This window comes from Agilicoccus flavus, assembly GCF_014857905.1.
GTDB classification, from domain to species: domain Bacteria; phylum Actinomycetota; class Actinomycetes; order Actinomycetales; family Dermatophilaceae; genus Agilicoccus; species Agilicoccus flavus.
Genome location: NZ_JACYXE010000007.1, coordinates 114,370 through 170,927 on the forward strand (window position 1 = coordinate 114,370; position 56,558 = coordinate 170,927).

50 protein-coding genes (2 of these 50 only partly in view) are annotated in these 56,558 nt (G+C 74.3%); 27 read left to right on the top strand and 23 right to left on the bottom strand.

The window, feature by feature from the left end:
* On the bottom strand, window positions 1–81 hold the 5' end (the start) of the coding sequence (locus ICW24_RS11720; RefSeq protein ID WP_226345903.1) for an aminotransferase-like domain-containing protein. It extends 1,155 nt beyond the left edge of the window; 81 of the gene's 1,236 nt are visible here — the first part of the coding sequence; it begins with the start codon at window positions 79–81; its stop codon lies off the left edge, out of view.
* Between the two features lie 338 nt (window positions 82–419).
* Here ICW24_RS11720 and ICW24_RS11725 point away from each other — a divergent pair, with 338 nt between their 5' ends.
* The 4 genes from ICW24_RS11725 (at window position 420) to ICW24_RS11740 (ending at window position 4,850) form a co-directional block, all read left to right on the top strand.
* Entirely contained in the window at window positions 420–1,763 is a 1,344-nt protein-coding gene (locus ICW24_RS11725; protein WP_226345904.1) for an MATE family efflux transporter, read from the top strand.
* Entirely contained in the window at window positions 1,760–3,055 is a 1,296-nt protein-coding gene (locus ICW24_RS11730; RefSeq protein WP_226345905.1) for a type III PLP-dependent enzyme domain-containing protein, read from the top strand. The genes ICW24_RS11725 and ICW24_RS11730 overlap by 4 nt, the downstream gene beginning before the upstream one ends.
* 120 nt (window positions 3,056–3,175) lie before the next feature.
* Window positions 3,176–4,534 carry a D-arabinono-1,4-lactone oxidase gene (locus ICW24_RS11735; RefSeq protein ID WP_226345906.1) on the top strand — a complete coding sequence of 453 codons (1,359 nt, stop codon included), beginning with the start codon at window positions 3,176–3,178 and terminating at the stop codon, window positions 4,532–4,534.
* Window positions 4,535–4,556: 22 nt separating this feature from the next.
* The gene (locus ICW24_RS11740) at window positions 4,557–4,850 is read left to right on the top strand and encodes a hypothetical protein (protein ID WP_226345907.1); all 294 of its coding nucleotides are present in this window, start codon (window positions 4,557–4,559) and stop codon (window positions 4,848–4,850) included.
* Window positions 4,851–4,866: 16 nt separating this feature from the next.
* Here the strand turns inward: ICW24_RS11740 and ICW24_RS11745 are convergent, their stop codons facing one another.
* Window positions 4,867–5,937, bottom strand: coding sequence for a LacI family DNA-binding transcriptional regulator (locus ICW24_RS11745; RefSeq protein ID WP_226345908.1), 1,071 nt, complete (start codon window positions 5,935–5,937; stop codon window positions 4,867–4,869).
* 329 nt (window positions 5,938–6,266) lie between these two features.
* Between ICW24_RS11745 and ICW24_RS11750 the strand changes: the two genes are divergently transcribed.
* Window positions 6,267–7,193, top strand: coding sequence for a polysaccharide deacetylase family protein (locus ICW24_RS11750; RefSeq protein WP_226345909.1), 927 nt, complete (start codon window positions 6,267–6,269; stop codon window positions 7,191–7,193).
* Window positions 7,194–7,443: 250 nt separating this feature from the next.
* Window positions 7,444–7,743 (top strand): YciI family protein, encoded by a 300-nt coding sequence (locus ICW24_RS11755; RefSeq protein ID WP_226345910.1) that lies wholly within the window; start codon window positions 7,444–7,446, stop codon window positions 7,741–7,743.
* 37 nt (window positions 7,744–7,780) lie between these two features.
* Here ICW24_RS11755 and def read toward each other — a convergent pair whose 3' ends face one another.
* The 4 genes from def to ICW24_RS11775 form a co-directional block, all read right to left on the bottom strand.
* Entirely contained in the window at window positions 7,781–8,488 is a 708-nt protein-coding gene (def, locus tag ICW24_RS11760) for a peptide deformylase (RefSeq protein WP_226345911.1), read from the bottom strand.
* 423 nt (window positions 8,489–8,911) lie between these two features.
* Complete coding sequence (locus ICW24_RS11765; protein WP_226345912.1) at window positions 8,912–9,418, bottom strand: RNA polymerase sigma factor; 507 nt, start codon at window positions 9,416–9,418, stop codon at window positions 8,912–8,914.
* A 457-nt stretch (window positions 9,419–9,875) separates the two neighbouring features.
* Window positions 9,876–11,984 carry an HNH endonuclease signature motif containing protein gene (locus ICW24_RS11770; protein ID WP_226345913.1) on the bottom strand — a complete coding sequence of 703 codons (2,109 nt, stop codon included), beginning with the start codon at window positions 11,982–11,984 and terminating at the stop codon, window positions 9,876–9,878.
* A gap of 745 nt (window positions 11,985–12,729) precedes the next feature.
* Window positions 12,730–13,305 (bottom strand): DinB family protein, encoded by a 576-nt coding sequence (locus ICW24_RS11775; RefSeq protein WP_226345914.1) that lies wholly within the window; start codon window positions 13,303–13,305, stop codon window positions 12,730–12,732.
* Between the two features lie 240 nt (window positions 13,306–13,545).
* On the opposite strand from ICW24_RS11775, the gene ICW24_RS11780 reads away from it, so the two are divergent.
* The 3 genes from ICW24_RS11780 (at window position 13,546) to ICW24_RS11790 (ending at window position 16,343) form a co-directional block, all read left to right on the top strand.
* On the top strand, window positions 13,546–14,622 hold the full coding sequence (locus ICW24_RS11780; RefSeq protein WP_226345915.1) for a helix-turn-helix transcriptional regulator: 1,077 nt from the start codon (window positions 13,546–13,548) through the stop codon (window positions 14,620–14,622).
* Between the two features lie 144 nt (window positions 14,623–14,766).
* Window positions 14,767–15,312 carry a hypothetical protein gene (locus ICW24_RS11785; protein ID WP_226345916.1) on the top strand — a complete coding sequence of 182 codons (546 nt, stop codon included), beginning with the start codon at window positions 14,767–14,769 and terminating at the stop codon, window positions 15,310–15,312.
* Window positions 15,313–15,356: 44 nt separating this feature from the next.
* Entirely contained in the window at window positions 15,357–16,343 is a 987-nt protein-coding gene (locus ICW24_RS11790; RefSeq protein WP_226345917.1) for a quinone oxidoreductase family protein, read from the top strand.
* A gap of 208 nt (window positions 16,344–16,551) precedes the next feature.
* Here ICW24_RS11790 and ICW24_RS11795 read toward each other — a convergent pair whose 3' ends face one another.
* From ICW24_RS11795 to ICW24_RS11810, 4 genes are read right to left on the bottom strand one after another with little or no spacing between them, the layout of a single operon-like run.
* Window positions 16,552–19,350 (bottom strand): sugar-binding protein, encoded by a 2,799-nt coding sequence (locus ICW24_RS11795; protein WP_226345918.1) that lies wholly within the window; start codon window positions 19,348–19,350, stop codon window positions 16,552–16,554.
* Between the two features lie 30 nt (window positions 19,351–19,380).
* A complete protein-coding gene (locus ICW24_RS11800) occupies window positions 19,381–20,181 on the bottom strand; it encodes a carbohydrate ABC transporter permease (RefSeq protein ID WP_226345919.1) in 801 nt (266 codons plus the stop codon).
* On the bottom strand, window positions 20,178–21,086 hold the full coding sequence (locus tag ICW24_RS11805; RefSeq protein WP_226345920.1) for a carbohydrate ABC transporter permease: 909 nt from the start codon (window positions 21,084–21,086) through the stop codon (window positions 20,178–20,180). The genes ICW24_RS11800 and ICW24_RS11805 overlap by 4 nt, the downstream gene beginning before the upstream one ends.
* Window positions 21,087–21,089: 3 nt before the next feature.
* On the bottom strand, window positions 21,090–22,475 hold the full coding sequence (locus ICW24_RS11810) for an extracellular solute-binding protein (RefSeq protein WP_226345921.1): 1,386 nt from the start codon (window positions 22,473–22,475) through the stop codon (window positions 21,090–21,092).
* A gap of 157 nt (window positions 22,476–22,632) precedes the next feature.
* Here ICW24_RS11810 and ICW24_RS11815 point away from each other — a divergent pair, with 157 nt between their 5' ends.
* Both ICW24_RS11815 and ICW24_RS11820 read left to right on the top strand, forming a co-directional pair.
* Window positions 22,633–23,397 (top strand): DeoR/GlpR family DNA-binding transcription regulator, encoded by a 765-nt coding sequence (locus ICW24_RS11815; protein ID WP_226345922.1) that lies wholly within the window; start codon window positions 22,633–22,635, stop codon window positions 23,395–23,397.
* The gene (locus ICW24_RS11820) at window positions 23,394–24,731 is read left to right on the top strand and encodes a 6-phospho-beta-glucosidase (protein WP_226345923.1); all 1,338 of its coding nucleotides are present in this window, start codon (window positions 23,394–23,396) and stop codon (window positions 24,729–24,731) included. The genes ICW24_RS11815 and ICW24_RS11820 overlap by 4 nt, the downstream gene beginning before the upstream one ends.
* 58 nt (window positions 24,732–24,789) lie before the next feature.
* Here the strand turns inward: ICW24_RS11820 and ICW24_RS11825 are convergent, their stop codons facing one another.
* The 3 genes from ICW24_RS11825 to ICW24_RS19730 form a co-directional block, all read right to left on the bottom strand.
* Window positions 24,790–25,338 carry a cysteine hydrolase family protein gene (locus ICW24_RS11825; protein WP_226345924.1) on the bottom strand — a complete coding sequence of 183 codons (549 nt, stop codon included), beginning with the start codon at window positions 25,336–25,338 and terminating at the stop codon, window positions 24,790–24,792.
* 79 nt (window positions 25,339–25,417) lie between these two features.
* Window positions 25,418–25,789, bottom strand: coding sequence for a GntR family transcriptional regulator (locus ICW24_RS19725; RefSeq protein WP_226345925.1), 372 nt, complete (start codon window positions 25,787–25,789; stop codon window positions 25,418–25,420).
* The gene (locus ICW24_RS19730; protein WP_226345926.1) at window positions 25,786–26,802 is read right to left on the bottom strand and encodes a hypothetical protein; all 1,017 of its coding nucleotides are present in this window, start codon (window positions 26,800–26,802) and stop codon (window positions 25,786–25,788) included. Before ICW24_RS19730 ends, ICW24_RS19725 begins: the two co-directional genes overlap by 4 nt.
* A 326-nt stretch (window positions 26,803–27,128) precedes the next feature.
* Here ICW24_RS19730 and glyS point away from each other — a divergent pair, with 326 nt between their 5' ends.
* Both glyS and ICW24_RS11845 read left to right on the top strand, forming a co-directional pair.
* Entirely contained in the window at window positions 27,129–30,197 is a 3,069-nt protein-coding gene (gene glyS / locus ICW24_RS11840) for a glycine--tRNA ligase subunit beta (protein WP_226346013.1), read from the top strand.
* Window positions 30,198–30,268: 71 nt separating this feature from the next.
* Window positions 30,269–31,099 carry an alpha/beta fold hydrolase gene (locus tag ICW24_RS11845; protein WP_226345927.1) on the top strand — a complete coding sequence of 277 codons (831 nt, stop codon included), beginning with the start codon at window positions 30,269–30,271 and terminating at the stop codon, window positions 31,097–31,099.
* Between the two features lie 79 nt (window positions 31,100–31,178).
* On the opposite strand, the gene ICW24_RS11850 is transcribed toward ICW24_RS11845, so the two are convergent.
* The 4 genes from ICW24_RS11850 to ICW24_RS11865 form a co-directional block, all read right to left on the bottom strand.
* On the bottom strand, window positions 31,179–31,598 hold the full coding sequence (locus tag ICW24_RS11850; RefSeq protein ID WP_226345928.1) for an adenosine deaminase: 420 nt from the start codon (window positions 31,596–31,598) through the stop codon (window positions 31,179–31,181).
* A gap of 214 nt (window positions 31,599–31,812) precedes the next feature.
* On the bottom strand, window positions 31,813–32,619 hold the full coding sequence (locus ICW24_RS11855; protein WP_226345929.1) for a 3-hydroxybutyrate dehydrogenase: 807 nt from the start codon (window positions 32,617–32,619) through the stop codon (window positions 31,813–31,815).
* Window positions 32,620–32,886: 267 nt separating this feature from the next.
* Window positions 32,887–33,621, bottom strand: coding sequence for an SAP domain-containing protein (locus tag ICW24_RS11860; RefSeq protein WP_226345930.1), 735 nt, complete (start codon window positions 33,619–33,621; stop codon window positions 32,887–32,889).
* A 247-nt stretch (window positions 33,622–33,868) separates the two neighbouring features.
* Window positions 33,869–34,300, bottom strand: a complete 432-nt coding sequence (locus tag ICW24_RS11865; RefSeq protein ID WP_226345931.1) for a helix-turn-helix domain-containing protein — start codon at window positions 34,298–34,300, stop codon at window positions 33,869–33,871.
* 198 nt (window positions 34,301–34,498) lie between these two features.
* Here ICW24_RS11865 and ICW24_RS11870 point away from each other — a divergent pair, with 198 nt between their 5' ends.
* The 7 genes from ICW24_RS11870 (at window position 34,499) to hisC (ending at window position 41,959) form a co-directional block, all read left to right on the top strand.
* Window positions 34,499–34,984, top strand: a complete 486-nt coding sequence (locus tag ICW24_RS11870; protein ID WP_226345932.1) for a hypothetical protein — start codon at window positions 34,499–34,501, stop codon at window positions 34,982–34,984.
* Window positions 34,981–36,090: an alpha/beta fold hydrolase gene (locus tag ICW24_RS11875; protein ID WP_226345933.1), complete on the top strand. Its 1,110-nt coding sequence runs from the start codon at window positions 34,981–34,983 to the stop codon at window positions 36,088–36,090. The genes ICW24_RS11870 and ICW24_RS11875 overlap by 4 nt, the downstream gene beginning before the upstream one ends.
* Before the next feature lie 50 nt (window positions 36,091–36,140).
* A complete protein-coding gene (locus ICW24_RS11880) occupies window positions 36,141–36,983 on the top strand; it encodes a beta-ketoacyl-ACP reductase (protein WP_226345934.1) in 843 nt (280 codons plus the stop codon).
* 58 nt (window positions 36,984–37,041) lie between these two features.
* Window positions 37,042–37,350 (top strand): hypothetical protein, encoded by a 309-nt coding sequence (locus ICW24_RS11885; RefSeq protein WP_226345935.1) that lies wholly within the window; start codon window positions 37,042–37,044, stop codon window positions 37,348–37,350.
* A 274-nt stretch (window positions 37,351–37,624) separates the two neighbouring features.
* Window positions 37,625–38,824, top strand: a complete 1,200-nt coding sequence (locus tag ICW24_RS11890) for an alpha/beta fold hydrolase (protein WP_226345936.1) — start codon at window positions 37,625–37,627, stop codon at window positions 38,822–38,824.
* 435 nt (window positions 38,825–39,259) lie between these two features.
* Entirely contained in the window at window positions 39,260–40,765 is a 1,506-nt protein-coding gene (locus ICW24_RS11895) for a lytic murein transglycosylase (RefSeq protein ID WP_226345937.1), read from the top strand.
* Window positions 40,766–40,843: 78 nt separating this feature from the next.
* Window positions 40,844–41,959 (top strand): histidinol-phosphate transaminase, encoded by a 1,116-nt coding sequence (hisC, locus tag ICW24_RS11900; protein WP_226345938.1) that lies wholly within the window; start codon window positions 40,844–40,846, stop codon window positions 41,957–41,959.
* Between the two features lie 75 nt (window positions 41,960–42,034).
* On the opposite strand, the gene ICW24_RS11905 is transcribed toward hisC, so the two are convergent.
* Complete coding sequence (locus ICW24_RS11905; RefSeq protein WP_226345939.1) at window positions 42,035–42,547, bottom strand: hypothetical protein; 513 nt, start codon at window positions 42,545–42,547, stop codon at window positions 42,035–42,037.
* Window positions 42,548–42,871: 324 nt separating this feature from the next.
* On the opposite strand from ICW24_RS11905, the gene pdhA reads away from it, so the two are divergent.
* From pdhA to ICW24_RS11920, 3 genes are read left to right on the top strand one after another with little or no spacing between them, the layout of a single operon-like run.
* On the top strand, window positions 42,872–44,080 hold the full coding sequence (gene pdhA / locus ICW24_RS11910) for a pyruvate dehydrogenase (acetyl-transferring) E1 component subunit alpha (protein ID WP_226345940.1): 1,209 nt from the start codon (window positions 42,872–42,874) through the stop codon (window positions 44,078–44,080).
* Between the two features lie 2 nt (window positions 44,081–44,082).
* The gene (locus ICW24_RS11915; protein WP_226345941.1) at window positions 44,083–45,087 is read left to right on the top strand and encodes an alpha-ketoacid dehydrogenase subunit beta; all 1,005 of its coding nucleotides are present in this window, start codon (window positions 44,083–44,085) and stop codon (window positions 45,085–45,087) included.
* 9 nt (window positions 45,088–45,096) lie between these two features.
* Window positions 45,097–46,959: a dihydrolipoyl dehydrogenase family protein gene (locus tag ICW24_RS11920; RefSeq protein WP_226345942.1), complete on the top strand. Its 1,863-nt coding sequence runs from the start codon at window positions 45,097–45,099 to the stop codon at window positions 46,957–46,959.
* Window positions 46,960–47,075: 116 nt separating this feature from the next.
* Here the strand turns inward: ICW24_RS11920 and ICW24_RS11925 are convergent, their stop codons facing one another.
* The 4 genes from ICW24_RS11925 to ICW24_RS11940 form a co-directional block, all read right to left on the bottom strand.
* The gene (locus tag ICW24_RS11925) at window positions 47,076–47,558 is read right to left on the bottom strand and encodes a glutathione peroxidase (protein ID WP_226345943.1); all 483 of its coding nucleotides are present in this window, start codon (window positions 47,556–47,558) and stop codon (window positions 47,076–47,078) included.
* Window positions 47,558–47,998, bottom strand: a complete 441-nt coding sequence (locus ICW24_RS11930) for an organic hydroperoxide resistance protein (protein ID WP_226345944.1) — start codon at window positions 47,996–47,998, stop codon at window positions 47,558–47,560. Before ICW24_RS11930 ends, ICW24_RS11925 begins: the two co-directional genes overlap by 1 nt.
* Complete coding sequence (locus tag ICW24_RS11935; RefSeq protein ID WP_307781332.1) at window positions 47,995–48,441, bottom strand: MarR family winged helix-turn-helix transcriptional regulator; 447 nt, start codon at window positions 48,439–48,441, stop codon at window positions 47,995–47,997. Before ICW24_RS11935 ends, ICW24_RS11930 begins: the two co-directional genes overlap by 4 nt.
* A 429-nt stretch (window positions 48,442–48,870) precedes the next feature.
* Window positions 48,871–49,830, bottom strand: coding sequence for an alpha/beta hydrolase (locus ICW24_RS11940; RefSeq protein ID WP_226345945.1), 960 nt, complete (start codon window positions 49,828–49,830; stop codon window positions 48,871–48,873).
* Between the two features lie 133 nt (window positions 49,831–49,963).
* On the opposite strand from ICW24_RS11940, the gene ICW24_RS11945 reads away from it, so the two are divergent.
* Genes ICW24_RS11945 through ICW24_RS11955 form a run of 3 tightly spaced genes read left to right on the top strand, consistent with a single transcriptional unit; the run spans window position 49,964 to window position 53,909 of the window.
* Window positions 49,964–51,076 carry a cation:proton antiporter domain-containing protein gene (locus tag ICW24_RS11945; protein ID WP_226345946.1) on the top strand — a complete coding sequence of 371 codons (1,113 nt, stop codon included), beginning with the start codon at window positions 49,964–49,966 and terminating at the stop codon, window positions 51,074–51,076.
* Window positions 51,077–51,129: 53 nt separating this feature from the next.
* Window positions 51,130–53,253 (top strand): HelD family protein, encoded by a 2,124-nt coding sequence (locus tag ICW24_RS11950; protein WP_226345947.1) that lies wholly within the window; start codon window positions 51,130–51,132, stop codon window positions 53,251–53,253.
* Between the two features lie 44 nt (window positions 53,254–53,297).
* A complete protein-coding gene (locus ICW24_RS11955) occupies window positions 53,298–53,909 on the top strand; it encodes a GNAT family N-acetyltransferase (protein ID WP_226345948.1) in 612 nt (203 codons plus the stop codon).
* A gap of 66 nt (window positions 53,910–53,975) precedes the next feature.
* Here ICW24_RS11955 and ICW24_RS11960 read toward each other — a convergent pair whose 3' ends face one another.
* Window positions 53,976–54,842, bottom strand: coding sequence for a maleylpyruvate isomerase family mycothiol-dependent enzyme (locus tag ICW24_RS11960; protein WP_226345949.1), 867 nt, complete (start codon window positions 54,840–54,842; stop codon window positions 53,976–53,978).
* 113 nt (window positions 54,843–54,955) lie between these two features.
* On the opposite strand from ICW24_RS11960, the gene ICW24_RS11965 reads away from it, so the two are divergent.
* Window positions 54,956–56,558, top strand: the 5' portion of a protein-coding gene (locus ICW24_RS11965) for a bifunctional copper resistance protein CopD/cytochrome c oxidase assembly protein (RefSeq protein ID WP_226345950.1). 404 nt of this gene lie beyond the right edge of the window; the window shows 1,603 of its 2,007 coding nt (coding positions 1–1,603); its start codon is at window positions 54,956–54,958; the stop codon falls past the right edge of the window.

Below are 56,558 nucleotides of genomic sequence, written 5' to 3' on the forward strand. Positions count from 1 at the left end.
GGCGAGCAGGTCCACGAGGCCGCCCGAGGACCGCCCCCCGACCCGGGCGGCGAGCGGGAGGTCGGTGCGGCGGCCGGTCACGGTGCTCCTGTTCGGGTGCGGCTGAGGTGGGCGGCGGGTCGTGCCGCCGCGCGTCGGGACGGGGCGGCGTGGCGCGGTGGTGCGACCCGTGTCGAGAGCCCATTGTCCCTCGCGTCGCGGAGGGCCGCTGGGCCGGTGCCCGACCGGTGCGGAGCCGGTGTCGGGCCCGTGCCGGGCGGGTCTCGAGGTCCGGGCCGAGGGTCCCACTATGACGTTACGGACGATTAGACTCACGATGCGCGGTTCAGGGACGGGCCGTCGTCGACCGAGACCGTCGTCGGCCCGCGGGGGCGGCCGATGTCCGCACCGACCTGGGCGAACCTGTGGGGGTATGAACCGTGGCGTCACTGACCGGGCTCGCGCGCCGCGCGGGCTGGAACATCGTCGACCAGGCGCTGTCCGCGCTGGGCAACATGCTCCTCATGGTCGTCGTGGCCCGCTCGGTCGACGCGGTCGCGTTCGGGGCCTTCGCGGTCGGGTTCCTCGTCTACAGCATCTCCGTGGCCGTCGGGCGTTCGTTCGTCGGCCAGCCGTTGCAGATCCGGCACAGCGACGAGACGCCGGAGGCGTTCCGGGAGTCGACGCGCGACGCGCAGGCCACGACCGTCGCGCTCGGCGTCGCGGGCGGGGTGATCAGCGCCGGCGTCGGCGCCGCGCTCGGCGGGGGCCTCGGCGGGACCCTCATCGCCGTCGCCGCCTGCCTGCCGTTCCTCATGCTGCAGGACACGCTGCGGATGGCCTTCATCACGAACAAGACGCCGCAGTACGCGGCGGTCATCGACGCGGTCAAGGTCGTCGCGCAGTTCGCCCTCCTGTACGTGTTCCTCTCCGCCGGGTGGAACGAGGTGGGGCTGCTCACCCTGTCGTGGGGGATCGCCGCGATCCTCTCCGCGGGCGCCGGCATGGTGCTCCTGAAAGCCCTGCCGCGGTTCACGGGCATCGGCCGCTGGTGGCGGCGTCAGCGCGACCTCTCGACGTTCTTGCTCGCCGAGTACACCCTCGGTCTCGGGGCGGCTCAGCTCGGGTCGCTCCTCGTACCCATCCTCGGCACGCAGCGTGACGCCGGCGCCATCCGCGGTGGCGAGACCCTGCTCGGCCCCCTCAACGTGCTCGGCACGGCGCTGCTCGGGTTCGCCGTCCCGGAGGTCTCGCGCAGCAAGGGGGCGGCGCCGGGGCACCGGATCAAGGCCATGCTCGCGATGTCCGGTGGGATGGCGCTCGTCGCCGTCACCTACTCCACCGTGTTGATCCTGCTGCCCGACGAGATCGGGGTGGAGCTGTTCGGCGACTCGTGGGCCGGTGCGCAGAGCGTGCTGCTGCCGATGGGTCTCAACGCCGTCGCGAGCGCGCTGGCCCTCGGCCCGGGGGCCATGCTCATCGGGATGGGGCTCGCGCGCAAGACGTTCCGCCTCAACCTCGTCAAGGCGCCGATCCTGCTCGGCGTGCTCGTCCCCGCCACGCTGGAGGCCGGCGCGGTGGGTGCCGCGTGGGCCATCTTCCTCAGCGAGGCCGTCATGCTGCCCTTCTGGGCGGTCACCGCCTGGCGCGCCGCCCACGGGCGCTACCGCCACCTCGTCGCCGACCAGGACGCCGGACCCGAGCGAACCCCCGAGGGCCCCGAGCGGGACGCCGCCGCCGCGACGGCGGCCGGGGAAGACCTGACGCCCCGACCGCGTCCATGACGCAGCGGCCGGCACGGCTCGATGCGATCGTCGCGCGGGCGGGGATCGCCGGCCCCGCCGCGGTGCTCGACCTCGACGCGTTCGACGCCGACGCCGACCTCCTGGCGCGCCGCGCGAGCGGGGTGCCGATCCGGGTCGCCACGAAGTCCCTGCGCTGCCGGGCGCTCGTCGACCGCGCGCTCGCCCGCCCCGGGTTCGCCGGACTCCTCGCCTTCCGGCTCGACGAGGCGCTCTGGCTGGTCGGCTCCGGGGGAGACGGTGACCAGGGTGACCAGGCTGACCGGGGTGACCGGGGTGACCGGGGTGACCGGGATGTCGAGGACGGCCGCCTCGCCGCCGACGACGTCCCGGCCCCGAGTGCCGCGGCCGACGTCCTCGTCGCCTACCCCACCCTCGATCCGCGGGCGCTGGCGGCGTTCGCCGCCGACCCGGTGGCCCGGGGCCGCGTGGCCCTCGTCGTCGACGACCCGGTGCACGTGGCCGCCGCGTCGGACGCGGTCGCCGCCGCCGGACTCGCCGACGCCCCGCCCGTGCGCCTGTGGCCCGACCTCGACGCCTCGCTGCGGCTGGGAGGTCTGCACGGTGGCGCGCGACGCTCCCCGCTGCGCGAGGCCGACGACGTGCTCGCGCTCGTCGAGGCGATCGCGGCCGCGCCGGGGGTGGAGCTCGGCGGGCTCATGATGTACGACGCGCAGATCGCCGGTCAGGCCGACCGGACGCCGATCCTGCGCGTGTTCAAGGCCTGCTCGGGCGTGGAGCTCGCCCGCCGCCGCGCGCGGATCGTGCGGGCGGTCGCCCGGGTCGCCGACGTCCCCGCCGTCAACTCCGGCGGCTCGGGCAGCCTGCACGTCATGGCGCCGGACCCCTACGTGACGGAGCTGGCCGCCGGTTCCGGCCTGCTCGGCACGCACCTGTTCGACGGGTACCGCGGGTGGGCCCCGCACCCGGCCCTGTACGTCGTCTGCGACGTCGTGCGCACCCCCGCGCCGGGATGGGCCACGGTCTTCGCCGGCGGGTACCCGGCCTCCGGCGCCGCGGGCCGCGACCGCCTGCCCACGCCCGTGTATCCGCCCGGGCTCGTGCTCTCGCGGGCCGAGGGTGCGGGCGAGGTGCAGACCCCGCTGCGGGCGCGCCGCGGGGCGCGGGCGCCAGGGCCGGGGGAGCGGGTGTGGTTCCGCCCGGCCAAGGCCGGTGAGACCCTCGAGCGGTTCGACGTGCTGCACCTCGTCGCGGGTGACCGGCTCGTCGGCACGGTGCCCACGTACCGGGGCGAGGGGCGCGCCTTCGGGTGATGATGGTCGGGCCACGGGCGCCACGACGGCGCGGACACGTGAACCCGGAGGCCCCGGATCCCGGGAGTCGACCCTGGTGGGCGGGGGCCGGATGGGCAGGGCGACGACGGGGGGTCGAGGATGGACGTGAAGACCGGCGGGGCGACACGGGGTGGCGGTGGGGCGGAGACCTGGGCGAACTGGGCCGGCAACGTCACCGCCCGTCCGGCGAGGATCGCCCGCCCGACGACGCCCGCCGAGGTCGAGGCCGTCCTGACCCGCGCGGCGCAGGAGGGCCGGCGCGTCCGGCCCGTCGGCTCCGGCCACTCGTTCACCGCGTTGGCCGGCACGGACGGCGTGCTCGTCGACGTCTCGGCGATGAGCGGGCTGCTCGGCGCGGACGACGCGAGCGGGCAGATCTGGGTCCGGGCGGGCACGACGCTCGCTGCGCTCAACGCGCTGCTCGCAGCGCGCGGCCGGGCCCTGGCCAACCTCGGCGACATCGACCGGCAGACCGTCGCCGGCGCGGTGGGCACCGGCACGCACGGCACCGGCGCCGCCTTCGCCGGGCTCGCGAGCTTCGTGACCGGCCTCGAGATCGTCACCCCGGCCGCCGGACTCGTGCGCTGCGACGCGACCGACGACCCCGAGCTGTTCCGGGCCGCGGCCGTGGGGCTCGGCGCGTTCGGCATCGTCACCGCCCTGCGGATCGCCACGGTGCCGGCCTTCCGCCTGAGCACCCTCGAGCGCACCGAGCGGCTCGGTTCCCTCCTGCCGCGGCTCGACGACTTCTTCGCCTCCGCCGACCACGCCGAGTTCTACTGGTTCCCCTACACCGACCTGACGACGACGAAGCGGCTCACCCGGCTCGACCCCGACGACGTCCCCGGCGGGTCGACCGGTGGTGGGCTTCCGGAGTGGCGGCGCCGCCTGCACGACGATCTGCTGTCCAACACGGTCTTCGGGGCCCTCTCGGGCACCGCCGCCCGCGTGCCGCGCCTGGCTCCGCTCGCCTCGGGCGTGAGCGCGCGCGGTCTCGGCGAGCGACGCTTCACCGACGCCTCCCACGCCGTGTTCTGCAGCCGACGCGCCGTGCGGTTCCGGGAGTGCGAGTACGCCGTCCCGGTCGACGCCCTGCGCGACGTGCTCCGCGACCTGACCGCCGCGGTGCCCCGCCTCCGCCGGCCGGTGACGTTCCCCGTCGAGGTGCGGGTGGCCGCCCCCGACGACGTGTGGCTGTCGACGGGGTACCAGCGCGCCAACGCCTACGTCGCGGTCCACCAGCACGTGGCCGCCGACCCGACCGAGTACTTCGCGGCCTTCGAGGCCATCGCCGCGGCGCACGACGGGCGGCCCCACTGGGGCAAGGAGCACTCGCTCGACGCCGAGCGGCTCGAGGCGCTCTACCCGCGGATGCGTGACGCGAAGGCCGTGCGCGCCCGCGTCGACCCGGACGGGCTGCTGCGCAACGCGCACCTCGATCGGGTCCTGCGCGGGTGAATCACCCTGCGAGAATGGCGGGGTGAACATCCACGCGCTCTTCGACAAGATCGCCGTCGACCTCGAGTCCTCCGGCGCCCAGGTGACGCGCGACGACGACGGCGCGTCGGTCCTCGCCTACGACGGCCGCGACTTCGCCCGCCTCGTGGGGGAGCGGATGCGTTTTCGCCTGCCGTCCGACAGCCCGGCGGCCCAGGACGCGGCGGCCCTGCGCTCGAGCACCGTGACCGACGACGAGTGGGTCGAGGTGTACTCCACCGACGTCAGCGAGTGGCCTCGCCTCGCCGAACAGGCCCTCATCGGCATCCGCTCCTGAGCGGGCGCGTCGGCGCTCAGCCCGGAGCCGGGCTCCGCGGAGGTGCGGTGCTGTCGCCGACGCGCAGGCGGGTCGGCAGCGTGACGTCGTGGGCGGCCTCGCCGGCGAGCAGGGCGCGCACGAGGTGCGCGGCCTCGCGGCCCTTCTCGGCACCGGGCTGTTCGACGGTCGTGAGGCGGCCGGGCCACCAGGACTGCGTGATGCCGTCGAATCCGGTGACGGACAGGTCGCGCGGGACGTCGAGCCCGCGCTCGCCGGCGGCGAGGACGACCCCGAGGGCGAGCATGTCGCTCTGGGCGACGATCGCCGTCGGCGGATCGGCCACCGCGAGGAGAGCGGCCCCGGCCACCCGTCCGGCGTCGACGTCGGAGGCGGTGGCGGCGACGGTGGGGACCGCGTCGCCGAGGACGTCGGCGACCCCGTGCATGCGGTCCCGGGGCGTCGAGAACCTCTCGGCGCGGTAGTCGTGGGCGGGTCGGACCCGGCCCGCGGGCTCGTCGCACGGGAGGACGACCTGCGCGATCCGCGTGTGCCCGAGCTCGGCGAGATGCGCGGCCGCGGCCGCGGCGGCCGGGCGTTCGTCGATGCCCACCCGGACGACGTCGTCGACCACCGGCGTGTCCATCGCGACGAGCGGGACCCCCTTGGCGCGCAGCGTGTCGAGCACCGGGCCGGCGTCGGGACCGCAGCCGAAGAACACGGCCGCGTCGAAGGCGGAGGACGCGAGGCGGGTCGCGGCGGCGCCCTGATTGCCGTCCGGCTGCGAGACGAGCAGCATGCTCGCGGGGATCTCGTCGAACACCGAGGCGAGGCCGTCGAGCCGGCTGACGGCGTAGGGGTCGCGGAACACCGTGAGCAGGCGGTCCTCGACGACGACGGCGACGACGCCCGAGCGCCCGCGACGCAGCGAGGAGGCGACCGGGTCGGGGCCGCGGTAGCCCACCGTGGTCGCGGCGGCGCGGACCCGCGCGGCGGTCGCCTCGCTGACGGCGCCGGCCCCGCTGAAGACGAGGGAGGCGGTGGACAGGGACACCCCGGCCTCCTGCGCCACCGAGCGCAGCGTCACCCGTTTGGCCCGTCCTCCCATGTCGCCAGCCTACCGAAACGATTCGACGGCGGTCCGGGCACCCGGCGGCACCCGTCCGGCACCTCGGCGCGCTCTCCCGTGCCCGCCGACGGTGCGTCGCGTCGCGGGTCCCTCGGGGCGCTCGCAAGGCGGGTTACCGTGGACGAGGCCGCGGGGGATCGACGGCCGGGGGAACGACGGCGCGTGCGGGCGGGGACGAGCTCTGGGCGGAGCCGGGCGGGTGCGTGGTGGTCACTCGCAGGGAACAGCGGGAACGCAGTGGCGGCCCGACGGCGGCGTGCGCCGCGGGGGTGTGTGGCGGGGGCGACGGGGAGCGAGAGGGGACGACGATGCGGGGTGTCCACGTGGGTGGCGACGTGCGGCCGTCGCGGCGATCGGTGCTGGGACTCGCGGCGCTCGGCGTGGCCGGCCTGGCCGGGTGCGGTGCCGCGGGCGAGCCCGGCGGGGCGGCGGCGACGGGCGCCGCAGCCGGGACGAGCGGGTCGACGGGGACGCCGTCGACCCCGACGACGTCGGCCACGACCGCGCCGACCACGACGGCGCGCAGACCGGCGACCGCGGCGCAGATGCTCGCCCGCGCCACCGTGCCCGTCCTCTGCTACCACCAGGTCCGCGCCTACGAGGGCGGCGACTCCGCCTACACGCGGGGCAACCTCGTCATCCCGCCCCGCGCGCTCGCGGCGCAGCTCGACGCCATCGCCGCCGCGGGGTACACGACGATCACGCCCGACACGTACTGGCGGCACCTCCAGACCGGCACCGGGTTGCCGGCCAAGCCGGTCATGCTCACCTTCGACGACGGCAAGGACAACCAGGCGCTCGCCGGTCTCCCGCTGCTGGCGGAGCGGAAGATGACGGCGACGTTCTTCGTCATGACCGTCGTCATCGGCAATCCGGGGTGGATGACCAAGGCCGACGTCCGCCGGGTCGCCGACGCCGGAATGACGATCGGCTCGCACACGTGGGACCACCACATGGTGACCACGTACACCGGCGACGACTGGAAGACCCAGTTCGACAAGCCGCGGGCGACGCTGCGGGCCCTGTCGGGGCAGGACGTCCTCGACCTCGCCTACCCGTACGGGGCGTGGAACGCGGCCGCGTTCGCGCCCCTGAAGGCGGCGGGGTACCGCGCCGCCTACCAGCTCCGGGAGGACCCGATCGCGCCGGCCGCGCCGCAGTACACGCTCCGGCGCATCCTCGCCGCCTCCGACCGCACCGGCGCCCAGGTCGTGGCCGACCTCGCCGCGTTCTGAGGGTCGTTCGGGCCGTCGGAGGGTCGACCGGGGCTCGGAAGGGCGCGGTACGGAGGGCGGCCGGGGCTCGGAGGGGCGGTCGACGGTCGGCCGTGGCCGACCCCGCCGGGTTTGAGGGTCGTTCGGCCGTCGGAGCGTCGACCCGGGCTCGGAGGGCCGGGGGTTCGGAGGGGCGGCCAGGGCTGGGAGGGGCGGTCGACGGGCGGTCGACGGGCGGCCGTGGCGGACCGACAGGGCCTACGTTGGTCCCATGCCGTTCTTCGCCGTGACCTACCACTACGTCGACGACGCCGCGCGCCTCGACGCCACCCGCCCGATCCACCGGGAGTTCCTCGCGTCGCTCGCGGGCGCGGGCGCCCTGCGCGCCTCGGGTCCGTACATCGGGGTGACCCCGGCGGCCGCGCTGCTCATCCTCACCGCCGAGAGCGAGCAGCAGGTGCGCGACCTCCTCGCCGACGACCCCTTCCAGCAGGAGCAGCTCGTCGCCGAGACCCGCGTCGTGGAGTGGAACCCCGTCATCGGCGACTACGCCGATCAGGCGGGCTACTGACCCCGCCTGCCCCCTTCTCGGTTCGACGTCACCCAGGTCACTTGCCGAGCTCGGCGGCCCGGGCGTCCCAGTCGGCCCAGATGTCGTCCTTCTCCTCGTCCATCTCGCGCATGACGGCCTTGCGGGCCTTCGCCGAGAGGTGGTCGACGTAGAGGGTGCCGTTGACGTGGTCGGTCTCGTGGAGCAGGCAGCGCGCGAACAGGCCGGTCCCCTCGATGCGCAGCGGGTTGCCCCGCTGGTCGACGCCGCGCACGACGGCGTAGAAGTCGCGCGCGAGCTCGGAGCCGGCGCCAGGGACCGACAGGCAGCCCTCCCAGCCGGTCTGGCGGCCGGCGAGGCCGGGGTCGATCGACTCGACGACCGGGTTGCACAGGTGACCGACGTGGCGGACGTCGTAGGCGTCGGTGCAGTCGTAGACGAAGAGCCGCAGGTCGACGCCGACCTGGTTGGCGGCGAGCCCCGCGCCGTGGGCCACGGCGTTCGTCGTGAACATGTCGTCGACGAGCGTGCGCAGGTCCTTCGACCCGAACTCGGTGACCTCCCGGCACGGGGTGTGCAGCACGTCCTCCCCGATGACCGTGATGCGGCGACGGCGTCCGCGCTTCACCTCGGCCGTGATCTCGGGGACGTGGTCCACGGGCACCCCGTCGAGCCGGGTGCGCCGGTCCGCGGGTGCTGCGGAGGGGTCGATCGTGCGGGGGGAGCGGCGCCCGAACGAGCCGAGCGCGCCGAAGGCGGAAGACATGCGGTCCATCATCGCCGATCCGTGGGAGGGCGAGGTTCCGCGCAGGTCCCTCCCGGGTCGTCCCGGGTTCCGGCCGCCGCAGTCCTTCCGCCGTCGTGCCCCGGCGTGGACGCGCTGTCGACCCGTTTTGCCACCGCTGTCGCCCCCGCGGTGGTCCCCCGTGCCGTCGACCCCCCCGACGTCGGCGCTGCACCGGCTGGGCCATCGTCGCCCCACAGTCGTCCCCCGCCGTCATCAGCTCGTCGTGATGACATCGTCGTAGGCCGCGGCTCCGACGAATCCCCGGGATACACGGAGCGGTGTCGTCGTGCCGTGTCGTCGGCCCCGACTGTCGGGCCGCGACGACTGGACCCGGTCGTCAGACTGCGGCGCATGGACCCGGTCGTCGGGCCGCGGTGATCGGTCCCGGCCGTCAGGGTTCGGTCACCCTCCGCCTCCGTGTCGTCCGGGCCCGTCGTCGCCCGCTCGGCCCAGGGCTCGGCGCAGCGCGGCGATCCCGTCGGCTCCCGCCCGACGGGCGGCGGCGGGGGAGCAGCCGAGCACCCCGGCGACCTCGTCGTAGGGCAGACCCGCCAGGTGGTGGTAGGCGACCGCGTGGCGCTGCCGATCGGTGAGGCCGCGCAGGGCGTCGTACAGGTCTGCTGTGTCGTCGACGCCGGCGGCGGGGTCACGCGCCGTCGCGGGCACCTCGGCCGTGGGGGCCGGCGCGCGGGCCCGGGACCGGGCCACGTCGAGGGCCCGCCGGTGGGCGATGGTGACGAGCCACGCCTCGACGTTCGCGTCGTCGGGCAGGTCGGGCCACGCTCGCAGCGCCGACAAGAACGTCTCGCTCCACGCGTCGTCGGCGTCGACCGGCCCGAGCACGGCGCGGCACACGCGCAGCACGGTCGGCCCGTGCGTGGCGACCACGAACTCGAAGGGCGTCCTCACGGCACCCAGCCAACCAGGTGCGGCCCGGAAGGGTCGGTCACCCACCCGAGATCCGCTGCCCGACGACGTGCGGTGACCACGACGTCGTCGCGGGCATCCCCCGCGTCGTCGGCCGCGGTGGCCGTCCGACTCCGCCCCGGCGTTCGCCGCTGGTGTTGATGGTCGCGTTGACTGCGGCTGGCGGGCTGGCCTGGGTTCGCCGCGCAGAGCCTCTTGTCGCGTTGACTGCGGCTGGCGGGCCGGTCTCCGTTGGCCGCGCAGAGCCTCTTGTCGCGCTCACTGCGGCTGGCGGGCCGGTCTCCGTTGGCCGCGCAGAGCCTCTTGTCGCGCTCACTGCGGCTCGCGAGCTCGCCTCCGTTCGCCGCTCGCTGCCGCAGGCGAGGGGTCGGGACTCGCCCAGGGCCGGATCGCGGGGGGCGGCGCCGGGCAACGACGTCGAGCACCTCGAGTGAGGGGTTCAGAACGGTGGGTTGGCGCCCCGGTAGTCCTCGAGCGCCTGGCGGGTACCGGCGTGGGCCGTGCGTTCGGCGCTCAGGGCGGCGCGCAGGTCGGAGATCTCGTCGCGGAGCCGGCCCTCGCGGCCGTGCAGCCAGGCCTCGAGCGGATCGGACGGCTCGCCGGTGACGCTCGCGTCGGTCGTCGCCGGCATGACCCGCGCGCCCGGCCTCGCTGCCGGCGCGACGTCGTGCGTCGCCTCCGGTCCGGACCACGGTCCTGTCTCCGATCGCCCTCCACCTGAGCCCGACCCGGACCGCGGTCCCGCCTGCGACCGCCCGCCCTCCGACCCCGGCTCGGCACCGCGGGCCTGGCCGGGCCGCGGTCCTGATCCGCCGTCCTGGCCCGGTTCGGGGGTCGAGGGCTCGACGGGGGTGTCGACGCCGATGTCGGTGTAGTCGTACGGGAACGTCGTGTAGGTGTGGCCGTCGGGCAGGCGCCATGCGACGGTGCCGTCGGGGGTGAGGGTGGCGGTCCAGTGGTGGCGGGTCTTCTTGGAGTGGTGGCGTCGGCAGAGGCTCTGCAGGTTGGCGGCGCTCGTGTCACCGCCGTGTCGGCGTTCGTTCACGTGGTCGAGGTCGGTGGTGTGGGCGGGTCGGTCGCAGCCGGGGGCGCGGCAGCGACCGTCGCGGGCGCGGACGACGCGGGCCATGTCGGCGGGCGCCCGGTAGGTGTTGACGGCGGCGTTCATCGCGTAGCCGGTGGCGGGGTCGGTGACGATGCGCCGCCAGCGGGCGTCGCGGCCGTGGGCGAGGGCGCGGATGGTCTCGGCGGCGACGGGGATCCCCTCGACGAGGCCGGGTTCGTCGGTCGCGCCGAGCAGGGCGGCGGCGGAGATGACGACGTCGACCACAGCGGTGGGCCAGCCGGCGGCCGGGTGGTCGGGGTGGTCGGTGCTGGTGGGGGCGTCGGGGGCGGGTCGGCCGAACAGGAGCAGGTCGAGGGCGATGTCGGAGCGCAGTTGGTCGAGGGTGCGCCGGTCGCCGCTGCCGCGCAGGGCGCGGGCGATGGCGTCGATGCGGCGGTAGGCGCCGGCGCAGCGGGCGTCGGCGCCGCGGATGCCGAGGGAGGCGGCGCCGTCGTCCTCGGTGCGGATCCACACGGCGCGCCGGTTGGTGGCGGCGGAGCGGCGGGTGCGGCTGCTCGCGTGCCGGATGGTCTGTCGGCGCAGGCAGGCGCGGAACTCCCGCTGCCCCGCCGGGGCGCCGGTGCGTGCCCGCCGCCGCGCCGCATACGCGGCCACGGCCGCGGCGATCACGGCTCGGACGTCGGTCGGCACCTCCAGGGCGTCCACTTCCTCGACGACGGTGCACGCCTGCTCGAAGGTCAGCTCCCCGGCGGCCACCGAGGCGGTCAGCGGCTCGGCCACCGTCGGGGCCGCTTGGGCCAGGCCGGCTCGGCCCAGCCACGGCCCCCGCCGACCCCCGCACGACGCGACCGCGGAATCCACGACCGCGGACCGCGCCTGCGCCGCGACCTCCCGCCGCCGCGACGGCCCGGCGTCCGGTTCGTCGGCGAGGTCGGCCGCGGTCTGCGCCGCGATGAGTCGGCCCAGGACCTCCGCGCGGCGCAGCTCGATCCGCGCCGACTCCGCCTCCAGCTCGCGCAACTGTTCGTACAGGTCGGCCGCGCCCGTCCGGGCGTCGGGACCATCACGGTTCTCGCGCTGCGAGGCCGCGACACTCTCCCCGGCGCCGCCGACCACCCCAGCAGTCTCGGGCCGTTCGGGGGCGCCAGGCTCGCAGTCACGTCCGTCTGTCGCGTGAGCGGTGTGCACGGTGGCGGACGCCCACCCCGCCGCGGCCTCGCCGGGGGCCGGACCCTCCTCGCGGTCGAGGCGGAGGAGATCGCGCAACCGGTCGACGTCGATGCCCAGGAGGTCATGGTCCGGGCCGAGTGTCGAGTGGAGCGCCCCCACGGCCCGCCGAGCGTCGGAATCGAGGCCGGCCGCAGCCGCATCCGAGAAGACTCCGGGGGCCAGCAGGCTCGCTACGAGCGTGGTCCGCAGGTGCCGTTCGAGCGCGCTCGTGGAGGGCCCGACGAACGTCGTGGTTCCCGTCGGCGTCGACATCGTTCACCCCTGTCCCGTGCGGTGGTGCGGTGGAAAATCTCTCCTCATTCGTCGCCGATGAGACGCATTGATTAGGAGATATGTATGAGATCAGCGTCAACAGTTTCGCGCGTCGGACGCCGCGGGTTTCCACGCCCGGGACCGGGGTGTGCCGGACCGGTCCCTGCGCCCCGGTCGCGGGGTGTCGGGTCGCCCCTCTCCGCCCGACATCCACGTCACCAGGCCTGGCCGTCCGACCAGGTCGAGACGCCGGGATCATCACGGGCCACGTGCCACGGCGCCGAACGACGGCCGACGGGCGTGCGGGTCGTTCGGGGCGGGCCGGCGTCGGGGGTCGCCGGAGCGACAGCCACGGCGTGGGGTCCGCGGGTCGTTCGGGGTGGGCCGGCGTCGGGGTCCCCGGAGCGACAGCGACGGGCGTGCGGTCCGCGGGTCCGGGCGTCGGTGTCCCCGAGCGACGGGCGACGGGGCGCGTGGGACCCTTGGGCCGCCTGGGTGGGACGGCGACGGTGTCCCTCGCGGGCCCTCGAGCTGCCGACCCTCAGCGCTGGCCGGGTCGCCGCGTCGGCAGCGCCGGTCCCCGCGCCCTGCCCGGTCCGACGTCCGACGTTCCGGTACCGGCCGCTCCCGGGGCGATCTCCGTTCACCGGCGCCCCGGGCTTCGACGTGTCCGCCTCCCGCATCGACGCCGTGCGTCCGCCCGTGCAGCCGTTCCCGAAGGCCGCGCTTCCCGGAGGAGCGCGGCTCAGCGGCCGGCGTCGGCCCCACGATGGGCGTACAAGTCGCGGAGCAGGGCGATCTCGGCGCCGTGATGGATCACCTCGCGGTTGATGTGCAGCACGAGGGTGAGCATCGGCTCCGCGGCCCACGGCCCCTCGGCCTCGCCGACGGGGCGGGCCAGCGCCTCCTCGTCGAGGCCGCGCACCCCGGCCTGCCACGCGGCGTACGTCTCGTCGAGCTGCGCGAGGGCCTCCGCGGCCGTACCCGGGTAGTCGTGGGTCATGTAGTCGTACGGCGGGCCCCCGAAGTGCCCGGCGACCCGCGCGCCGAGCACCCCGACGACGAGGTGGCCCAGCCGCCACGCGATCGTCGTGACCGGCGCCGGGACCGGCTCGGGGAACGCGAACTCGATGACGTTCTCGCCGCTCCCGCCCTGGACGGGGGCCTCGGACTCGCCCCGCGGTCGGACGTTCCAGCAGCCGGGCACCGGCTCCCAGCGGTACTCGTCGTCGGTGAGGCCCTCCAGCCGCGGCCGGAGCTGCCCGCTCCAGTGCCAGTCGAGCTGGTCGGCGAGGTAAGGGGTGATGTCGAGACGGGTCATGGCGCTCTCTCCTGGATCGAGGTCGGTCGGATGGGCGAGATGGAGCGGGTGGAGCCTGGACGTGCCGATGGATCGCTGGTGCCGCCGCGGGATCGCGGTCGCAGAGGATGGGATCGCGCCCGGGGCGGGCACCCGGTCGAGCGGCCGGATCGCGGCTCGCGACCCTGCGCCGTCCCGTGATCGCACTTCTTCCGCACACAGCGGACACATCCTGTCCGCTGTCGGTGTCATCGTCGGGGTATGTCCGACCCGACCGTCCGCGTCCTGCGCCTCCTCACCCTGCTCCAGGAGCACGCCGTCTGGACCGGCCCCGATCTCGCGGAACGCCTCGGCGTCAGCGTGCGGGGGGTGCGCCGCGACGTCGAGCGGCTGCGCGAGCTGGGCTATCCGGTCCGCTCCGAGCGCGGCGCGGGCGGCGGGTACCGCCTCGCGGCGGGTGGCGCGATGCCGCCGCTCGTGCTCGACGACGACGAGGCGGTGGCCATCGCGGTGTCGTTGTCGCTCGGGGCCGGTGGGACGGTCGAGGGTGTGGGGGAGGCGTGCGTGCGCGCGCTCGCCAAGCTCGACCAGGTGGTGCCCAAGCGGCTGCGTGAGCGCATCGCCGCGCTGTCGGAGTCGACGGTCCGGCTCGAGGGTGGCACGTCTCCGGTCGACGCGGGCCTGCTCACCGGGCTCGCGCGGGCGTGCCGGGACCACGTGCAGGTGCGCGTCGCCTACCGCAAGCAGGGGGCGCAGGACGCCGACGAACGCCGCCTCGAGCCGTACCGTCTCGTGGCCACGGGGAGGCGGTGGTACCTGCTCGCGTTCGACCTCGCCCGCGACGACTGGCGGGTCTTCCGCCTCGACCGGATGGCCGACCTGCACGCGACGACGTTCCGCTTCGCGCCCCGGCCGGCCCCCGACGCCGCCGAGCGCGTGGCCCGCGGCACGGCCGTCGAGGCCTACCGGTGGCGGGCCGCTCTCCGGGTCGAGGCGCCTCCCGAGACGGTGCGGGCGTTCGTGCCGCCCACCCAGGTGGGGGTCGAGGAGATCCCCGGCGAGCCGGAGGCGTGCCTGCTGCGCACCGGGGCCGACGAGCTCGGCTCGATCGTCGTGTGGCTCGGCATGCTGCCGTGGCCCATGAGTGTGCTCGAGCCTCCCGAGCTGCTCGAGGAGCTCATCGTCCACGCCGACCGCCTGCGCGCCACGGCGGGCGCCGCGGGCGGGGCGGGGCCGGGCGTGGCCAGTGCCGCGGTCGATGCGGACGACGGCGCCGCCGGACCGGGGGACGGCGGTGACACCGACGGTGAGGCGCGCCGGCGCCCGACCGGGCGCTGACGCCGGACCCGGACCTGACGCCGGCGCCCGTGCCGACGCCGGCACCCACTTGCCGATGCCGTTGCCGATGCCGATGCCGACGCCGGACCGCGGGACGTCGAGCCGTGAGCACCCGAAACCGCCTGGGTCGACTAGCGTTTCGCCATGCGCCTGTACGAGGGTGACCCCCGCCGCGTCGCGACGATCCTGCCCGGCCGGGGATACACCCCCGACGGGCCACTCCTGCACTACACGCGGCGCGTCCTGCACGACCGCGGCTGGACCGTCCGCGAGCACTGGTGGGAGCGGGGCGCGGCGACCACCCTCGACGAGGCGCGTGACGAGGCGACGGACGTCGTCAAGGGCGCGCACGCCCACGGGCTGCACCTCGTCGTCGGGAAGTCGCTCGGGTCGCTGGCCGCGCCGGTCGTCGTCGACCACGGCCTCCCCGCGATCTGGCTCACGCCGCTCCTGCGCGAGGACGTCGTCCGCGCCGCGATCCTCGCCACCCTCGAACCCACCCTCGTCGTCGGCGGCACCGGCGACGCGTCCTGGGACCGGGAGGTCGCGGCCGCGTCGCACGCGCAGGTGCACGAGGTCAAGGGGGCCGACCACTCGCTCGAGATCCCCGGTTCCTCCGACGACTCGGTCAAGATCCTGCGTCGCATCCTGCGGCGCATCGACGACTTCGTCGGCGGGCTGGAGGCCTGATCGAGGGATGGATCCGGGCCGGGCGTCGGCGTTAGGTTCGAGCCATGACCACCGCCACCGCCCTCGTCGTCCCCACCCACGGCGACTCGTCCGTCCTCACGATCGAGCAGCGGGAGCTGCCCGCCCCCCGACCCGGCGAGGTGCTCGTCCGCGTCGCCGCGACCGGCGTCAACTTCATCGACGCCTACCAGCGCGGGGGCGTCTACCCCGTGCCCACGCCGTTCGTCGCCGGCACCGAGGGGGCCGGCACGGTCGAGGCGGTCGGTGATGGTGTCACCGACGTCGCCGAGGGCGACCACGTGGCGTGGGCCATGGTCCTCGGCGCCGCGGCGACCCACGCCGTCGTCCCGGCCGACCGCCTCGTGCCGGTGCCAAACGGCGTCTCCCTCGAGCAGGCGGCCGCCGCCATGCTGCAGGGCTGCACCGCGCACTTCCTCACCACCGACTGCTTCCGCGTCGGCCCCGGGACGATCGCCCTCGTCCACGCGGCCGCCGGCGGCGTCGGCCAGCTCCTCGTCCAGCTCGTCAAGGCGGCGGGCGGCACGGTCGTTGCGACCGCCGGCACCGCCGAGAAGCTCGAGATCGCGCGCTCCCGTGGCGCCGACCACCTCGTGAACTACCCGGAGTACGACACCTCCGAGGCGCTCGCCGAGGCGATCACGAGTGCGGCCGGCCGCAAGGTCGACGTCGCCTACGACGGAGTCGGCAAGGCCACGTTCGACGCCTCGATGGCCGCCCTGCGCCCGCGCGGCTACCTCGTCCTCTTCGGCGCGGCGAGCGGCGCCGTGGACCCGGTCGACCCGCAGCGGCTCAACAGAGGCGGCTCGCTGTTCCTCACGCGCCCGACGCTCGCGCACTACGTCGCGGAACGCGACGAGCTGCTGGCCCGGGCCGGCGCGGTGTTCGATCTCGTCGGGAAGGGCGAGCTCGACATCGCCGTGGGCGGCCGGTACGCCCTCGCCGACGCCAAGCAGGCCTACGACGACCTCGAGGGGCGCCGCACCACGGGCAAGCTGCTGCTCATCCCCTGATCGCGCCCCTGCTCGCGCCTGCCGCGCTTCCTCCGCCGGCACCCCCCGGTGGCGGATCCGCGGCACGCCCTCGCGATGCGCGTCGCCCACGGGCACGCGGCCGTGGACCGGCGGGGTGATCCCCACCGGTCCACGACCGTCTTCGACCGATCCGGGTCGCCGGCGACCCGACGCCTGTCGACGGCTTGTCGACGGCCTGTCGACCGGCCTATCGACGCGGCCTGGCCGAGGACGACAACGTGGTCGCGCCGGGCCCGTCCCAGGCCACGAGGGCGGTCGGGGCACCCAGCGCGGCCCGCGTGACCGGCACGCGCACCGCGAGCCGTCCGCGGCCGGGCACCTCCACGGTCCGTCGACCGAGCACGCCCTTCGCGTCGCTCAGGCTGACGTGGGCCACGCCGGCCCGCGCCGCCCGCACGGTGACCACGGCGACGCCGGCCGCCGGACGGCGCACCGACTCGACCCAGCCGCCGGTGCGTCGGGTCGCCGACGGGCCACCCGCGAGGGCGACGTTGTCGACCACGGCCTGCGCCACGGACTGCGGCGAGTCGAGGGAGGACAGCGCCTCGAGCGGGATGATCGGCTCCTTGGGCGTGGTCGCGCGGCCGGCCGGCGGGGTGTCGCCGTCGAGCCGGACCCGGCCCCAGCGGTAGGGGTCGCCCTGCACGCCGCCCCAGACGGACCAGCCGATGCGGGTCTGGCCGGTCTTGTCCTGCGTGTCCGAGTCGTAGGGCAGGACGTCGAGCCCCATGCGAGCCGGGTCGATCGCGGCCGGCAGCGCGCTCATCGGGATCGCGACCTCCGCGGTGTAGCCGGTGTAGGGCTCGTCGACCTTCACCGCCCACTTCATCCCGGGAGCCGTCTGCGCCGCCGGGCCCTGGTGGTTGTCGGCGTCCCGCAGACCGCACGCCGGACCCTGTTGCGTGAACGGCAGGATCGCCGCCTTGAAGGTCGTCGACGTGTTCTCCGAGGTGCCGCGCGGGTCGATCGCGATCTCCAGGGAGTCGGTGCGCCAGTGCCGCTTGCAGTCGTTCGTCGCGAGTGCCGTGCCCTTGACGTCGTCCACGACCTTGGCCGCCACATAGAGCGTGTCGGCGTCCCAGCTCACCCACGCCTGGCCGGAGCAGTCGGCGGCCGAGTCGCAGGCCGTGCCCTCCCACATGCGCGAGATGTCCAGGGCCGGCCCGCCGTACTCACCCGCCGTGACGACGCCGTCGAGCGTCGGCTTCGCCTTGGTCGCGACCGTCTGCGGAACGAGCTCGAGGGCCTGCGGGGTGCGGGCCGTGCCCGTCGAGCTGGTCGTCTCGAGGGTGTAGGCGTAGTCGCCTCCGGGCGCGCCCGTCCTGAGGGTCGCGTCGGTGTTGGTCACGGTGAAGGTGACCGTGGCTCTGGCCCCGGGTGCGAGCGGCCCGTAGGCCCGGCCGGCCGGGGCGACGGTGAAGCCTGCCGGGGGTTTGAGGGTCACCCGCCCCGACTGGGTGGTGCCGGAGGCGTTGGTGACCACGACCGGGATGTCGCGCCGCCCGCCGCTCGCCACGGTGAGCACCGGGGCGACGGAGACGCTGAGCTGCGGCACCCGGGCCGTGCGGGTCCAGGCCTCGAACTCCTCGACCTGCGGCAGCCACTGCTGGTGGGCGGTGACGGCGGGGGCGACGAGGATCGAGCGGTCGACGTAGCCGCGGCCCTGGTCGGACGTGAGGCGTACCGCGAGCCGCGCCCGCGCTCCCGTGGCCGCCCCGCTCGGCGCGGTCAGGGCCAGGCGCATCCGTGCCGTCGTCCCGGCGGCGATCCGGGACGGCAGGGCGCCGGCCCGCACGGCCCACCCGGCGGGGAGGACCGGACGCGCCCGCAGACCCGTGAGGGCCTGCCCGGCGGGCGCGGTCACGGTCAGGGTGCCGGTGACCCGGCCGCCGGGCTGGATGTCGCCCTGGTCGGTGGTGAGGACGGCGCCGGTGCGCAGCGGCAGGGCGCCGGCGGGACGGGTCAGCGCCCCGGCGATGGCGCCGTCGGCCGCCCTCGCGGCGGCCGATCCCGGCTCGGGGATCGGCACCCGCGACTCGATCTGCGTCATCGTGTCGCAGCCGATCTTGGTCGGGTCGGTGGGCACGTCGGGGAACCCCGCCCAGCCCTGGGTGACGTACGACCGCTGCGCCTCGCGCTCGACGGCCGCCCAGGTGCGCCCGTCGGGGGCCCGCTCGCCGCCCCACACGCCGTAGGCGTCACGCGTCGCCTCCTGCGGCACCAGGGTCGAGCCGCAGGTCGGGCCGGTGGAGGAGGTGCCGGCGAAGGACCGGGTCAGCAGCCGCGAGGGCGCCCACGGCCTGAGCCCCTCCCTGGTGATCTGCTCGGGGAACCGCGAGGGGTCGCCCGCGGCGCGGTAGGCCTCGACGGCGAGGCGCGCGGCCTCCTGGTGGTTGCCGTGGTTGCCCGGCGACGGTGCCGGGTCCATGGTCATCAGCACCTCGGGCCGGGTCCGGCGGATCACGCGGACGGTCCGGGCCAACGTGTCGTCGTGCCCCCACACCTTGGCGGTGAGCGGCTCGGAGACGGTGTAGTAGAAGTCGACCTTGTCGAGGTTGTAGACGTTGGTGATGCCGGCCTTGCCGACGGCCTTGCGCTCCTCGGCCTCGCGGAGGAGCCCGAGCGCCGGGCCCTCCTCGGGTCCGGCGGCGTTGCCGCCACCCTCCCCGCGCGTGACGGTGACGACGCCGCTCTTCACGCCGTACCGCCGGCCCCAGTGCCCGAGCGTGGACAGGGTGCCGGCCTCGTCGTCGGGGTGGGCGCCGACGTAGAGCAGACCGAGGTCGACCGGGGTGCCGATCGACGTGTCCGTGGCCCCCGGTGGGCCGGCGGTAGCGCCGGCGGAGTCGGCGCCGGTATCGGCCTCCGCCCCGGCGGCGACCGCCGTGGGCAGGCCCGTGGGCCCGGCCGTGAGGGCCGCCGTGAGCGCGGCCAGGGTGGTGAGTGCGAGGCGTCCTCGTCGACGTCCCGCGGGATGCGGTGCCATGCCGTGCTCCTTGTGAGGGGTGGAGTCGGACTACTCGCGGACGGCGCCCTCGAGCATCCCGGCGATGAAGTGGCGTTGCAGGAAGAGGTAGGCGATGACCACGGGCAACGCGACGAGCACGGCGCCGGCGGCGAGGAGGGTGAAGCCCTGCGTGTACTGCCCCTGGAAGAACGCGAGCCCGAGGGGCGCGGTGCGCAGCCCCTCGTCGGTGATCATCACCAGCGGGATGAGGAACTCGTTCCACGTCCACATGAACGACAGGACGATCAGGGTGGTGATCGCGGGCCGGGCCAGGGGCACGAGGACCTGCCACAGGATCCGCCAGGTCGAGGCGCCGTCGAGCCGCGCGGCCTCGACGATCGTGCGGCTCGAGCTGCGGAAGTAGGTGCGCAGCCAGAACGTCCCGAAGGCCACCGACTGCGCGACCTGCGGCAGCACGACGGCCCAGATCGTGTCGGTCAGCCCCACGCTGCGCAGGTCGAAGTAGAGCGGGACGACGATCGCCTCGGCGGGCATCATGATGCCGAGCAGGAAGAGATAGAAGAGCACCGTCGACCCGCGGAACCGCATGGCGCCGAGCGCGTAGCCGGACATGATCGACAGCAGGGTGGCCACGACGACGACGATCAGCGAGACGAGCAGCGAGGTGCGCATGTACGTCGCGAAGTGCCCCACGTCCCAGGCCGTGACGAAGTTGGCGGGCCCGCCCGGGGCGCCCTCGTCGTGGCCGAACGCCGCCACGACGATCGTGAGGATCGGGTAGAGCGCGAACACCGCGAAGAGCCCGAGGATCACGTAGTTGGCGACCTGCTCGCCGCGGCTGATCCTCATGGCTCACCCCGTTCGACGATCCGGGTGATGAGGAACGAGATGGCGAAGATGACGATCGTCAGGCTCACCCCGATGGCGCTGGCGAGACCGACCTGCCCGAGCTCGAAGGCCCGGTGGTAGACCTCGTAGGAGGGGACGCTCGTCTGGTTGCCCGGGCCGCCCTTCGTGGTGACGTAGACGAGGTCGAACGTCTTCAGGGCCGCGATGACGGTGAGCGTCAGGGCGACCGAGATCTCGCCGCGCACGGCCGGCAGGGTGATCGAGAAGAACTCACGCACCGGACCGGCCCCGTCCAGGCGGGCGGCCTCGTACAGGCCCCGGTCGATCTGGCCCATGCCGGCGAGCATGAGGACGGTGACGAGACCGGTCTCGAACCACGTGCCCACGAAGCCCACCGCGGGCAGGGCCAGGGCGTAGTCACCGAGCCACGCCCGGGTCAGCCCGTCCAGTCCGACCGCCTGCAGGAACGAGTTGAGCGTCCCGTCGGGCGCGTAGATGCGGCGCCACGCGACGGCCACGACGACCATCGCCACGACCTGCGGCAAGAAGACGACCGTGCGGAAGAACCCGAGACCGTGCACCTTCGCGCGGTCGAGGATCGCGGCCAGCATCAACCCGACCACGAGCGGGATCACGGCGAAGAACAGCATGAGCACCAGGGCGTGCCCGAACGCCGCCCGCAGCCCCTCGTCCCGCAGGACCTCGACGTAGTTGTCGAACCCGACCCACGTGCCGAGCGTCAGCCCGTCCCAGTCGTAGAACGAGATCTGGACCGACCGCACCAGCGGGTAGAGCAGGAAGGCCCCGTAGACGAGCAGCGCCGGGGCGACGTACACCCAGGCGATCGCGCGCGGCTCGCCCGGCGGGCCGGGGCGCCGCCTGCGGGGCGGAGAGCTCGGGGCCACCGGTCAGCCCTTGGACGTGAAGTCCGAGTAGTCCTTCTCGAGCTTCTCGAGGGTCTGGTCGGGTGTGGCCTTCTTGGCGAGCAGGTCCTGCAACGCGGCCCCGATGGTGTCGCTCATCGTGGGCGTCGCCCAGTCGAGGTAAGGCAGGAGGGCGTCGTTCTTCGTCGTCGTGCCGAAGGCCTCGAAGACCTGCTGGCCCAGGGCGTTGGGCGCCTTCTGCTGCGCGGTGTCCACCACCGGGAGGTTCTCGGTCTCGGCGATGACCTTCATCGCCTCGGGGGTGGTGATGTGGTTGATGAAGGCCGCGGCGGCGTCGGGGTTCTCGGCCTTGTTGGTGATGGCGAACGGCTGGCCCGAGGCGCCGGTCGTGTAGGTCGTGCCGCCGGCCTGCGCGGGCGGCGGCAGCATGAACGCGACCTTGGCGCCCATCGCCTTGGAGATGTCGGCCTGCAGCCAGGTGCCGGCGATGAGGTAGGCGCCCTGCCCCTTGGTGAAGGCCTGCCACGCCGGGTCGTAGCCCTGGCCGTTGAAGCCCTGGTTGACGTAGCCCTTGTCGACCCAGTCGACGAGCTTGCCGACGGCCTGCTTGTTGCCGTCGGAGGTCCAGGACGCCCCGGCGTTGCCGAACCCGAGTTTGCGGATCTCGTCGGCCTTGACGTACTGGCCCTGCACGACGCCCAGGACGTGGACGGCCGGCCACTTGTCGAGGTTGCCGAGCATGAGCGGCACCTCGCCCTTGCTCTTGAGCGTCGCGAGGGAGGACTCGAAGCCGGCCCAGTCGCTCGGCTGCTTCACTCCGGCCTTGGCGAGCTTGTCGGTGTTGACGTAGACCCCGACGACCTCGCCGACCTGCGGCAGGCCGTAGAGGTTGCCGGATCCGAAGGTCTTGGCGTCCGGCGAGTAGGACACGACCGAGCGCAGCGACTGGCTGTACCGCTTGTCCCAGCCGTAGGCCTTCATCCACGGGTCGAGCGGGATGAGCTGGCCGGCCTTGACGAACTGGCCCATCTGGGAGCGCGTGTTGTTGGCCTGCACGATGTCGGGGGCGTCGTTGCCGGACAGGGCGAGGCGCAAGGTCTTCGACAGGTCGTCGAAGGACCGGGAGACGCGCTTGATCTTGATGTTGGGGTACTTCGCCTGGAAACTCGCGATGTTCTTGGTGAGCTGCGCGTTACCGCCGCCGCGGACCTCCTGGTCCCACACGGTGAGGGTGACGTCGCCGAGCTGGGCCGCGTCGGTCTTCACCGCGCGCTCGGTGCTCGCCGACGTCGCGGCCCCCCCGCCTCCTCCGGGCGACCCCGGGGACCCCGGTGCGCAGGCGGCCAGGGCGAGCGCGGCGACCGCCGCGCCGCCCGCGACCACGACCGGAAGACGCTGAGTGCGATTCATGCTGACTCCTTGGGAGGTCGCGGCCACCGTCGCCCCCGGTAGGGCCGGGGGCGTGCGTCACATGATCGTCGGCCGTGCACCCGGGCGCAAGCACGAGCGTGCAACAGCTGCGCGATCGTGTCCGTCTGTGAATGATCGTGCGCGCTAAGCTGGGCGGGTGAAGCCGCTGCGTCAGGCCGCCCTGATGCGCCGCCTGCGCGCCCACGGCCCGGCGACCGTCGACGACCTCGCCGCGCACCTCGGAGCCAGCCACGCGTCGGTCCGCCGTGACCTGGCCGAGCTCGAGCGGGCCGGTCGCCTGGTCCGGGTCCACGGTGGCGCGGTCCTGCCACCCGACGACGCGTCCCCCGAGGAGCCGGTGCCGTTCGAACGGGTCGCGACCCACGAGCTTGCCGACAAGCGCGCGATCGCCGTCCGGGCGGCGCAGCTCGTCGCCGACGGCGACGTCGTCCTCCTCGACATCGGCACGACCACGATGCTGCTGGCCCGCGAGCTGCGGGGCCGGCGGGTCACCGTCGTGACGAACTCCCTGGCCGTCCTCGACGAGCTGCGCCACGACCGGCACGTCGAGCTCGTGCTCCTCGGCGGATCCGTCCGGCGGACGTACCACTCCCTCGTCGGCGTGCTCACCGAGGACGCCCTGCGACAGGTGCGCGCCACGACCGCCTTCCTCGGCACGAGCGGGATCACGCCGGCCGGTGACGTGCTCGACACGACGCTCGTCGAGGTCCCGGTCAAACGGGCCATGGCCCGCAGCGCCCGCCGCGTCGTGTTGCTCGCGGACCACACGAAGCTGCCCGGCCACGGCACCCTGCGCGTGTGCGGGGGCGACGGCATCGACATCCTGGTGACGGACGAGCAGGCCGACCCGCGGATGCTCGCCACCCTGACGGAGCTCGGCACGGAGGTGATCACGGCATGAGGCTGACCATCCTCGGCGGTGGGGGATTCCGCGTCCCGCTCGTCTACGGCGCTTTGCTCGGCGACCGGCACGAGCGCCGCGTCGACGAACTCGTGTTGCACGACGTCGACGCCGACCGGCTCGCGGTGATCGCCCACGTCCTGCGGCAGATGGCGGCGGGGCACCCGGACGCGCCGACCCTCACCGCGACGACCTCGCTGGACGAGGCGCTGGAGGGGACGGACTTCGTGTTCTCGGCGATCCGGGTCGGCGGCCTCGAGGGGCGCACCTGCGACGAGCGGGTGGCGCTGGACCTCGGGGTGCTCGGGCAGGAGACGACCGGGCCGGGCGGGCTCGCCTACGGCCTGCGCACGCTGCCGGTGGCGATGGACATCGCCGAGCGGGTGCGGCGGCTGGCGCCGGCGGCGTGGTTCATCGACTTCACCAACCCCGCCGGGATGATCACCCAGGCCATGCAGGCCGTCCTCGGCGATCGGGTCATGGGGATCTGCGACTCGCCGCTCGGGTTGGGTCGCCGCGCCGCCCACGCGCTCGGGCTGCCCGCCGACGCCACGCGCTTCGGCTACTCCGGTCTCAACCACTGCGGGTGGCTCCAGACGCTCGTGCACGACGGGGTCGATCGCCTGCCGGAGCTGCTCGAGCGCCCAGAGGCGCTCATGCGCACCGAGGAGGGGCGGCTCTTCGGGCCGGAGTGGTTGCAGGCCATCGGCGCCGTCCCCAACGAGTACCTCTACTACTACTACTTCACGCGGGAGGCCCTCGCGGGCATCCGCGGCTCGGCCCAGACGCGGGGGGAGTACCTGCTGGCGTCGCAGGCGGAGTTCTACCGCGCCGTCGGGGCCGCGCCGGAGCGCGCGCACGACCTGTGGGTGCGCACGCGGCGCGAGCGCGACGAGACCTACATGGCCGAGGCGCGCGAGCAGGGCGAGGAGCGCGACGCCGCCGACGTGGCGGGCGGCGGCTACGAGGGCGTGGCGCTCGCGCTCATGGGGGCGATCGCCCGGAACGAACGCGCGTCGATGCTGCTCAACGTCCGCAACGGGACGGCTCTGCCCGGGCTGCCGGCCGACGCCGTGGTCGAGGTGCCGTGCGTCGTCGACGCATCCGGCCCGCAGCCGCTCTCGGCCGTGCCCCTGACGGGGCATCCGCTGGGGCTCGTGCAACAGGTGAAGGCCGTGGAGTCGCTGACGATCCGAGCGGCGCGGGAGGGCTCGGAGTCCCTCGCCCTGCAGGCGTTCGCGTTGCACCCGCTCGTCGACTCCGTCGCCACCGCCCGCCTGCTGCTCGCGGGGTACCGGGAGCGGATCCCCGCCGTCGACGCCGTCTTCCGCTGACGCGCGGGTCGGTGCGGTGGCCGGCGGACGGTGGCTCGGGAACCGCGCGGCCGATGGCTCACGAACCACCGAGCGCCTCGGCGGTCGTGACGACCGACCCGGCGACGTCGGGCAGGCGCGTGAACGAGGCGTGCAGGTTGAACAGCCCGATCGCCTCCTCCGGGCCGACGGGTGAGCCCCACTCACGCATGTCCTCGGTGGTGTGCGCGTCGGCCACGACCGTGACCGGGTAGCCCCGATACAGGCCGCCGTAGAACGTGCCGCGGATGCACGCGTCGGTCTGCGCCCCGCACAGCACGAGGTCGGTGACGCCCAGCTCGCCGAGTCGGTCGGCCAGGTCGGTGGAGGCGAAGGAGTCGGCGAACGTCTTCTCGACGATCGGCTCGCCCGGCGCCGGGGCGAGCGCGTCGACGATCTGCCACCCGGGGGTGTCGGCGACGAGACCGCCGTCGCGGTGGCGCACCCAGACCACGGGAGCCCCGCGGTCCCGGGCGCGGTCGACCAGGGTGGCGACGTTCGCGATGATCTCGTCGGAACGGACGGAGGTGGCCATGACGTCGCGCTGGACGTCGACGACGAGGAGGGCGGTGCTCGGGTCGGTACTCATGCCCCGACGGTAGGGAGTGAACAGGACAGATCCTGTCCGCTGACCGCCCACCTCGTCATTGCGCGGGGCCGGTGTGTCCCTACCCTGCGTCGAGCGCCGCTCGGACCGCGGCGATCACGTCGTCGTCGGCGGCGCCCAGCCCGCGGGCGTCGGCGACGAAGCGGCGCGTCAGCGCGGCCAGGCGGGAGTCGCCGTCCTCGGCGACGAACCCGCCGCACACGCGGGTGCCCGCCCCGCGGCGCGTCTGCACGAGCCCCTGCGCCTCGAGCTCGCGGTAGGCCCGCGAGACGGTGCCCGGCGCGAGCCCGAGGTCGCCGGCGAGCTGGCGCACCGGGGCGAGGCGGGCGTCCCGCGGCAGGACCCCCGTGGTGATGAGCGCCTCGAGCTGGCTGCGGAGCTGCTCGAACGGCGGGGTCGGGTCGCTCGGGTCGACGGTGACGTCGGCGCTCACGACGCCCGGGGTCCGTTCGGTGTGGTCGGCCCGGTCGGTTCGGTCGGGTTCGTCGCGACCGACGCGACCGTCGAGGCCGGCGGGGCCGCGAGCACGGACGCCGACCGGGCGCCCCGGGGCGGACGGGCCCCCGGCACGAGGAGCAGGACGGCGCACCAGATCGCGAGGACCGCCGCGATCGGCACCCCGAGCAGGCAGGCCCAGCCGAGCGCCGTGAGCCACGGCTGGGGCACGCCCGCCTCGGTGGAGCCCAGGGCGACGCTGCGCGCGGCGAGCCCCGCCGTGGCAAGGACCCCCATGGCCTCGAGGGCGACGCCGAGACCGGCGGCGGCGACGAGGGACTCGGCCTGGCGTCGGCGGATCCAGTCGTCCACCCGGACGATCTCGCCGTCGGAGTCGTCGCGCGGGCGCCGGGCCACGACGACGAGGCCGACCAGGGTGAGCGCGGCCAGCAGCGCCAGGGCCGGCGCGAGGACCGACGAGTAGAAGGTCCCCGGCCACGGACCGGCCGACCCGCCGCCGTCGGGGGTGGTGTAGCTGAGCGACCGCCCGGCCCGGCCCAGGTCGTCGGCCGAGCCGAGGCCGGCGGCGAGGGCCAGGACCACGACGAGGGCGGCGAGGCAGAGCGCGGCCGCCAGGGTGATCCCGCGCGGGGGCGTCGCCACGCCGCGACGTGCCCCCAGGCCCGCGCGCTGACCTCGCGCCGTGCCGCGAGCGGCGAGGTCGGCCGTGACGAGGGCCACGACGACGACCGTCGCCCCGGCGAGCGGGGCCAGCGCCAGGCCCCGGCCGAGCCCGCCCGGCAGCGCGGCGACGACCCCGAAGGCCACGGCGCCGGCGGCGAGGCCGACCCATCGCCCGCGCGCGACGCGTCGCCGCAGCGCGTCCAACCCGGGACGGTCGCCGGCCGGCGCGGGGGCGGTTCGCCGCCGATGGGGACGGAGGACCAGCAGGACCACCACCGCCGCGAGGACGGCGAGGGTGGCGACGACGGTGACGAGGTAACTGCTCACGGCGGCCTCCTGAGCGAGGAACGGGACGCCTCCAAGCGTGACGATCTTGTGCTAATGTGTCAATGACTTGATACAAAAATCCCTGGGGCTGATCAGGTAACGTGGCGGCGAGGCGCGACACGGCGATCGCGCGGATCGGGGCCGCCGTCGCCGCGGAGCCCGGTTCCGGGGGCCGCTCCAGGGTCGAGGTGGCCCCGTGCGTCCCGGAGTGTCCGGGGGGCGCGGGTGGCCCGGCGCGTCCCTGGACGCCGTCCGGGCACGGGTCGGGCGCACGGTTGGCGTCGGGGGGTGCGGCGGCACTTCGCTAACCTGAACCGGTGCTGACGATGCAAGACGCCCTGGCCCGCCTCTCCGACTACTGGACGTCGAAGGGTGCGCTCACGTGGCAGCCCATCAACACCGAGGTCGGGGCCGGCACGATGAACCTCGCCACCGTGCTGCGGGTGCTCGGCCCCGAGCCGTGGGACGTCGCCTACGTCGAGCCGTCCGTGCGCCCCGACGACTCGCGGTACGGACAGAACCCGAACCGCCTCCAGACGCACACGCAGTTCCAGGTCATCCTCAAGCCCGAGCCGGGCGACCCCCAGGAGCTCTACCTGGGCAGCCTCGAGGCCCTCGGCATCGACCTCGCCGCCCACGACGTCCGCTTCGTGGAGGACAACTGGGCGCAGCCAGCGATCGGCGCGTGGGGGCTGGGCTGGGAGGTCTGGCTCGACGGCATGGAGATCACGCAGTTCACGTACTTCCAGCAGGTGGGCGGGCAGGACCTCGACCCCATCCCGGTCGAGCTCACCTACGGCATGGAGCGCATTCTCATGGCCGCGCAGGGGGTCACGCACTTCCGCGACATCGCGTACGCGCGCGCCGCCGACGGCCGGGTCGTCACGTACGGCGAGGCGTTCGGCCAGCAGGAGTACGAGATGAGCCGGTACTACCTCGACGACGCCGACGTGGACACCCAGCGCGTCCTCTACGAGAGCTACGTCTCCGAGGCCGGCCGGATGGTGGCGGCCCGCCTCCCCGTGCCCGCGCACCGATTCATCCTCAAGAGCAGCGACGCGTTCAACGTCCTCGACGCCCGCGGCGCCATCAGCACGACCGAGCGGGCCCAGGCGTTCGGCACGATGCGCCGCCTCATGCGCGACACCGCCGCGCTGTGGGTCGAGCGCCGCGAGGAGCTCGGCCTGCCGCTGCTGCCGCGCGGCGAGGACGGCGAGCTGCGGCCCGCCCCCGCGGCGCCCGAGCCGCCCGCGCTCGCGACCGACCTGCCGCACACGCCGCAGACCTTCGCGCTCGAGATCGGCGTCGAGGAGCTGCCGCCGCACGTCCTGCCCCAGGCCGTCGAGTCGGTCCGCGAGACGCTCGCCGGCCGACTGGCCGCGACGAAGCTCGAGCACGGCGAGATCACCGTCGACGGCACGCCGCGGCGCATCGTCGCGACCGTCGCGGACGTCGCGGCGGTCGAGCCCGACGCCACCGAGTTCCGCAAGGGCCCCAAGTGGGCCGTCGCGTTCGACGCCGCGGGGAACCCGTCCAAGGCGCTCCAGGGCTTCGCCCGCGGGCAGGGCGTCGACGTGGCCGACGTCGTCAAGGCCGAGGTCGGCGGCAACGAGCACGCCTGCGTCGCCGTGGAGGCGCCCGGCCGCCGGGCCGTCGACGTCCTCGCCGAGATCGTCCAGGCCTGCGTCGGCGGCCTGCGCGCGGAGAAGAACATGCGCTGGCGCGATCCGGCGCTCTCGTACAGCCGGGCCATCCGCTGGCTCGTCGCCTACTGGGGGCCCGTGCTCGTGCCGGCGCGCGTCGGCGACTCCCACCTCGTCACGGGCACCCGCACCTACCTGCAGCGGGTCCCCGGCGGGGCGGAGTCCGGGACGCGCGCCGACGGGGCGCTGCTCGGGTGGGCGGAGGTCGGCGACGCCGACGAGCTGGTCCGGGTCATCGGGCGCGGTGGCATCCACCTCGACACGGCCGGCCGCCGCGCGGCGGTCGTCGAGCAGGCGATCGCCCTCGCCTCGGGAGTCGGCGGTGTCGTCGACGTCGAGGGCGAGAGTGCGCTCGTCGACGAGATCACCAACCTGGTCGAGGACCCGCACGGCGTCCTCGGCCACTTCGACGAGCGCTACCTCGACCTGCCCGAGCAGGTGCTCGTCACCGTCATGCGCAAGCACCAGCGGTACCTGCCGGTGCGTTCCGCCGACGGCACGTTGCTCCCGCACTTCGTCACGATGGCGAACGGGTGGTGCGACGACGACGTCGTCCGCGCCGGCAACGAGTCGGTCATCCGCGCGCGGTACGAGGACGCGCTCTTCTTTTGGAACGCCGACCTGCAGGCGGAGTCCCTCGACGAGTTCGTCCCCGGCCTCGAGAAGCTGACGTTCGAGAACCGCCTCGGGTCCGTCGGGCTGCGGGCGCGGCGGATCGCCGGGGTCGCAGCCGCGCTGGCGGACGAGGTGGGACTGGACGGCGAGGACCGTGCGACGCTCCAGCGGGCCGGCGCCCTCGTCAAGTTCGACCTCGCGTCGCAAATGGTCGTCGAGATGAGCTCGCTCGCCGGGTTCATCGCCCGCGAGTACGCGCTGCGCAAGGGGGAGAGCCCCGCGGTCGCGCAGGCCCTGTACGAGACGGAGCAGCCGCACACCGCGGTCGACGCCGTCCCGCAGTCCGTCCCGGGGGCGCTGCTCGCGCTCGGTGACCGGTTCGACCTGCTCATGGCGATGTTCGCCCTCGGCGCGAAGCCGACGGGGTCGTCCGACCCGTTCGGGCTGCGCCGCGCGGCGCTCGGCGTCGTGCGCATCCTGCGCGAGCAGGGCGCCGGCGGACCGTCGGCCGGGCTCACCGTGCGTGACGGCCTCGCCGCCGCCGCGGCTCGCCTGGTCGAGCAGGGGGTCGAGGTGTCGGAGCAGGCCGTCGATGCGGCCGCCGAGTTCACGACGGGCCGGTTCGCGCAGCTCCTGCGCGACGAGGGCGTCGCCGCCGACCTCGTCACCACCGTGCTGCCGACCGCCGATCGCCCCGGCGCACTCGCCCGCGCCCTCGCCGACGTCGAGTCCCTGCGCGGCGACCCCGACGTCGCCGCGCTCGTGGCCGCCCTCGTGCGGATCGAGCGCATCGTGCCCGCCGGCACGCCCGCGACCTACGACGCGGCCCTGCTCACCGAGCCCGCCGAGGTCGCGCTGCGCGAGCGCCTCGAGGCCCTCGGCGAGCACGACGACCTGCCGTCGTTCCACGCGGCGACGGGCGAGCTTGTCCCCGCCGTGAACCGGTTCTTCGACGACATCCTCGTCATGGCGCCGGAGGAGGACGTGCGGGCCGCCCGCCTCGGCCTCCTCGCCTCCGTCCGCGCCGCCGCCCCCGCCGGCCTCGACTACCGCACCCTCGACACGCTGCTGAGCTGAGCCGCGACGCGTCTCCGGGGCGCGCGGCCCGCCGCGTCGCCGAGGGCGCCCGTCTGCGGAAGACTGCGCCCATGCGGCAGTTCACGAACCACGGTCTGACCTTCGACGTCCGCGACGACGGGCCGACCGACGGCCCCGTCGTCGTCCTCCTGCACGGCTTCCCGCAGGACTCCTCGGCGTGGGCGGAGGTGACGCCGCGCCTCGTCGCCGCGGGGATGCGCGTCCTCGCGCCCGACCTGCGCGGCTACTCACCGGGCGCGCGGCCACGGGATGTGGCCGCGTACCGGATCGAGGTGCTGGGCGGCGACGTCCTCGCCCTCCTGAGCGCCGCCGGCGTGGAGCGGGCGCACGTCGTCGGGCACGACTGGGGCGGGGCCCTGGCCTGGGAGGTCGCCCTCGCCGCGCCCGACCGGGTCGACTCCCTCACCGTCCTATCCACCCCGCACCCCGCCGCGATGGGCTGGGCGATGCGCAACGCCGGCCAGAAGTGGCTCAGCTGGTACATGGCCGCCCTGCGGGTGCCGGTCCTGCCCGAGCGCGTCGTGCCGCGCCTGATCGCGGCGCAAGGGATGCGCGGGCTGGGCCTCGACCCCGAGCGCACGACGGCCTACGAGCGGCGGATGAGCGACCCGGAGGCGTTCGCGGCCGCGATCGCCTGGTATCGGGCCTTCCCGCAGAAGCGAACCGGGCCACTCCGCCCCGCCACCGGCCCGTGCACCGTCCCGACGACGTACGTCTGGGGACGCCGCGACGCCTACCTCGGCGCCGCCGCCGCGCTGCGCACCGGCGACCACTGCGCCGCCGACTACCGGTTCGTCGACCTCGACGCCGACCACTGGCTCCCCGAGAAGGAGCCCGAGGCCGTCGCCGACGCGATCCTCGCGCGGGCCGGTCTGACCTGAGGCGACCCGGCCCTCACGCGCCCCTCTCGCGCGGACACCCCGCGACCCGGGTGGGTGCGGGGTGTCCGGGGGAGCGCCGTCAGAGCGGTTCGTCGCCCTCGACGTGGATCGCGTCCTCCTCCGCGGGGTCGTCGACCCCGCGGAACTGCTGGTCGGAGTCGTCGCTGTCGCCGAGGAAGTCCTGGTCGGCCGGGATGGCGTCGGGGTCGTCGCCGCCCAGGTTCGCCGGCCCGTCGAGGCCGCTCTCGTTGTCGGGGGCGCCGTAGGCCGAGTCGGGGTCGGGCACCTCCTGGGCGATGCGCTGCTCGATCGACTCCTCGCCCTCCGGCCAGCCGGCCATCTCGCGCTCGGACGCGCGGGGCTGAGAATCCGGCGGCGTGACCGGCAGGTCGTCGGTCTCGTCGCCGCTGATCCGCGTCTCCTGGTCGGCCGGGTCGAGGTACTCGTCGAGGCCGGGGATCTCGCGCTCGGTCTGATCGGTGGTGGGCTCGTCGCTCATGCCCTCCAGCCTCCCGCCGCGGACCCGCGCAGGCAAACCGGACCCCTCGGGCGCGGGACCGCACCGCAGGGGGGTCGGGGTTTTCACGCGAACTGCACTGCCGATGACTCGCGGCCTGCAGGGGCGACCCGCTGACCGGCACCGTTGTCCGAGCCGCCTCGAAAGGCAGTGTCGTTGTCGTGAGATCTCTCCTCCGGCGCCGGACGAACGGACCTCAGCTCGCGGTCCAGCCCCCGTCCATGGGGTGGGACACCCCGGTGATCGACGCGGCGACGTCGGTGCACAGGAAGGCGGCGTACTCGGCGACCTCGGCGGGCTCGAGTAGGCGCTTGATCGCGGGACGCACGAGCATGATCTTCTCGATCACCTCGTCCTCGCCGATGCCGTGCGTCCTCGCCTGGTCCGCGATCTGCTTCTCCACGAGCGGTGTCCGCACGTAGGCCGGGTTGAGGCAGTTGCTCGTCACGCCCTTGGCGGCGCCCTCGAGCGCGACGACCTTGCTCAGTCCCTCGAGGCCGTGCTTGGCGGTGACGTACGCCGACTTGAACGGCGACGCGACGAGCCCGTGCACCGAGCTGATGTTGACGACGCGGCCCCATCCGGCGGCGTACATGCGGGGCAGGCTCGCCCGGATGAGCCGGAACGGCGCCTCCACCATGACGCGCTGGATGGCGACGAACACGTCGGGGTCGAACTCCTCGACGGGCGAGACCCGCTGGAAACCGGCGTTGTTGACGAGAATGTCGGCGCGGAACCGGTCGTCGTCGAGCGTGGCGAGCGTGGCCGGGTCCGACAGGTCCGCCCCGATGCCGGTCCCGCCGAACACCGCGGCGACCTCGCGGGCCGTCTCCTCGTGCAGGTCGACGACGACGACCGAGGCGCCGGCGGCCGCGAGGCGCTGCGCGCAGGCGAGGCCGATGCCGCTGGCTCCGCCCGTGACGAGGGCGGTCTTGCCGGACAGGTCGACGTCGACGACGCGACCGGTGGCCGCGGACGGCGGCGGGACGGGGTTCTCGGACACGGACGACTCCTTCGTCGGCGGGCGGCGCGGCAGCACGCGGGATCGCGACCCACCCTAGCCAGGGCGCGGCCGGGGCCCGGCCCACGCGCGCCCGATCGAGGGGCGCGTGCGTGGCCGGGCAGGTCCGACGCCGCCCCACCCGCGCCCGGCGCCCGGCGCGCCGTGGGATCACGGCCGGACGCGGGCCGGACACGTCGTGGCGCCCCGGACACGCCGAAGGGCCGCCCCCGCGGTGCGGGGACGGCCCTTGGGATGACGCGGTGTGGCTCAGGCCTTGTCGTCGTTCTCACGCAGGCGGGTACGCATCTCGTCGAGCGTGCCCGTCGCGGCGAGCTGACGGCTCGTGAGCTCGGACTTCAGCTGCGCCGAGTTCATGAGGTTGTAGTTGCGCTTGGTGGCCTCGGCGGCGGCGTCGACCGTGGTGGTCGTCGCGTCCGCGGCGGTGCTCGCGGCGGTGTCGGCGACCTTGGCGGAGGCGTCGGCGCTCTGGCGAGCGTTCTGCGCGGCGGTGTCGGCGACCTTGGCGGAGGCGTCGGCGCTCTGGCGGACGTTCTGCGCGGCGGTGTCGGCGACCTTGCGGGCCTGGTCGGACGCGGTGTTCGCGAAGTCGCGGGCCTGCGACTCGACGGCCTCGCCGTACTGCTGCATGTGCTGGCGGGTCGTCGCGAGGAAGGTCTCGGACTGCTCGCGGACGACGTCCGCGGTGGCCTTGGCCTGCGCGGTCCACAGGTCCTGGACCTGCTGGGCCTGGTCGCTCCAGCGGCCGGTGACCTCGCGGTTCGCGGCGAGGACCTTGAGGGCCGTCTCGCGCTGCACGCGGAGGGCCTTCTCGGCGACGTCGAAGTAGTCGGTGACGGCCTTGTGCGGGTCGACCGAGGCGAACGGCTTGACCGTCGGGCGGTCGAGGTGACGCGTGGCCTGCGTGGTCGCGGCGTCGAACGCGGCGAACCAGCTGTCCTGGATCTTGCGGGTGGCGTCGAGGTACTGGGTGGTCAGGCTCATGTGATTCTCCTGGTTCCGTGGGGTGGGCGCCCGAGAGAACCGGACGCGCTGTCCTTGCGGGCGATCGCCACGTCCCTGTGCGTTCCCGCTTGATTGATAAACTACGCACAAGTGGTTGGTATGTCAAGCGCGACGGGCCCGGAAGCGCGCAGCGCCCCCACGCGAGCGAGGCCGGAGCCCGCTCGGGACTCCGGCCTGCGGCCCTCGCGCGGGGGCCGTGACCGGCGGCGATGTGGGCGACGTGGGCCTAGCTCGCGCCCTGACGGTGCCGGTCGACGAACGTGCGGTAGAGCGTGAGGAGCGCCTGCTTCTCGTCGTCGACGAGGAGCTCGTCCGCGAGGATCGCCTCGACGACGTCGAGCGCCGCGTTCGCCGCCCCGGACTCCGGGCCGAGGCCCCTGCCGCGGGAGGCGCCGGCGCGATCGGAGCCCGCCGTCGCCGCGGTCGTCATGCCCGCCTGGGCGAGCAGCCGCTCGGTGGAGATGTCGAGGGCCTCACCGATCGCGCGGATGACCTTGAGCGAGGGCTGGTGCAGGCCTCGCTCGACCTGGCTCAGGTAGGCGTTCGAGACGTTGCTCATCGTCGCGAGTTGGCGCAGCGACAGGTCGGCCAGCTGCCGCTGGGCCCGGATGTAGGTCCCGAGCACCGACGGCGGCGGTGTCTTCTTCTCCTCGCTCACGCCGGTCTGCCTTCCTCTGGGCCCGTGTCGGGGGGTTCGTCGGACCTTCGAGCGTAGACGGTGACACCGTCCGCCGGTCGGACGCAGGATCCGAAGGGTGGGATGCGACCCCCCACGCCGGCGTCGACCTCTCTAGAGTCGGGGCTGTGGTCGGGGTCACACATCCCGGCCGCACCGACGCGACGAAGGAGCAGTGGGATGACGCAGCCGACGCCGGGGGACCGGGCGCGCCAACAGTACGAGGACGTCGAGAAGAAGACGGCGGCCGCGATGGAACGCCTGGTGGGTTCCGAGGCGTTCGCCGAGTCGCTCGCCATGTTCGTGGGCAACGTCACCGCCCTCGTGCGCGTGGCCGACCTCGGGCTCGACCAGGTCGTCCGGGCCACGCGTCTCGCGGGCCGCCGCGACATCGCCCGGCTGGGCCGCCAGATCGCGCGCACCGAGGACAAGCTCGAGAACGTGCTGGTCGTCGTCGAGGGGCTCGAGGCCGAGTTGGCGCTCGCCCGCCGCGAGCGGGACGAGGCGCGCGGCCGGCTCGAGGGCGGCGAGTCGCAGGGTGAGTCGCAGCGCGATTCGGGCGGCACCTCGACGGGCGCCCCGCGCCGCGCCCGGGCCGCCCGCACGACCCGCGCCGCCAGCTCCGACGTCCTCACCCGCGGGGGAAGCGACGAGTCGGGCCGATGAACCCGCTCCTGCGCCTCGCGCTGCTGCCGCGCACCGTCCTCGAGACGACGAACATCCTGCTCACCGCCGAGGACGCGCCCATCGGCGTGACTCCGCGCGACATCGTGTGGACGCACCGGAAGACGACGCTCTACCGCTACCGCAGCAGCAAGCGGACCCACGACGTGCCGATCCTGCTCGTCTTCGCCCTCATCAACCGGCCGATGATCTACGACCTCCGGCCCGGCAACAGCTTCGTCGAGTTCCTCCTCGACCAGGGCTTCGACGTCTTCCTCCTCGACTGGGGCGAGCTCGACGACTCCGACGCCGACATGGGGCTCGCCGAGTTCGTGTGCGACGAGGTCGACGGTGCGGTGCGCGAGACGATCCGCGCCAGCGGCGCGAGCGAGATCTCGGTCATCGGGTGGTGCATCGGTGCGGCCCTGTCGGCGATGTACGCGGCGCTGCACCCCAGCGCCCCCATCCGCAACCTCGTCCTGCTGACGATGCCCGTCGACATCCGCGACTCGCTCTACACGACGTGGATCGGCCGCGAGACCTTCGACGTCGACGAGATCGCCGACGAGGCGGCCGTCGTGCCCGGGCCCGTCGTCGACTGGGCCAACAAGCTGATGAAGCCCGTCACCAACTACGTGACGACCAAGCGCCGCCTCTTCCAGCAGGTGGAGGCGGGCACCGCCGACCGGGTGGCCTTCCAGGCCATGAACCGCTGGGTCTCGGACAACCCGCCGTTCCCCTCGAAGGCCTTCCGTGAGTGGCTCACGTGGATGTACAAGGAGAACCGCCTCGTCCGCGGCCGGATGGAGCTGCGCGGGCACCGGGTCGACCTCGGCAACATCGACCACAGCGTCCTCGTCGTCACCGCGGGCGCCGACCACATCGCGCCCCGGCACACGACGATGCCGTTCTTCGACCTCGTGAGCAGCGACGACATCGAGCACATCGATCGCCCCGGCGGCCACATCGGCCTCATGGCCGGCTCGAAGGCCAAGCGCGAGATCTGGCCCGACATCGTGGCCTGGCTCGCGCCGCGCTCCGGGCCGGTCCCCCTCGAGGAGTCCGAGGCGGGCGCGGCGTCCGACGCCGCCCCGGCCTCCGGCCACTGAACGTCCCTCGGTCCCGCGACCGCGGGGCCGCCGACTGCGAAGGAGCAGACATGACCGATACCGCCCAGACCAAGCCCGGCCTCGACGTCCCCGGACGGGGAGGCAAGCTCCAGGGCCGCGTCGCCTTCGTCACGGGAGGCACGCGCGGCATCGGCGCGGCGATCAGCAGCAGCCTCGCCCGCCAGGGCGCCACGGTCGCCGCCGGGTACGCCGGCAACACCGAGCGCGCCGAGCAGTTCCTCGCCGAGCTGACCGACACCTGGGGCGGCGACGGCCGCGAGTTCTCGATCCACCAGGGCAACGTCGCCAACCCGGAGGACTGCCGCAGCAGCATCGCCGAGGTCATCGAGAAGCACGGCCGCATCGACATCCTCGTCAACAACGCCGGCATCACCCGCGACCGCACGGTCGCGAAGATGACGGACGAGGACTGGCAGGCCGTCATCAACGTCAACCTGTCGGGCGCGTTCTACCTGGCCCAGGCGGCGCTTAACCACATGCTCGAGCGCGGGACGGGCCGCATCGTCAACGTCAGCTCGATCATCGGCGAGATGGGCAACATCGGGCAGGCGAACTACGCGGCGAGCAAGTCGGGCCTCTTCGGCCTGACGAAGACGCTGGCCCGCGAGGCCGCGTTCCAGCTCGCGCGCTCCGGCAAGCTCACCGAGGACAGCATCGGCGTCACCGTCAACACGGTCACCCCGGGGTACGTCCTCACCGAGATGGTCGAGGCCGTGCCCGAGAAGGTCCTCGACAAGATCAAGGCGCAGATCCCGCTCGGCCGCCTCGCGCGCCCCGAGGAGATCGCCCGCGTCGTGCACTTCCTCGCCGCCGACGAGTCGTCCTACATCACCGGACAGGTGTGGGGCGTCAACGGCGGACAGGACATGTGAGGTCCGGACCACCCACCGGGCGCTCCGCACCCGCGCCCCGACCCGACAGGAGACCGATATGACGACTCCCTCTGACGGCACCGACGGCACCCCCGGAGCCGCCTCTCCCGACGCCGCCCGCGCGACGGAGGAGACGGCCCAGCGGATCCGGCAGATGACCGAACAGCTCATCGCCAACTCCAAGCAGGCCGGCATCGCCAACCTCGACGCCTACGAGAAGTCGCTCGCGAGCATGCTCGAGATGAGCGAGCGGACCGCAGGCGCGACGGGCCTCGAATGGGTGGACGCGCTCGCGACGGCGCACGCCCGCTGGGTCCAGGACGTCAGCAAGGCGTACACCGACGCCGCGCGCACGATGCTCACCTGACGGACACCCTGCTCGCACAGTGCAACGGAGCGCCCCCGGACGTCGAGTCCGGGGGCGCTCCCGTGCGTGCCGCCGCGCGGACCAGGGGGCCTTCGTCGAGGTCGCTGACGTGGGGCGCCTAGGATCGTGGGCCTGTACGTTGCATCGGCGCTGCGCTCGGATGAGTCGGTCGCGTGCCGATGTGTCTGCCGAGCGTTCGCCACCCTCTCGGGGGGCGACCGCCCGGTGCCCGCCGGGCATGGCGCCCGGCGGACCGGAAGGAAGTGGAGGAGCCGTGCGCACCTACCCGAAGAGTTGTCAGTCGTTCCCGCGCGGGATCATGGCGGCCAACGCCGATGCCGTCCTCGGCACCTACTCGGCGATCATGCGAGGGTCCGTGGATTTCTGGACCGGTGTGTGGAGCCGGGGTGACACCCCGCTGGACGTCATGACCGACGTGGTCACGTGGGCCGGGACCGCCCTGCGCCGGGAGCGCCCCCAGTGGGCGCACGCACACGACATCGTCCGGGAGTGGCCGGCGGCCCGGCTGCGGGACTTCTCGGCCGCGGACGCGGACCCGAACCAGGTCGCGACGGTGTTCCTCCCGCCCCAGGCCGGGCACGACTCCTCGATCGTCGACTACTCGGCCAAGCAGAGCCAGGTCATGACGGCCCGCGCCGCCGGGCTCGACCGCGTCTTCTCCCTCGACTGGAAGGGCGCGACGCAGGCGACGAAGCACACGACGATCGACGACTACATGGACATCCTCGCCGACACCGCCGCCATGCTCGGCGGGCGCGTGAACCTCGTCGGCGACTGCCAGGGCGGGTGGCTCGCGACGATCTACGCCGCGATGTACCCCGACACCGTCAACAGCCTGACGATCGCCGGTGCCCCCATCGACTACCACGCGGGCGAGCCGCTGCTGCACGACTGGGTACGCCTGCTCGCACCCGACGGCGACATGTCGTTCTACCGCAACGTCGTCGCCACGCACGACGGTCTCCTGCCGGGCGACTTCCTGCTCGGCGGGTTCATGGCGCTGCAGCCGCACAACGAGGTGGACCGCCAGCTCCAGCTCCTCGCGAACATCGGCGACGAGGCCTACGTGGCGCGTTATCGCCAGTTCGAGACGTGGTTCCAGTGGACCCAGGCGCTCCCCGGTGACTTCTACCTGTGGGTCGTCGAGCACCTGTTCATGCACAACGAGCTCATCGCCGGCACGCTGCAGGTCCAGGGGCGTCACGCCGACCTCGGCGACATCACGTGCCCCCTGTTCCTCCTGGCCGGCTCGACCGACCACATCACGCCGGCGCCCCAGGTGTGGGCCCTCGCCGATCACACGAACACCCCGGAGGGCGACGTGATGCGTCGCCTCGCCCCCGGCGGGCACCTCGGCCTGTTCATGGGCACCGAGTCCTTGCGCGAACACTGGCGTCCCGTGTTCGAGCGGATGGCGACGATCTCCGGCGACCGCACCCCGGTCCCCGCCTGAGCGACGTCCCCGAGCGGGAGCCGTCCCGCTCCGGCCGGTGTCCGCCGGCCTCCCGCGCCTCTGACCGGCTCCGATGCGGCCCGCCCCCCTCGCCGGGGTGCGGGCCGCGTCGCGTGGAAGGCCCCTCGGGGCAGCGTCCCGCTCCCTGGCCACCGGGGTTCGGGCGGGCCGGAACCGGGCCGTCCCGAGCGGCCCGCGGCGCTCGCTCGGGGGCGCGCCACGTCTCGGACGGGTCACGATGGGCCCGGGCGAACTGTGAATTCGACGGTCAGGGCACTACATTGGCGCCGGGGGCAGTGGGTCGAACGTCCGTCCTCGTCGCCGTCCGTGGTCGTCGACGCCCGTCGGAAGGCTCGTCGGGTCGTCCCGACGGCCGCGACGTCACCGCGACGCGACGACCCCACACGCTCGAGGACGTCAAGGGGAGGTCGGCGAATGTCACGGATCGACGAGGGGCGCGACAGCGCCGCCTGGGAGCCCGAGGACCCGTCCGGCGCCCCCCGATCGCGGCGGCGCGGGCTCCTCATCACCGCCGGCGGCATCGGCCTGGCCCTGGCCCTCGTGGGCGGGGTCGTCACGCTGCAGAACCGCGACCCGCGCTCGGACGAAGCCTCGCTCGCACCCGTCGCGCTGTCGCCCGACGGCCTGTCGACCAACGTGACCGACGCCGAGGTGGCCGCGGGGGAGAGCGTCGCGGCCGGGGCGCTCGGCGGGCAGCTCGCCGCGCCGGCCGGGGCCGACCGGCAGGTCCCGCTCACCGCGCTCGTCGCGTACCGCCGGGCCGAGGCCTCCCTCGCCGTCGAGAAGCCCTCCTGCCACCTCCCGTGGTGGCTCCTCGCCGGTATCGCCCGCGTCGAGTCCGACCACGCCGACGGCCGCAACGTCGACCCCAACGGCAACGTGACCCCCGTCATCCGCGGCCCGCGCCTCGACGGCTCCGTCCTCGACACCCGGATGGTGCTCGACACCGACCAGGGCATGTTCGACCAGGACCAGCAGTACGACCGGGCCATGGGCACGATGCAGTTCGTGCCCGGCACATGGCGCCTCGCGGGTCGAGACGGCAACGGCGACGGCACCGTCTCGCAGGACAACGTCTACGACGCCGCGCTGTCGGCCGCCGGCTACCTGTGCTCGGAGGGTGCGGACCTTGCGACCGGCAAGGGCTTGGCGGCGACCGTGCTGCGCTACAACAACCGGCCCGCCTACCTCTCGGACGTGCTCGCCTGGGGCACGTACTACCGCTCCACGCTGACGCCCGCCCCGCAGGCCCCGGCGCCCCCCTCGACGGCCACCGTCCCCGCCGTGCCCGGCCCCGGCGTGCCGGTGACGCCCCCGTCGGTGTCCCCGGTGCCGACGGTCCGGTCGACGGGTCCGACGCCCCCGACCACCGCGCCCGGCACGGCCACGAACGCCCCCACGACGCCGGGCCGCACGGTGCCGCCCGTGCCCACCCGGCCGCCGTCGACGCCGGTGCCGACGCGCACGGTCCCGCCGGTGACGCCGACGGCCCCGGGGTCACCGACACCGGCGCCGACCTCGACGCCGACCCGGACCGCGGCGCCCGACCCGGCCCCCACCCGCGATCCCGACCCGACCCGCGACCCGACGCCGACCCGCGACCCCGATCCCGAGCCGACGCGGGAGACCCCGACGCCCACGAGGCCGACGGAGAACACCCCCACGCGGGACGACACGCCCACCTCGCGCCCCAGTACGCCGTCGGACCCGCCCTCGCGCCCCGACACGAGCCCGGAGGTGCCCGTCCCGTCGCCCGCGGACACCCCCACCGCCACCCGGTCGCGCAGCCTTGAGCCGACGACCGGCGACGACGTCCCCGCGCCGACGGGTTCCGACCTGCCGGCGCTGCCCGACGAGACGACGCCGTCCGGGTCCGTGACCACGGCCACGACGACCGCGACGGCCCCCGACCGCGCCTGACGGGCCTCACCGGACCGCCGGTGGCCGGTCCTCCGGGCCCACCCACCGGCGTCGTCGCGCGCCGTTAGAGTCGTGGCCATGACGAGCAGCGACGCCCTCTCACCCGTCCGTCTCCGCCGCGCCCTCGACGCGGTGCCGGCGTACCGGCCGGGGAAGGCGCCGACGGTGCTCGAGGGCGTCGACGCCTACAAGATGAGCAGCAACGAGAACCCCTACCCGCCGCTGCCGTCCGTGATCGACGTCGTCCGTGACGCCGTCACGGGCATGAACCGCTACCCCGACGCCAGGATGGTCCCGCTCCGCGAGCGCATCGCCGACGCGTGCGGCGTCACGGCCGACGAGGTCGTCACCGGGGCCGGCAGCTCGGGCGTGCTCGGCCAGATCATGGGCGCCGTCGTCGAGGAGGGTGACGAGGTCGTCTACGCGTGGCGGTCCTTCGAGCTGTACCCGATCCTCGTCTCGCTCGCGGGCGCCCGTTCGGTCCAAGTGCCGCTCACCGCCGACGCGCGGCACGACCTGTCCCGCATGGCCGGCGCCGTCACGGCGTCGACGAGCCTCGTCATCGTCTGCAGCCCGAACAACCCGACCGGCCCGGCGGTCCGGGCGGCCGAGCTGGAGGAGTTCCTCGCGCGGGTGCCGCGCGACGTCATGGTCGTCCTCGACGAGGCCTACCTCGAGTTCGTCGTCGCCGACGACGCCCCCGACGCGATGGCCCTGTACCGCAGCCACAAGAACCTCGTCGTGCTGCGCACGTTCAGCAAGGCGTACGGCCTGGCCGGGCTGCGGATCGGTTACGCGATCGCCCGGCCTGCCATCGCCGACGCCCTGCGCAAGGCGGGGCTGCCGTTCGCCGTGACCACCGCCGGCCAGGAGGCCGCCAAGGCGAGCCTGGACGCGCGCGACGAGCTCGGCGTCCGGGTCAAGGAGATCGTCGGCGAGCGCGGCCGGCTCGTCGACGGCCTGCGTGAACAGGGCTGGGACGTGCCCGACACCGAGGCGAACTTCGTCTGGGTGCCCCTGGGCGCCGACGCGCTCGCGTTCGTCGAGGCGGCCGACGCGGCCGGCCTGTCCGTGCGCGGCTTCCCGCGCGAGGGCGTGCGCGTCTCGGTCGACGTCCCGGAAGCGAACTCGCGCCTCCTGCAGGTGGCGGCCGCGTTCCGCGCGGAGCGCGCCGACGGTCCGACCGCCGGCTGAGGAGCGGGTCGAAAGCTGCCTCGGTATCAGCTCCGAGCCGCCTCAGAGCTCGCGGGGAGCCTGTTCCGAGCCGCCTCAGAACCGGTCGAGGTCGTCGAGTTCTCGGGGCCCCGGGGTGTAGGGCTCGTCGCCGTGCTCGAGGACGACCCTCCAGCGCCCGACCGCGTACCCGGTGAAGGCGCACGCGAGAGCGATGAGCAGCAGCGCATCCACCACGGGTCGCCACCCGCTCACGACCGCGAGGCCGTCCTGCACGCGCACGGGCAGGCGCTCACCGACCGTGACGTCGAAGAGCCCGCTGCGGACGAGGTCGGCGTCGGCCAGCACGCCGTCCGAGGTCGCGTACCGGACCCGGCAGTGCCGGGCGAGGTCGGCGCCGGGGCACGAGACGATCTCCCCCTGCGAGGCGTGCACCCCCTCCGGGGGCGGCGAGAGCGCGTACAGCGCCTCGCCGACGCGGGGGACGGCGAAGAGCCACAGGAGGATCGCGCATCCGGCGACGACCATGAGGGTCACCGTCTTGACGGCGAGCGACCCCTGTCCCCGGGAACGGTCCGCCGCCGACAGGCGTGACGGACCAGGGCTCATGCTCGGCCTATCGACCGCGGCGCGGCCGACCTGACCTGCTCCGATGTGACGGTGGAGACACGGGTGCGACCCGCCGCCACCGATGCCGCCGGGGCGCTTCGACCACCCGGCGGGATCTCCCGCAGGTGGGCGCCCGGAGCGTCGGGCCGCCCATGTCGACCCCGGCGCCCGGCCGCGGCGGGTACCGTGACGCACAGGGCAGCGTCGTCCGACCGGTGACGCGCCCTTCCGTCCCCGTCGGCGCGCCGGCGCGGTGGCGTAGTGCAGTTCCGGCCCGCGGCGGCGACCCTGCCCGCGCCGGTCGACCACGACGAAGGAGTACGTGTGACCGACAGCGACGTCGTCCCCGAGCAGGCTGCGGCCGCGTTCGGGGTGACCCACCACGAGAACGTCATCGGCACCCCGAAGATCCTCTCCGACGGTGGCCCCGAGACCATCCGGTTCATCGATCAGGACGGCCACCGGATCCGCAACGAGGTGAACCTGCCGTACGACAAGTACGTCGACGCGCTCACCGAGGAGGACGGCCGCCGCCTCTACCGCGACATGGCGCTCATCCGTCGGTTCGACGCCGAGGGCACGGCGCTGCAGCGGCAGGGCGAGCTCGGCCTGTGGCCGGGGCTGCTCGGCCAGGAGGCGGCCCAGGTCGGCATCGGCCGCGCCATGCGCCCCCAGGACTACGCGTTCCCCAGCTATCGCGAGCACGGTGTCGCGTGGTGCCGGGACGTCGACCCGGTCAACCTGCTCGGCATGTTCCGGGGCGTCAACAACGGCGGCTGGGACCCGAACGAGAAGAACTTCCACCTCTACACGATCGTCATCGGCAACCAGGCCCTCCACGCCGTCGGGTACGCGATGGGCGTGCAGCGCGACGGGGCCGTCGGCACCGGCGACCCCGACCGCGACACCGCGGTCGTCACGTTCTTCGGTGACGGCGCGACGAGCCAGGGCGACATCAACGAGTCGTTCGTCTTCGCCGCCGTCAACCAGAGCCCCATCGTCTTCTTCTGCCAGAACAACCAGTGGGCGATCTCCGAGCCGAACGAGCGGCAGACGCGGATCCCGCTCTACCAGCGGGCCCGCGGCTTCGGGTTCCCCGGCGTCCGCGTCGACGGCAACGACGTCCTCGCGACGTACGCCGTCTCGATGCACGCGCTCGACGAGGCCCGGAGCGGCCAGGGCCCGTTCCTCATCGAGGCGTACACGTACCGGATGGGCGCGCACACGACCTCCGACGACCCGACGAAGTACCGCGACTCGGCCGAGCTCGACATCTGGCGCGAGCGCGACCCCCTCCTGCGGCTCAAGTCGTTCCTCCTCTCCCTGCACGAGACCGAGCAGGCGTTCTTCGACGAGGTCGACCGCGAGGCCGACGAGCTCGCGGCGCGCATCCGCACGGCCTGCCAGGAGATGCCGGACCCGCCCCACTCCCAGATGTTCGACCGGGTCTACGTCGAGCCGCACGCGGGCCTCGAGAAGGAGCGCGACGAGTTCGTCGCCTACCAGGCCGGTTTCGAGGGTGAGGGGAACTGACGATGACGACCACCGCTTCGTCCACGGGCACCAGGCTCACGCTCGCGAAGGGCATCACCGCCGGCCTGCGCCGCGCGATGGAGAACGACCCCAAGGTCCTCGTCATGGGTGAGGACGTCGGCCGCCTCGGCGGCGTCTTCCGCGTCACCGAGGGACTGCAGAAGGACTTCGGCGAGGACCGCGTCATCGACACCCCGCTCGCGGAGTCGGGCATCGTCGGGACCGCCATCGGTCTCGCGCTGCGGGGCTACCGGCCCGTCGTCGAGATCCAGTTCGACGGGTTCGTCTACCCGGCGTTCGACCACATCACGAGCCAGGTCGCGAAGATGTACGCCCGCTCCCTCGGCCACGTGACGCTGCCCATGGTCATCCGCATCCCGTGCGGCGGCGGCATCGGCGCGGTCGAGCACCACTCCGAGAGCAACGAGAGCTACTTCCTGCACAGCGCCGGCCTGCGGGTCGTCGCCTGCAGCAACGCCGAGGACTCGTACTGGATGATCCAGCAGGCCGTCGCCACCGACGACCCGGTCATCTTCTTCGAGCCCAAGCGCCGCTACCACGACAAGATGGTCGTCGACACGAGCGCGTCGGCCGCTCCCCGCGGCCTGTACGAGGCCGTCGTCGCGCGACCCGGCGAGCACGTGACCGTCGCCTGCTACGGCCCGATGGTCAAGACGTGCCTGCAGGCCGCGGAGGCGGCCGGCCAGGAGGGCACGTCGATCGAGGTCGTCGACCTGCGGGGGCTCAACCCGCTCGACACGGAGACGCTGTTCGCGTCGGTGCGCAAGACGGGCCGGCTCGTCGTCGTCCACGAGGCGTCGCAGTTCCTCGGCTTCGGCGCCGAGATCTCCGCCCAGGTCACGCAGGAGTGCTTCTACCACCTCGAGGCGCCGGTGCTGCGGGTGACGGGCTACTCGACGCCGTACCCGGCCAGCAAGCTCGAGGAGCTGTTCCTGCCCGATCTCGACCGCGTGCTCGACGGTGTCGACCGCGCGCTCGCGTACTGAGGAGTCGGCATGGCCGTCAAGACGTTCAACCTGCCGGATCCGGGCGAGGGCCTGACCGAGGCCGAGATCGTGTCGTGGAAGGTCGCCGTCGGCGACACGGTGAGGGTCAACGACGTCGTCGTCGAGATCGAGACGAGCAAGTCGCTCGTCGAGCTGCCCATCCCGTGGGAGGGCACGATCACCGAGCTGCTCGTCGCCGAGGGCACCGAGGTGGAGGTCGGGGCGCCGATCATCCGTGTGGAGGTCGCCGGCGCCGACGCCCCTGCTCCTCCGCGCAGCGACAGCCCTCCGCCGCCGGTGCCCGCCCCCTCCGGACCCAGCACCGGCGGGGCGCCGTCGAGCGGCCCGGCCGGCGGTGCGACGCGCACGTTCGCCCTGCCGGATCCGGGTGAGGGCCTGACCGAGGCCGAGATCGTGTCGTGGAAGGTCGCCGCCGGTGACGCGGTGCAGGTCAACGACGTCGTCGTCGAGATCGAGACGAGCAAGTCGCTCGTGGAGCTGCCCATCCCGTGGGAGGGCACGATCGGCGAGCTGCTCGTCGCCGAGGGCGACACCGTCGAGGTCGGCGCCCCCATCGTCACCGTCGTCGTCGCCGGGGCCGATCCCGCGGCCGCGTCCGCCGGGCCGATCGCCACGAGCCCGAGCGACGAGGCGAAGCGGGAGCCGAACCTCGTGGGCTACGGCGCGATCGCCGGGTCGACGACCCGCCGGGCCCGGAAGGGACGCGGAGCTCCGGGAGCGCCCGCCGCCTCGGCCGCGCCCGCCGCGACGCCGGCCGCACCGGTCTCCGACGTGCCGCCGCCCGCTCCCGACGCCCCGCCGCCGCACCCCGCCGCGTCGGGGCACTCGCCGGCGCCGGCGCCCGTCGAGTCGGTGGCCGCGGCCGCGCCGGCCCCGGTGCCGGTCGCCGGGGTGGACCCCTCGGCCTCGGGTGGCGTCCCGCGGACGGGCTCGGGCCGGCCGCTGGCCAAGCCCCCGGTGCGCAAGTACGCGAAGGATCGCGGGGTCGACCTCGCGGCCGTGCCCGGATCGGGGCCCGACGGGATCGTGTCGCGCGAGGACGTCGACGCGTTCCTCGCCGGCGGCGCCCCGACCCCCTCGACCGACGCCCCCGCGGCCGTGCCCACGAGTGCATCCCCACCGACCGCCGAGCGCGAGACCCGCATCCCGGTCAAGGGGGTGCGGAAGATGACGGCGCAGGCGATGAGCGGGTCGGCGTTCACCGCGCCGCACGTGACGGAGTTCGTGACGATCGACATGACCGCGTCGATGGAGCTCGTCGAGCGGCTGAAGGCCGACCGGGAGTTCCGCGACGTCAAGGTGAGCCCGCTGTTGCTCGTCGCGAAGGCGCTGCTCCTCGCGTGCCGGCGCAATCCCGGCGTCAACGCCACGTGGATCGACGAGGCCGACGGATCGGCGACCGTCGTCCAGAAGAACTACGTCAGCCTCGGCATCGCGGCCGCGACCCCGCGGGGCCTCATCGTCCCGAACATCAAGGACGCCGACCGGATGACCCTGCGTGAGCTGGCCGACGCGATGGCCGCCCTCGTCGACACCGCCCGCTCCGGGCGGACCCAGCCGGCCGACATGTCGGGCGGGTCGATCACCATCACGAACGTCGGCGTCTTCGGCGTGGACACGGGCACCCCGATCATCAACCCGGGGGAGGCCGCGATCCTCTGCTTCGGTGCGGTGCGCCGGATGCCCTGGGTCGTCGGCGCCGGGGCCGACGAGCGGATCGAGCCGCGCTGGGTCACCCAGCTCGGGCTGAGCTTCGACCACCGCCTCATCGACGGCGACCTCGGCTCGCGGTTCCTCGCCGACATCGCCGCGATCCTGCACGACCCGGCCAAGGGACTCGTCTGGGGCTGAGCGAGGCCTCCTCGCCCGCGGCCGGGGCCGCCACCGACGTAGCGGCCCCGGCCGCTGTGCGGACCGACGGCGGCGATGGAGGATGGCCGACGCTGACGGCGGTGCGCGGGCCACGGTCAGGCCGCGAGGGCCTTCTCGATCGCGTCGCGCATCGTGGCGGGCTCGGTCTGCGGGGCGAAGCGTTCGATGACGCGGCCCTGCCGGTCGACGAGGAACTTGGTGAAGTTCCACTTGATGGCGTCGCCGAGCACGCCGCCCTTCTCCTGGCGCAGCCACCGCCACACCGGGTGGGCGTCGCGCCCGTTGACGTCGACCTTGGCGAACATCGGGAAGGTCACGCCGTAGTTCGCCCGGCAGAACTCCTTCACCTCGGAGTCGGAACCCGGCTCCTGGTGCGCGAACTGGTTGCAGGGGAAGCCGAGGACGACGAGGCCGCGGTCGGCGTACTCGTCGTACAGCGCCTGCAGACCCTCGTACTGGGGCGTGAGCCCGCACTTGCTCGCCGTGTTGACGACGATCGCGACCTGGCCGGCGTAGTCGGACAGCCGGCGGGTGTCGCCGCGCAGCGTCGTGGCCTCGAAGTCGTGCAGGGTGCTCATCAGTCCTCCACCACCGTGACGGTGACGTCGACGTTCCCGCGGGTCGCGTTGCTGTAGGGGCAGACCTCGTGGGCCCGGTCGGCGAGCTGCTGCGCCTGCTCGTGGGGGAGGTCGGGCACGACGACCTCGAGCGTCACCGCGAGGCCGAAGCCGCCGGCGTCGTTCGGGCCGATGCCCACTCGGGCGCCCACGCTCGAGTCGCCGAGCGAGGCCTTGGCCTCTCGCGCCACCATCTGCAGCGCGGAGTGGAAGCAGGCGGCGTAGCCGGCGGCGAAGAGCAGCTCGGGGTTGGCGGCTCCGCCCGCCCCGCCGGCTCCGCCCGCCCCGCCCATCTCCTTCGGGACGGCGAGGTCGAGGTCGAGCACGCCGTCGGGCGTGCGGACGTGGCCGTCGCGGCCCGCTCCGGTCGCGAGGGCGTCTGCGGTGTAGATGACGTTCACGGTGTTCCTCCGTCTGATCGAGGGGTGGAGTTCACGAGGGCCCGCGCGAGGTCGCGCAGGGCCCCGAGCTGTTCGGGTCCGAGGTCGACCTGCCCGGCGAGGCAGTCCTGCACCTGGCCCGCGCGGTCGCGCAGCGCATCGCCCTGAGGGGTGAGCAGGATCTCGACGCGGCGGCCATCGGGGTCGTCGCGGCGTCGCGTGACCAGCCCGCGCTGCTCGAGGCGCCGCAACAGGGGCGAGAGGGTGCCGCTGTCGAGATGCAGTCGCTCGCCGAGCTCACCGACGCCGACCCCGTCGCGCTCCCAGAGCGCGAGCATGACGAGGTACTGCGGATAGGTCAGGCCGAGGTCGTCGAGCGCGGGCCGGTAGGCCTGCTGCACCCGCCGCGACGCCGCGTAGAGCGCGAAGCAGAGCTGGTGGTCGAGGGCGAGATCCGGCTGCACCCCATAAAGATTGCACACAACTGAGTTGCGTGCAATCTAGCTGGCCCGACGACGTCGGGCGTGCGGACGTCGGGCGTGCGGACGTCGGGCGTGCGGACGTCGGGCGTGCGCACGTCGGGCTTGCGCACGCGGTCCCGGCCGATGCTCGTCGCCGCCGGGTCGCTGCTGCGGGGAATCGCGACCGGGCCAGGTCGAGTTTTCACGACAACTGCACTGCCTTTGGAGCCGCCGTTTTCATCGCTGCTGGTCACAGGGTCGGCGCTCGGGGCGGCGCGCCATTGGCAGTGCAGTTGTCGTGAAAACTCGGGCACCGTCGGTCCGAACCCGGGTGACCGGACCCGCAGGCGGGCGATCCGACGAGTGTGCCGACGACCGGTTCCGTGCCGGACCGCCGCGCGGGCGGTGTGGGCCCTGCCGGCGGCCCCGGGATCAGAGGCCGTCGAGAAGGTCGCGCGTTGCGGCGACGATCCTGGCCTGTGCGGTGGCGCGGTCGGTGGTCGCGGTGCCGTCGCCGGCCTGGGGTCCGTAGTCGCCGAAGTAGGCGTGGATCCCGCCCTCGACGGGCACGAACCGTGCGTCGTCCGGGAGCCGGGGGCGTGACGCCTCGACCTCGGCGGGGGTGGCGAGGCCGTCGCGGGTCCCGTACACGGTGACGACGGGCTGGGCGGGCACGGTCGTCGCGTCGTCCGGGTAGGAGGCCCAGAGGGCGAGCCCGACGATGCGGGGATCGCCCGAGGCGGCGGCGCGGGCGGCCGCGACCCCGCCCAGGCTGTGCCCGGCGACGACCCACCGACGGTCGGCGCCGGGGGAGGGATCGGCGACGATGCGTCCCGGGGCGCCGAGGGACAGGAAGGCGATCCCGAGGGGCTGCTTGACGATGACGACGGGGTGCCCGCTCTGCGCGAGCGGGCGCAGCAGGGCCGCGTAGGCCCGCGCGTCCACGCGGGCGCCGGGCTGGAAGATCAGGCCCGCGGCGCCGGGTGCCGCTCCCGCTGACGGCGTCATGGTCATCGTCGTCGCGTCCTGGGAGACCGTGACCGCGTCCGCGCCCGAGGTCATCGCCGCCATCGCGGCATCGTCGGCCGGGTACGGCCGCAGCCACGCGAGCGCGGGGAGGACGAGCACGGTCGCCGCGGAGAGGAGCGCCCGGCCGAGCCATCGGCGTCGCCTCGCGCGTCCGGTCCCCGCAGGCCAGTTCTCCGCCGCCCAGCGACGGGCGGCCCGGACCAGCAGCGCGACGCCGACGAGAGCCGCCGCCGCGAGCAGCAGGGCGTAGGCGGGGTGCCCGTCCGTGACGGCGCCGACGCGCGTCGCGGCCACCCAGGCCGGCACCCCCACCCAGGCGAGAGCGACGAGCACGCGCAGCACACGGGCGGGGACGGATGTCATGCCCCGATTCTCCGCGACCGCGCCGGGGCGCCGGGCGCCGCGTGCCCCGGGGTCGGCGACACCCGTCATCATGGGGCGGGGGAGAGAACGTGCGGACGGGACCGGCCGCAGGCCGAGGCGATGGGTGCTCGACGTGAGATGGGTCATCGTGTGCGGCGTCACCGTCGTGCTGGTCTGGGCGCTGTTCGCGCGCCTGCTGGGGTCCCGGCGGATCTCGGCGCCGATGGTCATGGTGCTCGGCGGGATGGTCGTCGGCGCGGCGTCCCCGCTCGTCCAGGCGTCGAGCTCGGCGCCCCTCACCCTCGACCTCGCCGTCGCCTCGTCCGTGCTCAACGGCCCCGTCGCCGAGCAGATCGCCGAGGTCATCCTCGCGCTCGTCCTGTTCGTCGACTCGTTCGAGATCCGCCGCGGCGTGTTCGGGCACGAGCCGCGCATCGCGGCGCGGCTGCTGGGGGTGGCCCTCCCGCTCGGACTCGCGCTCGGGCTGGGGCTCGGGGTGCTGTTGTTCCCGCAGGTGTCTCCGGCCGTCGTCCTCGTGCTCGTGTGCGCGGTCATGCCCACCGACCTCGCCCCCGCCGCCGGCATCCTCAAGGACGCGCGCCTGCCGGAGCGGGTCCGCAACGTGCTCAACGTCGAGAGCGGTTACAACGACGGGCTCGTCGCCCCCGTCTTCGTGTTCGCCCTCACCCTGGCCGGGAGCCGGTCCCACGCGAGCACGCCGCAGGCCGCGCTCGAGGAGGCCGTCCCGGCCGCGCTCATCGCCGTCGCGGTCGGCGTCGCCGTCGGCGGCCTCGCCGGCCTCGGGATGCGCCGGTCCGTCGCTGGGGATCTCAGCACGACGCACGCCCTTCGGTACGGGGTCGTCTGCCTCCCGCTGCTCACGTACGCGCTCGCCTCGGAGGCGCACGGCAACGGGTTCGTCGCCGCGTTCGTCGCCGGCATCGCGTTCCGGAGCGCCCGCGGTGAGGCCGCGCACCGCGAGGTCGAGCTGAGCGAGGACGTCGCCGCCCTCGCCTCGTACGTCATGTGGTTCGTGCTCGGGGTCTGCTCGGTGCTCGTCCTGGGCGCGGTCGGCTCGTGGCCGGTGCTCGTCTTCGGCCTCGCCGCGCTGACGGTCCTGCGGATCGTCCCCGTCGTGCTCGCGTTGCTCGGCTCGTCGCTGTCGTGGTGGGACCGGTGGCTCGTCGCCCCGCTCGTGGCCGACCACTACGCGCGGCGGGCCGCCGCTCGTGGGCGGGAGCGGTGACGGCGTAACGTGGCCCCTCGCGCCCAGACCGTCCACCCCGGGAGGGACCCCGCATGCCCACCGACGTCGACCTCGTCGCCGAACAGGACTACCTCGACGAGGTGCGCGCCCAGCTGGCCCGGATGCGAGAGCACGCGCTCACGCTGGACGTGACGGCGGGTGACCCGGTGGCCGCGGAACGACTCGCGATCACGCTGTGGCGGCGCGCCCGCTCGCTGGAGGACGACGGGCGGTCGGCGCCCTACTTCGGTCGGATCGAGGTGGACTCCGCACACCCGTCGGCGGGCGGGTCGGCCACCGGGTGGCACGTGGGTCGGCGCCACGTGGGTGACGAGGCCGGGGACCCGCTCGTCGTGGACTGGAGGGCGCCGGTCTCGACGGCGTTCTACCGTGCGTCCCGCGCCGACCCCATGCACGTCACCCTGCGTCGCCGTTTCGGGGTGTCGGGCGGGCGGATCACCGCGATGGAGGACGAGCACCTCCAGGACCACGCCGACGGCGCCGACGACGTCGTGGGCGGGTCCGGTGCGCCGTCGGCCATCCTCGCGGCCGAGATCGAACGCCCCCGCGTGGGGCCCATGCGCGACATCGTCGCCACGATCCAGCCCGAGCAGGACGAGCTCGTCCGCGCCGACGCGTCGACGACCGTGTGCATCCAAGGGGCGCCGGGCACGGGCAAGACGGCGGTCGGCCTCCACCGGGCGGCGTGGCTCCTCTTCACGTTCCGGGAGCGCCTGGCCCGCGCCGGGGTGCTCGTCGTCGGTCCGAACCGCGCCTTCCTCGACCACATCGGCGCCGTCCTGCCGATGCTGGGCGAGCTCGACGTGCGACACACGACGGCCGCCGACCTCGTCGCGGGGGACACCCGGATCAGGGCGGACGACCGCACCGAGGTGGCCGGCCTCAAGGGGGACGCGCGGCTGGCCGAGGTCCTTCGGGTGGTCGTGTGGAGTCACGTCCGCCGCCCCGAGGCCGCCCTCGAGGTGCCACGAGGGACGCGCATCTGGCGGGTGCCGGGCTACGACGTCGCCGACACCGTCGACGAGCTGGCCGCCCGGGGCCTGCCCTACGACGCGGCCCGCGACCTGCTCCCGCAACGCCTGGCCCACCTGATCATGCTGCGGATGGAAGCCGCCGGCGTGTTCGCGAACGACGACCGGGCACAGGACGCCCTCGCGAAGAACCCCAAGGTCAGGGCCTACGCCAGGGCGGTCTGGCCGCCGGTGACGCCGGCCGCCGTCCTCCATCGCCTCCTCGCCGACGCCGACCACCTCGCCGCGTGCGCGGACGGTGTCCTCGAGCCCGACGAGCAGGCCGCACTGCGGTGGCCCCGGCCCCCGCGGACGCCCGGGGCGGCGCGGTGGACCCCGGCCGACTCCGTCCTCCTCGACGAGATCGCCTGGTCGATGCGCCGCGGCAGCACGTACGGGCACGTCATCCTCGACGAGGCGCAGGACCTGTCCCCGATGCAGCTGAGGGCGGTCGGCCGACGCTGTGCCCCGGCGGGCGCCGCGACGGTCCTCGGCGACATCGCGCAGGGCACGACCCCGTGGTCGACGCCGACCTGGGATCGTTCCCTCGCCCACCTGGGTCGCCCCGACGGCCGCGTCGTCGAGTTGTCGCGGGGCTTCCGCGTCCCCGCCGACGTGATCGCCTTCGCGGCTCGGCTGTTGCCCCGCATCGCGCCGGGGCTCACGCCCCCCGAGCCGGTCCGCGCCGCCGCCGGATCCCTCGAGGTCACCCGGGCCGACGACGTCGTGGCCACGCTCGCGTCGCGCGTCGCGCAGATCGGGGCCCGCCCCGGGACCGTCGGGATCATCGTGGCCGGGTCCGGCACCGACCCCGTCGCCCTGGCCGTCGCGGACGCGGTCGGGGCCGCTCTGGGGACTCCGGTCCCGGTGGTGGACGACGCGGCGCACGACGACATCCCCGACCCGGGGCCCGGCGACGCCGCTCGGGTGCAGGTCGTGCCCGCCGCGCTGGCCAAGGGCTTGGAGTACGACTCCGTCGTGGTCCTCGACCCCGCCGCCATCGTCGCCGCCGAACCCGACGAGCGCACCGGGCTGCGCCGCCTCTACGTCGTCCTCACCCGCGCCGTCTCCCACCTGCTCGTGCTGCATCGCGGAGACCTTCCGGCCGAGCTCGCCCGAGATCGCCTCACGACGATCCCGGTGTGAGCCACCGGACACCCGTCGTCCGGTTCCTCTGTTTCACTGCGGCCATGAGCACCCCGACGGCCGGGTGGGCGACCCACCCGCTGACCCCGGACCGGTTCGACGACTTCGCCGACGTCGTCAACCCCAACCGGCGCGCCACGCACTGCTGGTGCGTCGCCCACCGCCTACGCGCGGCCGACGTCGCCGAGCTCGCGGGGCGTCCCGTGGATTCGGACGCGTCGGGGGCCCGGGAGGCGGCGATGCGGGCGCTGTGCGAGCGCGACGTCCCGCCCGGCGTGATCGCCTACCGCGACGGGGAGCCGGTGGGGTGGTGCAACATCGGGCCGCGCGAGAACATCCCCACGCTCGCGACGAGCCGCCTCATGCGCCCGGTCGACGACGTGCCGGTGTGGAGCATCGTCTGCGTCGTCGTCCGCGGCGGGCACCGCAGGCAGGGCGTGACCCGACGGCTCCTCGACGGGGCCGTGACGTGGGCCGCGTCCCACGGGGCCGTCGCCGTGGAGGCGCATCCCGTCGACCCGCCGGGGCGCATGGACACGACCATGGCGTTCGTCGGCACCCGCTCGATGTTCGAGCCGCTGGGTTTCGAGGTCGTCGGCACCACGGACGCCATGGCCTCCACGCTGCCCCGCCTCGTCATGCGCCGGACGCTGTGACAACTTCCGACGCGCGGACCCGGTGCGTGGCCTCGCCGAGGACGCTGCGAACGGTCCTCGGCCCGGTCAGCGCGTGACGACGAGGTTCTCGAGCACCTCGCGAGCCACCTGCTGGTCGCCGTGCACGGTGTAGTGGAGGTCGTCGACGGAGCGACGACCGGCGGCGCGGCGCGTGAACGCGTCGGTGGACATCTGGATGCTCGTCGTCTTGCCGATGACGGGGATGGGACCGGTTTCGTCGACGCCTCCCGAGAACATGAGGCTCGCGACCGGGCCGGTCTCGCCCTCCGGGGCGCGCTCGACCCGGACCCCGGTGCGGGCCACGACGGGGCCGGTCAGCTCGATCATGACGACCTTGCCGGGCTCCACCCCGCTGTCGAGGACGATCTGCGGCAGCGCGTCGATGACGCGCTGACAGAAGATCGAGGCGCCGGCCGCGTCGAGGTTGCCGGGGCGACCGAGGGCGTGCCGGACGTCCTGCTCGTGGACCCAGACGTCGATGGCGCGACGACGCACGAGCTCGATCCGCGGCATCTCGCCCATCGGGGTGACGACGGTCTCGTCAGGGTCGAGGTCGGTCTCGTGCAGGCGGCCGATGCGGGCGGCGGCCACCCGCTTGAGCTCCTCGACGACCTCCGCCCCCGTCCGGGACCGGCGTACCTCGACGCCCGCCTCGATCGCCCGGGCCCGCGGGTGGCGCAGGTGGGGGTGGTCGGGGACCTCGACGTCGGGGTCGGTGCGACCGAGCAGCCTGCTCTCGGTGGCCGCGACGTGCGCGAACTGGTCCTTGACGGTCCAGCCGGGGCAGTCGGTCGGCTTGTCGAAGTCGTCCGCGTGGCACGTGATGGCCAGGTCGATCAGCGCGTTGATGCTGCTGGCGAAGGAGTCGACCAGACCGGCCAGGTCGTCGGGGGCCGCCGGGTGCATAGGCATGCCGCCACCCTATCGACCGCGCGCCCGCTGTCGACCTGGCAGCGACGCTCCGGCCCGCCCGGCCGCTCCGGGCGGCCACGCCGTTCTCGGGGCGCGTGCCTAGGCTGAGGAGCATGTCGAGCGCCCCGCCCACCCCGTCCGAGCGGACCGGCTCGGCTCCCGCACCGCTGGGGGTCGGCCTCCTGGGCGTGTGCGCGCTCGCGGCGGTCGTGGCCGCCGGGCTCGTCGGAGGCGCGTTCACCGGCCTCGTCGGCTTCGACGACGGCGGGCCGCTCGCCCGCTGGGGCGTCCCCGTGACCAAGGTGCTCCACGACGCGTTCGCCGCCGCGACGGTGGGCCTGCTCCTGCTCGCCGGCACCATCGTGCCCGAGCGGGCCTCGACGCACCGGCGCGCCACGGCGGCACGGGCCGCGACGGTGACGGGCGGCGTCTGGGCGCTCGCCGGCCTCGCCCACCTCGTGCTCCTCGTCTCGAACGTCACCGGGCTCGCGCTGACCGACCCCGCCTACCTCGGCCAGCTCGCGTCGGCGTACCGGATCGAGTTCTTCGCCGTGCCGCTCGTGAGCCTGCTCGTCGCCGTGGCGGCGACGGTCATGGCGGCGTTCGCCCGCACCCGTGCCGCCCTCACCTGGGCGGCGGTCGTCGCCCTCCTCGGAGTGGTGGTGCTCGCCCTCGTCGGCCACGCCGCCGGCGCCGCCGCCCACGACACGGCGGTCAACTCCCTCGCGATCCACCTCGCGGGGGCGATCACGTGGAGCGGCGGCCTCGTCGCCCTGGTCGTGCTGCGCCGCGCCCTCGGCCCGGCCCTCGCCGTGAGCGTGCGCCGCTACTCCACCCTCGCGGCCTGGTGCTTCGGGGCGGTCGCCCTCTCGGGGGTGCTCAACGCCGCCGTCCGCCTGGGCTCGCCGGCCGGGCTGGCCACGCCCTACGGCGTTCTCGTCGTCGCGAAGGCGCTGATCCTCCTCGCGCTCGGGCTGGCCGGGTGGCGGATGCGGTCCCGGCTCGTCGGCCGGCTCGAGGAGGGTGACCGCGAGCGCTCCGCGTTCGCCGGCCTCGCCCTCGGCGAGATCGCGCTCATGGGGGCGGCGATGGGGATCGGTGCCGCGCTGGCCTCCTCCCCTCCGCCGGTGCCGCAGACCGAGTCGCCCGACGTCGCCACCTCGCTCACCGGCTACCCGGCCCCGCCCGTCCCGCTCGAGGGCGCGGCCTGGCTCACCGTCCGGGTCGATTGGCTGTGGCTCGCCGTGGCGGTGCTCGGCATCGGCCTCTACCTCGCGGGCGTGCGGCGCCTGCGGCGGCGCGGCGACGCGTGGCCCGTCCAGCGCACGATCTTCTGGTGCGCCGGCTGGCTGCTCTTCGCGTGGGTGACCAGCGGTGCCCCCGGCGTGTACGGCCGGGTCATGTTCAGCGCGCACATGCTCATGCACATGACGCTGACGATGGGGGTGCCGCTCGTGCTCGTGCTCGGCGCGCCCATCACGCTCGCGTCGCGCACCCTCGCCCCGCGCAAGGACAAGACGCTCGGGCCCCGCGAGATCCTCCTCGCCGTGGCCCACTCCCGGTGGGTGAACTTCTTCGCCAACCCCGTCGTCGCCGCGGTCAACTTCGTCGGCAGCCTCTACGTCTTCTACTTCTCGGGCCTGTTCGAGCTCGCCCTGCGCACGCACACGGGCCACGTGCTCATGGTCGTCCACTTCATGCTCGCCGGGTACGTCT

What these genes read in the sequence shown, in the direction of transcription:
- ICW24_RS11730 (WP_226345905.1), top strand. Translation starts at nt 1,760, where the DNA reads ATGACGCAGCGGCCGGCACGGCTCGATGCGATCGTCGCGCGGGCGGGG.
- ICW24_RS11735 (WP_226345906.1), top strand. Translation starts at nt 3,176, where the DNA reads ATGGACGTGAAGACCGGCGGGGCGACACGGGGTGGCGGTGGGGCGGAG.
- ICW24_RS11745 (WP_226345908.1), bottom strand. Translation starts at nt 5,937, where the DNA reads ATGGGAGGACGGGCCAAACGGGTGACGCTGCGCTCGGTGGCGCAGGAG.
- ICW24_RS11750 (WP_226345909.1), top strand. Translation starts at nt 6,267, where the DNA reads ATGCGGGGTGTCCACGTGGGTGGCGACGTGCGGCCGTCGCGGCGATCG.
- ICW24_RS11755 (WP_226345910.1), top strand. Translation starts at nt 7,444, where the DNA reads ATGCCGTTCTTCGCCGTGACCTACCACTACGTCGACGACGCCGCGCGC.
- def (WP_226345911.1), bottom strand. Translation starts at nt 8,488, where the DNA reads ATGTCTTCCGCCTTCGGCGCGCTCGGCTCGTTCGGGCGCCGCTCCCCC.
- ICW24_RS11770 (WP_226345913.1), bottom strand. Translation starts at nt 11,984, where the DNA reads ATGTCGACGCCGACGGGAACCACGACGTTCGTCGGGCCCTCCACGAGC.
- ICW24_RS11775 (WP_226345914.1), bottom strand. Translation starts at nt 13,305, where the DNA reads ATGACCCGTCTCGACATCACCCCTTACCTCGCCGACCAGCTCGACTGG.
- ICW24_RS11780 (WP_226345915.1), top strand. Translation starts at nt 13,546, where the DNA reads ATGTCCGACCCGACCGTCCGCGTCCTGCGCCTCCTCACCCTGCTCCAG.
- ICW24_RS11785 (WP_226345916.1), top strand. Translation starts at nt 14,767, where the DNA reads ATGCGCCTGTACGAGGGTGACCCCCGCCGCGTCGCGACGATCCTGCCC.
- ICW24_RS11790 (WP_226345917.1), top strand. Translation starts at nt 15,357, where the DNA reads ATGACCACCGCCACCGCCCTCGTCGTCCCCACCCACGGCGACTCGTCC.
- ICW24_RS11795 (WP_226345918.1), bottom strand. Translation starts at nt 19,350, where the DNA reads ATGGCACCGCATCCCGCGGGACGTCGACGAGGACGCCTCGCACTCACC.
- ICW24_RS11800 (WP_226345919.1), bottom strand. Translation starts at nt 20,181, where the DNA reads ATGAGGATCAGCCGCGGCGAGCAGGTCGCCAACTACGTGATCCTCGGG.
- ICW24_RS11810 (WP_226345921.1), bottom strand. Translation starts at nt 22,475, where the DNA reads ATGAATCGCACTCAGCGTCTTCCGGTCGTGGTCGCGGGCGGCGCGGCG.
- ICW24_RS11820 (WP_226345923.1), top strand. Translation starts at nt 23,394, where the DNA reads ATGAGGCTGACCATCCTCGGCGGTGGGGGATTCCGCGTCCCGCTCGTC.
- ICW24_RS11825 (WP_226345924.1), bottom strand. Translation starts at nt 25,338, where the DNA reads ATGAGTACCGACCCGAGCACCGCCCTCCTCGTCGTCGACGTCCAGCGC.
- glyS (WP_226346013.1), top strand. Translation starts at nt 27,129, where the DNA reads ATGCAAGACGCCCTGGCCCGCCTCTCCGACTACTGGACGTCGAAGGGT.
- ICW24_RS11845 (WP_226345927.1), top strand. Translation starts at nt 30,269, where the DNA reads ATGCGGCAGTTCACGAACCACGGTCTGACCTTCGACGTCCGCGACGAC.
- ICW24_RS11850 (WP_226345928.1), bottom strand. Translation starts at nt 31,598, where the DNA reads ATGAGCGACGAGCCCACCACCGATCAGACCGAGCGCGAGATCCCCGGC.
- ICW24_RS11860 (WP_226345930.1), bottom strand. Translation starts at nt 33,621, where the DNA reads ATGAGCCTGACCACCCAGTACCTCGACGCCACCCGCAAGATCCAGGAC.
- ICW24_RS11870 (WP_226345932.1), top strand. Translation starts at nt 34,499, where the DNA reads ATGACGCAGCCGACGCCGGGGGACCGGGCGCGCCAACAGTACGAGGAC.
- ICW24_RS11875 (WP_226345933.1), top strand. Translation starts at nt 34,981, where the DNA reads ATGAACCCGCTCCTGCGCCTCGCGCTGCTGCCGCGCACCGTCCTCGAG.
- ICW24_RS11880 (WP_226345934.1), top strand. Translation starts at nt 36,141, where the DNA reads ATGACCGATACCGCCCAGACCAAGCCCGGCCTCGACGTCCCCGGACGG.
- ICW24_RS11885 (WP_226345935.1), top strand. Translation starts at nt 37,042, where the DNA reads ATGACGACTCCCTCTGACGGCACCGACGGCACCCCCGGAGCCGCCTCT.
- ICW24_RS11895 (WP_226345937.1), top strand. Translation starts at nt 39,260, where the DNA reads ATGTCACGGATCGACGAGGGGCGCGACAGCGCCGCCTGGGAGCCCGAG.
- hisC (WP_226345938.1), top strand. Translation starts at nt 40,844, where the DNA reads ATGACGAGCAGCGACGCCCTCTCACCCGTCCGTCTCCGCCGCGCCCTC.
- ICW24_RS11905 (WP_226345939.1), bottom strand. Translation starts at nt 42,547, where the DNA reads ATGAGCCCTGGTCCGTCACGCCTGTCGGCGGCGGACCGTTCCCGGGGA.
- ICW24_RS11915 (WP_226345941.1), top strand. Translation starts at nt 44,083, where the DNA reads ATGACGACCACCGCTTCGTCCACGGGCACCAGGCTCACGCTCGCGAAG.
- ICW24_RS11920 (WP_226345942.1), top strand. Translation starts at nt 45,097, where the DNA reads ATGGCCGTCAAGACGTTCAACCTGCCGGATCCGGGCGAGGGCCTGACC.
- ICW24_RS11925 (WP_226345943.1), bottom strand. Translation starts at nt 47,558, where the DNA reads ATGAGCACCCTGCACGACTTCGAGGCCACGACGCTGCGCGGCGACACC.
- ICW24_RS11940 (WP_226345945.1), bottom strand. Translation starts at nt 49,830, where the DNA reads ATGACATCCGTCCCCGCCCGTGTGCTGCGCGTGCTCGTCGCTCTCGCC.
- ICW24_RS11950 (WP_226345947.1), top strand. Translation starts at nt 51,130, where the DNA reads ATGCCCACCGACGTCGACCTCGTCGCCGAACAGGACTACCTCGACGAG.
- ICW24_RS11955 (WP_226345948.1), top strand. Translation starts at nt 53,298, where the DNA reads ATGAGCACCCCGACGGCCGGGTGGGCGACCCACCCGCTGACCCCGGAC.
- ICW24_RS11960 (WP_226345949.1), bottom strand. Translation starts at nt 54,842, where the DNA reads ATGCCTATGCACCCGGCGGCCCCCGACGACCTGGCCGGTCTGGTCGAC.